General features: G+C 66.8%; 51 protein-coding genes and 1 tRNA gene (1 of these 52 only partly in view). 22 read left to right on the top strand and 30 right to left on the bottom strand.

Features of this window, described 5'->3' with window-relative positions:
* Positions 1-131 precede the first annotated feature (131 nt).
* Both B4K74_RS02160 and B4K74_RS02165 read right to left on the bottom strand, forming a co-directional pair.
* The gene (locus B4K74_RS02160) at positions 132-1,574 is read right to left on the bottom strand and encodes an aldehyde dehydrogenase family protein (RefSeq protein ID WP_286691569.1); all 1,443 of its coding nucleotides are present in this window, start codon (positions 1,572-1,574) and stop codon (positions 132-134) included.
* Positions 1,575-1,681: 107 nt separating this feature from the next.
* Complete coding sequence (locus B4K74_RS02165; protein ID WP_286691570.1) at positions 1,682-4,519, bottom strand: M16 family metallopeptidase; 2,838 nt, start codon at positions 4,517-4,519, stop codon at positions 1,682-1,684.
* A gap of 314 nt (positions 4,520-4,833) precedes the next feature.
* Between B4K74_RS02165 and B4K74_RS02170 the strand changes: the two genes are divergently transcribed.
* Complete coding sequence (locus B4K74_RS02170) at positions 4,834-6,081, top strand: ammonium transporter (RefSeq protein WP_286691571.1); 1,248 nt, start codon at positions 4,834-4,836, stop codon at positions 6,079-6,081.
* 10 nt (positions 6,082-6,091) lie between these two features.
* Here the strand turns inward: B4K74_RS02170 and B4K74_RS02175 are convergent, their stop codons facing one another.
* The gene (locus B4K74_RS02175; protein ID WP_286691572.1) at positions 6,092-6,541 is read right to left on the bottom strand and encodes an AprI/Inh family metalloprotease inhibitor; all 450 of its coding nucleotides are present in this window, start codon (positions 6,539-6,541) and stop codon (positions 6,092-6,094) included.
* Between the two features lie 118 nt (positions 6,542-6,659).
* On the opposite strand from B4K74_RS02175, the gene B4K74_RS02180 reads away from it, so the two are divergent.
* Positions 6,660-8,414: a type I secretion system permease/ATPase gene (locus B4K74_RS02180; protein WP_286691573.1), complete on the top strand. Its 1,755-nt coding sequence runs from the start codon at positions 6,660-6,662 to the stop codon at positions 8,412-8,414.
* A complete protein-coding gene (locus B4K74_RS02185) occupies positions 8,411-9,802 on the top strand; it encodes an HlyD family type I secretion periplasmic adaptor subunit (RefSeq protein ID WP_123285727.1) in 1,392 nt (463 codons plus the stop codon). The genes B4K74_RS02180 and B4K74_RS02185 overlap by 4 nt, the downstream gene beginning before the upstream one ends.
* Before the next feature lie 19 nt (positions 9,803-9,821).
* Here the strand turns inward: B4K74_RS02185 and B4K74_RS02190 are convergent, their stop codons facing one another.
* Positions 9,822-11,921, bottom strand: a complete 2,100-nt coding sequence (locus B4K74_RS02190; protein WP_286691574.1) for a malate synthase G — start codon at positions 11,919-11,921, stop codon at positions 9,822-9,824.
* A 370-nt stretch (positions 11,922-12,291) separates the two neighbouring features.
* Here B4K74_RS02190 and B4K74_RS02195 point away from each other — a divergent pair, with 370 nt between their 5' ends.
* The 5 genes from B4K74_RS02195 to folP all read left to right on the top strand — a co-directional run bounded on the left by B4K74_RS02195 (position 12,292) and on the right by folP (position 16,922).
* Complete coding sequence (locus tag B4K74_RS02195) at positions 12,292-13,758, top strand: DEAD/DEAH box helicase (RefSeq protein ID WP_286691575.1); 1,467 nt, start codon at positions 12,292-12,294, stop codon at positions 13,756-13,758.
* 108 nt (positions 13,759-13,866) lie between these two features.
* A complete protein-coding gene (locus B4K74_RS02200; protein WP_286691576.1) occupies positions 13,867-15,090 on the top strand; it encodes an acyltransferase family protein in 1,224 nt (407 codons plus the stop codon).
* 63 nt (positions 15,091-15,153) lie between these two features.
* A complete protein-coding gene (locus B4K74_RS02205; protein WP_123285730.1) occupies positions 15,154-15,798 on the top strand; it encodes a hypothetical protein in 645 nt (214 codons plus the stop codon).
* A gap of 6 nt (positions 15,799-15,804) precedes the next feature.
* A complete protein-coding gene (locus B4K74_RS02210; RefSeq protein ID WP_123285731.1) occupies positions 15,805-16,107 on the top strand; it encodes a winged helix-turn-helix domain-containing protein in 303 nt (100 codons plus the stop codon).
* Positions 16,104-16,922 carry a dihydropteroate synthase gene (gene folP, locus B4K74_RS02215; protein WP_286691577.1) on the top strand — a complete coding sequence of 273 codons (819 nt, stop codon included), beginning with the start codon at positions 16,104-16,106 and terminating at the stop codon, positions 16,920-16,922. Before B4K74_RS02210 ends, folP begins: the two co-directional genes overlap by 4 nt.
* Here the strand turns inward: folP and B4K74_RS02220 are convergent.
* Positions 16,919-17,953: a mechanosensitive ion channel family protein gene (locus B4K74_RS02220; protein WP_286691578.1), complete on the bottom strand. Its 1,035-nt coding sequence runs from the start codon at positions 17,951-17,953 to the stop codon at positions 16,919-16,921. The two genes, folP and B4K74_RS02220, sit on opposite strands and share 4 nt — an antisense overlap.
* Positions 17,954-18,068: 115 nt before the next feature.
* Here B4K74_RS02220 and B4K74_RS02225 point away from each other — a divergent pair, with 115 nt between their 5' ends.
* Positions 18,069-19,358: a dicarboxylate/amino acid:cation symporter gene (locus B4K74_RS02225; RefSeq protein WP_286691579.1), complete on the top strand. Its 1,290-nt coding sequence runs from the start codon at positions 18,069-18,071 to the stop codon at positions 19,356-19,358.
* Between the two features lie 9 nt (positions 19,359-19,367).
* On the opposite strand, the gene B4K74_RS02230 is transcribed toward B4K74_RS02225, so the two are convergent.
* From B4K74_RS02230 to prmC, 4 genes are all read right to left on the bottom strand, one after another.
* On the bottom strand, positions 19,368-19,772 hold the full coding sequence (locus B4K74_RS02230) for a hypothetical protein (protein WP_286691580.1): 405 nt from the start codon (positions 19,770-19,772) through the stop codon (positions 19,368-19,370).
* A gap of 68 nt (positions 19,773-19,840) precedes the next feature.
* The gene (locus B4K74_RS02235; protein WP_286691581.1) at positions 19,841-20,512 is read right to left on the bottom strand and encodes a DUF4893 domain-containing protein; all 672 of its coding nucleotides are present in this window, start codon (positions 20,510-20,512) and stop codon (positions 19,841-19,843) included.
* 68 nt (positions 20,513-20,580) lie between these two features.
* Entirely contained in the window at positions 20,581-21,528 is a 948-nt protein-coding gene (locus B4K74_RS02240) for a DUF4167 domain-containing protein (protein WP_286691582.1), read from the bottom strand.
* 309 nt (positions 21,529-21,837) lie between these two features.
* Positions 21,838-22,731, bottom strand: coding sequence for a peptide chain release factor N(5)-glutamine methyltransferase (gene prmC, locus B4K74_RS02245; RefSeq protein WP_286691583.1), 894 nt, complete (start codon positions 22,729-22,731; stop codon positions 21,838-21,840).
* 70 nt (positions 22,732-22,801) lie between these two features.
* On the opposite strand from prmC, the gene B4K74_RS02250 reads away from it, so the two are divergent.
* The gene (locus B4K74_RS02250; protein ID WP_286691584.1) at positions 22,802-24,040 is read left to right on the top strand and encodes a YihY/virulence factor BrkB family protein; all 1,239 of its coding nucleotides are present in this window, start codon (positions 22,802-22,804) and stop codon (positions 24,038-24,040) included.
* Between the two features lie 3 nt (positions 24,041-24,043).
* On the opposite strand, the gene B4K74_RS02255 is transcribed toward B4K74_RS02250, so the two are convergent.
* The 11 genes from B4K74_RS02255 to coxB all read right to left on the bottom strand — a co-directional run bounded on the left by B4K74_RS02255 (position 24,044) and on the right by coxB (position 34,121).
* Positions 24,044-25,672, bottom strand: coding sequence for a putative bifunctional diguanylate cyclase/phosphodiesterase (locus B4K74_RS02255; protein WP_286691639.1), 1,629 nt, complete (start codon positions 25,670-25,672; stop codon positions 24,044-24,046).
* Positions 25,673-25,707: 35 nt separating this feature from the next.
* Positions 25,708-26,331 (bottom strand): GNAT family N-acetyltransferase, encoded by a 624-nt coding sequence (locus B4K74_RS02260; protein ID WP_123285740.1) that lies wholly within the window; start codon positions 26,329-26,331, stop codon positions 25,708-25,710.
* Between the two features lie 9 nt (positions 26,332-26,340).
* Positions 26,341-27,672, bottom strand: coding sequence for a M16 family metallopeptidase (locus tag B4K74_RS02265; RefSeq protein ID WP_414631897.1), 1,332 nt, complete (start codon positions 27,670-27,672; stop codon positions 26,341-26,343).
* Entirely contained in the window at positions 27,603-28,286 is a 684-nt protein-coding gene (locus B4K74_RS02270; RefSeq protein ID WP_123285768.1) for an SURF1 family protein, read from the bottom strand. Before B4K74_RS02270 ends, B4K74_RS02265 begins: the two co-directional genes overlap by 70 nt.
* Positions 28,279-28,680 (bottom strand): DUF983 domain-containing protein, encoded by a 402-nt coding sequence (locus B4K74_RS02275; RefSeq protein ID WP_286691585.1) that lies wholly within the window; start codon positions 28,678-28,680, stop codon positions 28,279-28,281. The genes B4K74_RS02270 and B4K74_RS02275 overlap by 8 nt, the downstream gene beginning before the upstream one ends.
* A gap of 29 nt (positions 28,681-28,709) precedes the next feature.
* A complete protein-coding gene (locus tag B4K74_RS02280) occupies positions 28,710-29,606 on the bottom strand; it encodes a cytochrome c oxidase subunit 3 (RefSeq protein WP_286691586.1) in 897 nt (298 codons plus the stop codon).
* Positions 29,607-29,654: 48 nt separating this feature from the next.
* Entirely contained in the window at positions 29,655-30,218 is a 564-nt protein-coding gene (locus B4K74_RS02285) for a cytochrome c oxidase assembly protein (protein ID WP_286691587.1), read from the bottom strand.
* Complete coding sequence (locus tag B4K74_RS02290) at positions 30,215-30,415, bottom strand: hypothetical protein (RefSeq protein WP_286691588.1); 201 nt, start codon at positions 30,413-30,415, stop codon at positions 30,215-30,217. Before B4K74_RS02290 ends, B4K74_RS02285 begins: the two co-directional genes overlap by 4 nt.
* Positions 30,406-31,398 carry a heme o synthase gene (cyoE, locus tag B4K74_RS02295; RefSeq protein ID WP_123285746.1) on the bottom strand — a complete coding sequence of 331 codons (993 nt, stop codon included), beginning with the start codon at positions 31,396-31,398 and terminating at the stop codon, positions 30,406-30,408. Before cyoE ends, B4K74_RS02290 begins: the two co-directional genes overlap by 10 nt.
* A gap of 109 nt (positions 31,399-31,507) precedes the next feature.
* A complete protein-coding gene (gene ctaD, locus B4K74_RS02300) occupies positions 31,508-33,160 on the bottom strand; it encodes a cytochrome c oxidase subunit I (protein WP_123285747.1) in 1,653 nt (550 codons plus the stop codon).
* A gap of 25 nt (positions 33,161-33,185) precedes the next feature.
* Positions 33,186-34,121: a cytochrome c oxidase subunit II gene (gene coxB, locus B4K74_RS02305; RefSeq protein WP_286691589.1), complete on the bottom strand. Its 936-nt coding sequence runs from the start codon at positions 34,119-34,121 to the stop codon at positions 33,186-33,188.
* A 289-nt stretch (positions 34,122-34,410) separates the two neighbouring features.
* Between coxB and B4K74_RS02310 the strand changes: the two genes are divergently transcribed.
* From B4K74_RS02310 to tldD, 4 genes are read left to right on the top strand one after another with little or no spacing between them, the layout of a single operon-like run.
* Entirely contained in the window at positions 34,411-34,785 is a 375-nt protein-coding gene (locus tag B4K74_RS02310; protein ID WP_123285749.1) for a PadR family transcriptional regulator, read from the top strand.
* Positions 34,782-35,351, top strand: coding sequence for a DUF1700 domain-containing protein (locus tag B4K74_RS02315; RefSeq protein WP_286691590.1), 570 nt, complete (start codon positions 34,782-34,784; stop codon positions 35,349-35,351). The genes B4K74_RS02310 and B4K74_RS02315 overlap by 4 nt, the downstream gene beginning before the upstream one ends.
* Positions 35,352-35,373: 22 nt before the next feature.
* Positions 35,374-36,156, top strand: a complete 783-nt coding sequence (locus B4K74_RS02320; RefSeq protein ID WP_286691591.1) for a GIN domain-containing protein — start codon at positions 35,374-35,376, stop codon at positions 36,154-36,156.
* 47 nt (positions 36,157-36,203) lie between these two features.
* Positions 36,204-37,643: a metalloprotease TldD gene (gene tldD / locus B4K74_RS02325; protein ID WP_286691592.1), complete on the top strand. Its 1,440-nt coding sequence runs from the start codon at positions 36,204-36,206 to the stop codon at positions 37,641-37,643.
* Here the strand turns inward: tldD and B4K74_RS02330 are convergent.
* Entirely contained in the window at positions 37,640-38,581 is a 942-nt protein-coding gene (locus B4K74_RS02330) for a TraB/GumN family protein (protein ID WP_286691593.1), read from the bottom strand. The genes tldD and B4K74_RS02330 overlap by 4 nt on opposite strands.
* A gap of 154 nt (positions 38,582-38,735) precedes the next feature.
* Here B4K74_RS02330 and B4K74_RS02335 point away from each other — a divergent pair, with 154 nt between their 5' ends.
* Both B4K74_RS02335 and B4K74_RS02340 read left to right on the top strand, forming a co-directional pair.
* Positions 38,736-40,787, top strand: a complete 2,052-nt coding sequence (locus B4K74_RS02335) for a TonB-dependent receptor plug domain-containing protein (RefSeq protein WP_286691594.1) — start codon at positions 38,736-38,738, stop codon at positions 40,785-40,787.
* Between the two features lie 85 nt (positions 40,788-40,872).
* Positions 40,873-42,933 carry a TonB-dependent receptor plug domain-containing protein gene (locus tag B4K74_RS02340; protein ID WP_286691595.1) on the top strand — a complete coding sequence of 687 codons (2,061 nt, stop codon included), beginning with the start codon at positions 40,873-40,875 and terminating at the stop codon, positions 42,931-42,933.
* A gap of 70 nt (positions 42,934-43,003) precedes the next feature.
* On the opposite strand, the gene B4K74_RS02345 is transcribed toward B4K74_RS02340, so the two are convergent.
* The 7 genes from B4K74_RS02345 to aroA all read right to left on the bottom strand — a co-directional run bounded on the left by B4K74_RS02345 (position 43,004) and on the right by aroA (position 50,750).
* Entirely contained in the window at positions 43,004-44,935 is a 1,932-nt protein-coding gene (locus B4K74_RS02345) for a peptide MFS transporter (protein ID WP_286691596.1), read from the bottom strand.
* Between the two features lie 524 nt (positions 44,936-45,459).
* Entirely contained in the window at positions 45,460-45,876 is a 417-nt protein-coding gene (gene mscL, locus B4K74_RS02350; protein ID WP_286691597.1) for a large-conductance mechanosensitive channel protein MscL, read from the bottom strand.
* A gap of 37 nt (positions 45,877-45,913) precedes the next feature.
* Positions 45,914-46,390, bottom strand: coding sequence for a GNAT family N-acetyltransferase (locus B4K74_RS02355; protein WP_286691598.1), 477 nt, complete (start codon positions 46,388-46,390; stop codon positions 45,914-45,916).
* An 8-nt stretch (positions 46,391-46,398) separates the two neighbouring features.
* Positions 46,399-46,683, bottom strand: a complete 285-nt coding sequence (locus B4K74_RS02360; protein ID WP_286691641.1) for an integration host factor subunit beta — start codon at positions 46,681-46,683, stop codon at positions 46,399-46,401.
* A gap of 242 nt (positions 46,684-46,925) precedes the next feature.
* A complete protein-coding gene (gene rpsA / locus B4K74_RS02365) occupies positions 46,926-48,629 on the bottom strand; it encodes a 30S ribosomal protein S1 (protein ID WP_123285759.1) in 1,704 nt (567 codons plus the stop codon).
* Between the two features lie 157 nt (positions 48,630-48,786).
* Positions 48,787-49,434 carry a (d)CMP kinase gene (cmk, locus tag B4K74_RS02370; RefSeq protein ID WP_286691599.1) on the bottom strand — a complete coding sequence of 216 codons (648 nt, stop codon included), beginning with the start codon at positions 49,432-49,434 and terminating at the stop codon, positions 48,787-48,789.
* Complete coding sequence (gene aroA / locus B4K74_RS02375) at positions 49,431-50,750, bottom strand: 3-phosphoshikimate 1-carboxyvinyltransferase (RefSeq protein WP_286691600.1); 1,320 nt, start codon at positions 50,748-50,750, stop codon at positions 49,431-49,433. Before aroA ends, cmk begins: the two co-directional genes overlap by 4 nt.
* Positions 50,751-50,888: 138 nt before the next feature.
* Between aroA and B4K74_RS02380 the strand changes: the two genes are divergently transcribed.
* From B4K74_RS02380 to B4K74_RS02390, 3 genes are all read left to right on the top strand, one after another.
* On the top strand, positions 50,889-51,365 hold the full coding sequence (locus B4K74_RS02380) for a TIGR02300 family protein (RefSeq protein WP_123285762.1): 477 nt from the start codon (positions 50,889-50,891) through the stop codon (positions 51,363-51,365).
* A 142-nt stretch (positions 51,366-51,507) separates the two neighbouring features.
* Positions 51,508-51,583 (top strand) — tRNA-Ala (locus B4K74_RS02385).
* A gap of 143 nt (positions 51,584-51,726) precedes the next feature.
* Positions 51,727-52,701: a complex I NDUFA9 subunit family protein gene (locus B4K74_RS02390; protein ID WP_286691601.1), complete on the top strand. Its 975-nt coding sequence runs from the start codon at positions 51,727-51,729 to the stop codon at positions 52,699-52,701.
* A 5-nt stretch (positions 52,702-52,706) separates the two neighbouring features.
* On the opposite strand, the gene B4K74_RS02395 is transcribed toward B4K74_RS02390, so the two are convergent.
* Positions 52,707-53,513, bottom strand: coding sequence for an undecaprenyl-diphosphate phosphatase (locus B4K74_RS02395; RefSeq protein WP_286691602.1), 807 nt, complete (start codon positions 53,511-53,513; stop codon positions 52,707-52,709).
* Between the two features lie 41 nt (positions 53,514-53,554).
* Entirely contained in the window at positions 53,555-54,715 is a 1,161-nt protein-coding gene (locus tag B4K74_RS02400; protein WP_286691603.1) for a citrate/2-methylcitrate synthase, read from the bottom strand.
* 129 nt (positions 54,716-54,844) lie between these two features.
* Here B4K74_RS02400 and B4K74_RS02405 point away from each other — a divergent pair, with 129 nt between their 5' ends.
* The 3 genes in view from B4K74_RS02405 to queG are tightly spaced (at most 50 nt apart) and all read left to right on the top strand, a layout consistent with a single transcriptional unit that may run on beyond the window.
* Positions 54,845-55,504 (top strand): hypothetical protein, encoded by a 660-nt coding sequence (locus tag B4K74_RS02405; RefSeq protein WP_286691604.1) that lies wholly within the window; start codon positions 54,845-54,847, stop codon positions 55,502-55,504.
* Between the two features lie 50 nt (positions 55,505-55,554).
* Complete coding sequence (locus tag B4K74_RS02410) at positions 55,555-56,226, top strand: glutathione S-transferase family protein (protein ID WP_286691605.1); 672 nt, start codon at positions 55,555-55,557, stop codon at positions 56,224-56,226.
* Between the two features lie 24 nt (positions 56,227-56,250).
* On the top strand, positions 56,251-56,760 hold the start of the coding sequence (queG, locus tag B4K74_RS02415) for a tRNA epoxyqueuosine(34) reductase QueG (protein WP_286691606.1). The gene runs 534 nt beyond the window's last position; the window shows 510 of its 1,044 coding nt (coding positions 1-510); its start codon is at positions 56,251-56,253; its stop codon lies beyond the right edge, outside the window.

Consider the following 56,760-nt stretch of genomic DNA (forward strand, 5'->3'; position numbering starts at 1 on the left):
AAAACCACCCGCGCGGAGCGTCAGCTTTCGTCGAAACGGTAATATTCATTCACTCCGGGCGAAGGCCCGGCGCTCCGCCTGCCCTCCACCTCTGCCGCGCGCGGCAAGGGAGGTTCCGCATGCCCGCCTCCCTACACCCACGTATAGGTCGTCTTGACCTGGGTGTAGAATTCCTGCGCGGCAAAGCCCTGTTCGCGGGGGCCATAGCTGGACTTCTTGGTGCCGCCGAACGGCAGGTGATAGTCGACGCCGGCGGTGGCCAGATTGACCATCACCATGCCGGCCCGGGCGCGGCGCTGGAATTCCCGCGCGGACTTCAGGCTCTGGGTCACGACCCCGGCAGACAGGCCGAACTCGGTGCCGTTGGCGACCGCGAGCGCCGCCTCGAAATCGGCCACGCGGATCACCGAGGCAACCGGGCCGAACACCTCCTCGCGGTTGATGCGCATCTCGGCCGTGGTGTCGGCGATCAGGGTGGGCTGGACGTACCAGCCGGGGGTCGGGACCTGCGGCTTGGCGCCGCCCGCCACGATCCGTCCGCCCTCGCCCGTGGCGATCTCGATATAGCGTTCGTCGCCCTGCTGCTGGGCCTCGGTCACGGCGGGGCCGATCTGGGTGTCGGGCTCCAGCGCATGGCCGACCTTGAGGGCCGACACACGCTCGGCCAGCGCCGCGACGAAGCGGTCGTGGATGCCGTCCTCAACGATCAGGCGCGACGAGGCCGTACACCGCTGGCCCGTGGACATGAAGGCCCCGTCCAGCGCCACCTCGACCGCCCGGGCCAGATCGGCGTCGTTCAGGATCACCAGCGGGTTCTTGCCGCCCATCTCCATCTGCACCCGGGCCTGACGCCGGGCGCAGCCCATGGCCACCCCCTCGCCCACTGACTGGGAGCCGGTAAAGCTGATCCCGTCGATGCCCGCATGGTCGACCATCGCCTGACCGACATCGCCCCGGCCGATGACCAGATTGAAGACCCCGTCCGGCAGTCCCGCCTCGTGCAGGATGGCCGCCAGCGCCTCGGCCATTGCGGGGGTCGGTCCCGCCGGCTTCATCACCACCGTATTGCCAAAGGCCAGTGCCGGGGCCGCCTTCCACGCCGGGATGGCCACGGGAAAGTTCCACGGCGTAATCAGGCCGAACACGCCCACGGCCTCGCGCCGCGTCCCGGCCTCGACGCCCGGCCGGACCGAGGCCACCGTCTGGCCATGCAGGCGCAGGGCCTCGCCAGCGAAATAGCGGAACACCCGCCCGGCGCGGGCCACCTCGCCGATGCCCTCGGCGAGGGTCTTGCCCTCCTCGCGCGACAGCAGCCGTCCCAGCGTCTCGCGCCGCTCCAGCAGCAGGGCGGCGGTACGGTCCAGAATGTCGGCCCGCACTTCAGGCGAAGCGCCGGACCAGCCGTCAAAGGCGTCACGCGCGGCGGTGACGGCGGCCTCAACCTCGGCCGGGCCCGCCTGCGGCAGGTGGGCGACCACCTCATTGGTGTCCGAGGGGTTGGTCCGCACCGAGGGCCGGTCGGCCTCGACCCGCTTGCCGTTGATCCAGTGGCACAGGTTGAGTGGCGCGGTCATGGGAACTCCTCGGGCGTGATGGCCCCTTCTAGGCGGAGGGAGGCGCCATGACAAAGGGCGGCGCCCGGATGGACGCCGCCCCCTGAAGGCTTCACGTGGTGACGGGTCTATTCGACCGGATCACCGTTGATGTCGACCACGCGGACCTCGCCCAGACCCAGCTCGCGGATCTTCGGCTCGATCGCGGCTCGATCGCCGACGATCACCCAGACGGTCGGGCCATCGCCCAGCACGTCACGGGCTGCGGCCGAAACCGAGGCCGGGGTCGTGGCGGCCAGACCGGCCGTGCGTTGGTCGTAGTAGTCCTCCGGCAGACTATAGACGACCATCTGCACCAGATCACCGGCCACCGAGGCATTGGTCTCCCAGTCGCCGGCCATGCCCTGGATCAGGTTGGCCTTGTGGGCTCCCAGTTCCTGGTCGGTGACCGGACGGCCGTCGACGATGCCCGTCAGCTCGTTGTCGATCTCGACCAGGCTGTCGGCCGTGCGGTCGGCCTGGACCCCGGTCGAGACCAGGAACAGGCGCTCACCCGGCGTCGTGCGGATGCCCGAACCGGCGCCATAGGACCAGCCCTTGTCCTCGCGCAGATTCATGTTGATCCGGCTGGTGAAGGCCCCGCCCAGCGCCGTGTTCATGGCGGTGATGTTGGGCTCGGTCGTCGGATCCAGAGCCGGAACCAGGCGGCCGGCCATGATGATCGACTGCGGGCCGGGACGGTCCACGATCAGCACCTGCGGCTGGCTGTAGGACGGCGGCGTGCCGACACCCGCCCGCTGGGGCAGGGCCGAGGACGGCGCGTCCCAGTCGGCGAAGGCGCGTTCCAGCTGGGGCACCAGCTCGGCCATGGTCGTGTCGCCGACCACCACCAGGGTGGCGTTGTCGGGACGGAACCAGGTGTCGTGGAAGGCCTGGGCGTCGGCCGGGGTCAGGGCCTGAACGGTGGCTTCCGAGCCCGAGTTGGAGCGGCCATAGGGGCTGTCGTCACCGTAGAGGGCGTCGGCCAGCACGCGGTTGGCGATGGCACCCGGGTTACGGTTCGACTGCTGGATGCCCGAGACCTGCTGAATCCGCGCCCGCTCGAAGTCTTCCTCGCGGAAGGCCGGGTTCATGACCACATCGGCGAACAGGTCCAGCGACGGAGCCAGACGGGACTCGATCGCCGTCATGCTGACCGTGGTGTAGTCGGTCGTCGACCCGGCGCCGAGGGTGGCCCCCAGCAGCTGCTGGCGATCACTGATCTCGAGGGCGTCCAGCGTGTCCGTGCCGTTGGTCATGACCGCCGGGGTCAGCACGGCCAGGCCGTTCTTGTCGGCGGACTCGGCGACGGCACCGGCGTTGACGATCAGGTTCATGCTGACCGTCGGTACGCCCGAACGCGGCGCCAGGATGACCTGCAGCCCGTTCGACAGGGTGACCCGCTCGAAGTCCGGGAACCCGGCCATCGGCATCTCGGTCGCCGCCGGCATCTGCGAACGGTCGGCGCCGGTCGCGGCGGCCGAGTATTCGGGGAAGGGCAGGACCTCCAGCGTATAGGAACCGTCCATCAGCCATTCACGACCAGCAGCCACAAGGTCCGCCGGACGCGCGTCCAGCACGCGCTGGTAGCTGACGCGCCAGGCGCCCGGGTCGTTGTGATAGACCTCGCCCTCGGCCAACAGGTCGGACTTGCCGCCGAAGCCGCCGATACGCTCCAGACCGCGGACATAACCCGAGCCGGTCGAGGTGCGGGCGCGCTCCAGTTCGATGGCGGTCGGACCATCGGCCAGCAGGCGGGCGACTTCCTCGTCGATGATGGCCTCAATCTCGGCCAGATCCTGGCCCGGCTTGGCCGTGGCGATGATCATGAACTGGCTGCCGATCTCGCCCTCGGAGACGAAGGCCCCGACGTTGGTGGCGATCTGGTCGTCAAACACCAGACGCTTGTAGAGGCGCGAGTTGCGACCCGATGTCAGCACCTGGGCCAGCAGGCCGAGGTTGTCGGTGTCGGCCTCGCCTGCGGGTGGGACGTTCCAGACCTTGTAGAGGCGCGGCTGACCGACGCGGTCATACATCACCTCGCGCTGCTCGCCTTCCATACGGGCGATCATGCGGGCCGGCTGGGTGACCGGCGGTCCCGGGGGAATGTCGCCGAAATAGTGCTGGACCTTGGCCAGGGCCTCTTCGGGGCTGATGTCGCCCGCCAGCACGATGACGGCATTGGCCGGGCCGTAGTAGCTGCGGAACCAGTCCTGCACATCCTCGAGCGCAGCGGCGTCGAGGTCGGCCATCTCGCCGATGACGGTGTGGCCGTAGGGGTGATCGTCCGGGTAGGTGGCGAAGGTGATGGCGTTCCAGGCACGGCCATAGGGCTGGTTCTCGCCCTGACGCTTCTCGTTCTGGACGACGCCGCGTTGCTCATCCAGGCGGGCCTGGTCAACGGCCCCAAGCAGGTGGCCCATGCGGTCGCTTTCCAGCCACAGCATGGCATCGAGGCCGCTGGTCGGGACGTTCTGGAAATAGTTGGTGCGGTCGTTGTTGGTCGTGCCGTTCTGGTCGGTCGCGCCCAGCAGCTCGGTCGCCTTGAAGAAGTCCGAGTTGAAATTCTCCGACCCGTTGAACATCAGGTGTTCGAACAGGTGGGCAAAGCCCGACCGGCCCTCGGGCTCGTTCTTCGACCCGACGTGATACCAGATGTTGACCGCCACGATCGGGGCCTTGCGATCCTCGTGGACGATCAGGGTCAGACCGTTGTCCAGAACAAAGCGGGTGTAGGGGATGTCCACGTCAGGCAGCGCCGGCAGGGCGGAGTCCTGAAGGACCGCGCCGGCCTCGGCGGCGGTGGCGGGTGCTATGGCGTGCGGCTCGGGCCGCAGGTCGGTCGACTGCGCCTGGGCGGCGGTCGCGAGGATCGCGGGAAGGCAGGCGCCAGCAATCAGATAGCGGCGAAGCGTGGACGGTCTCATGGATACACCCCTGTGTTCGGCCTCCAGACAGAGGCCTTCACGCAAAGTCCTAAACCGTGGTTCGCGCCCCGCAAAGGGCGACAACATTGCGAATCTGTAAGGTTTGGCAGCGCCTTACGCAGGCGCGAAACCGCCAGGTTGAATTATGCGACCCGCTTGCTGCCCGGATCGCATCACGCATGATGGAGCCAATATTGCACCGCACACGAAAGAAATTGCCTATTGCGCCGCAATAGGCTCCTATCCGGTTCCGGGGGTCGGGTTCAGTCGATGCGGCCTCTCCGCCTCCTCCCTGAGCCTCCCCGGATCCTGCCATGACCCCCTCCCCGCTGCTGGCCCATCAGGCCGCCCTTCAGATCGACTCCGCCGCGACGGGCTGGATCCTGACCTCGACAGCCCTCGTTCTGCTTATGACCCTGCCAGGACTGGCGCTGTTCTACGGCGGCATGGTGCGGCGCAAGAACCTGCTGGCGACCGTGGCCCAGTCGACGGCGGCGCTGGCGATCGTGACCGTGCTGTGGTTCGTCGCCGGCTACAGCCTGTCTTTCGGACAGGGGCCGGACGCGATCAATGGCCTGATCGGAGGGCTGGACGCTGCCTTTCTGGACGGAGTCGGAATCGCAACGGCGCACAGCCTGTCGCCCGGCCTGCCCGAGTTCCTGTGGATCGCCTATCAACTGACCTTTGCCATCATCACCCCGGCCCTGATCGCCGGGGCCTTTGCCGAGCGGATGAAGTTTTCGGCGTCCCTGCTGTTCTTCGGCCTGTGGCACCTGATCGTCTATGCGCCGATCTGTCATCAGGTGTGGGGCGGCGGCTATCTTGGCAGTATGGGCGTTCTGGATTTCGCCGGGGGCGCCGTGGTGCACGTCAATGCGGGTGTCGCCGGTCTGGTCTGTGCGCTGGTTCTGGGGCCGCGCCACGGGTTCGGGCGAGACAATATGGCGCCGCACAATCTGTCGTTGACGGCGATCGGGACGGGCCTGCTGTTCGTCGGCTGGCTGGGTTTCAATGCCGGGTCGGCCTGGGCCGCGGATGGCATTGCCGCCGTGGCCGCCCTGAACACCATTCTGGCCGCCGCGGCCGCCGCGCTGGGCTGGATGGTCGTCGAGTGGATCGACCACAAGAAGCCCACCCTGCTGGGCCTGTTGTCCGGAATCGTCGGGGGTCTGGTCGGTGTGACACCGGCGGCAGGGCTGGTCGATCCGAAGGGTGCCTTCCTGATCGGGGCCATCTCGGGACCAGCCTGCTATTTCGGCGCGGTCTGGCTGAAGCGCGCTCTGAAGTATGACGACAGTCTGGACGCGTTCGGGGTGCACGGCATGGGCGGGATCGTGGGCGCCCTGCTGACCGGCGTGTTTGCTACTGCGGCGATCAACCCGGTCGCCGAGGGGGCCTCGATCCTGAATCAGGCGCTGGGTCTTGTCGCCGTGATCGCCTGGAGCGCGGTCGGCACCTTTTTCGTGCTGATGATCTGCAAGTTCACTACGGGCCTGAAGGTCACGCGCGAACAGGAGATCGAGGGGCTGGACGTCACCCAGCATGGCGAGGGGCTGCATTAGCCCGGGGCCGTCACATCATGGCGGCAGGCTCAAGCCGATAGGTGACGCCGCCGGAACTGGCCTCAAGCAGATTTGGCCCGGCTGGACGGAAGCGCAGGATCGGCTGACCCCCGTTGTCCAGCAATGCAAGGGTATCGTCGAGGATGCGCCAGCCCGCAACACGCGCCAGGGCCGTATCTTCGCACCCTTCCAGATACACCCCGTAGATGCCGTTCTCTCCGGTCTTCTGCAGGGCAATGCGACACCCCTTCTCGTCCGGCCTGTCAGAGGCGTGAAGGGCCCATAGGCCGCTGACGGTTTCCGGGCCGAGCGGTCGGGGGTCCTGAGCTATGGGGGCTGAAGCGTCAGACATGGCTGTGTTTCCTGAAAGGGCCGCCGCATCGGTCTCGGCCGCCGTGCAGGCGCCGGCCGCCAGCATCAAGGCAGTCAGTCCGCAAAGTCCCGGTCGAAATCCGCGCATGGCTCCGGCTCCCCGGCTGCGACGGCACCGCGCCGTCTGGGCCCTATCTCCGTCACCATTCGGTGGCTAGACTAAGGCCCTGCCCGGTCGAACGTCGGCCGAACCCCCTGAGTTGCGCGTGTTCAACGATCTGATCCCCCGGAAGCCCGGGACCGAACCTCTCGTCGAGGCCGTCAAGGCGTGCCGGCCCCACCTTGTTTGGGCGGCGGTGTTCAGTGCGCTGGTGAACCTGCTGTATCTGACGCCGACCATCTACATGCTGCAGGTCTATGACCGGGTGGTGCCGACTGGCGGACTGCAGACGCTGTTGCTGGTCAGCGCCATTGCCGTCTTTGCGTTGGCGACGCTGGCACTGCTGGACTGGCTGCGGACGCGGCTGCTGGTGCGGGCGGGGCTGAGGCTGGACCGGCTGCTGGTCGGGCGCCTGCTGGGGCGGGTCGTCGACCTGCAGGTCCAGTCGCCGGGCAGTCAGGTTCTGCGCGAGTTCGACCATGTGCGCACGGCCGTATCCGGGCAGGGGGTGCTGTCGCTGTTCGATGCACCCTGGACGCCGATCTATATCGGCTGCTGCTTCCTGTTGCACCCGGCACTGGGAGCGCTGACGCTGGTCGGGGCCATCATCCTGCTCATTCTGGCGGTGCTGAACGAGCGCGACAGCCGCCCGCGCCTTAATCAGGCGATGAAGGACTCCCAGGCCGCCTATGCCGCGCAGGAAAGCATGGCCGGCCAGTCCGAAGTAGTGCGTGCGCTGGGGATGCGGCAGGCGGGCATCGCCCTGCAGGTGCAGCAGCGACAGGTCGCCACAGCGCGGCAGGTCGAGGCCCAGTTCACCGGCGGGCGCTATACCGGCATCATCAAATTCCTGCGGCTGATGCTGCAATCGGCGTCGCTGGGACTGGCGGCGCTGCTGACGGTTCAGGGGCATATCTCGGCCGGGTCCATCATCGCGGCCTCGGTGCTGCTGACCCGGGCGGTTCAGCCGATCGAGCAGATGGTCGGGGCCTGGCCCACGCTGGTGCAGGCCAAGGCGTCGTGGAAGGCGCTGATCGAGCTGTTTGCCGCCACGGGTCGGGTTGACCGGGTCACCACCACCCTGCCCGCGCCCGAGGGTCGGTTGGGGCTGGAGCAGGTGACGGTCCGCCTGCCCGGCAGCGAGGTGCCGCAACTGCGCGGCATCACACTGACGCTGGAGCCCGGCCAGGTTCTGGGCGTGATCGGGCCCAGCGGATCGGGCAAGACGACGCTGGCTCGCGTGGTCGCTGGAGCCATTCCGCCCACGTCGGGCTCTGTGCGGCTGGACGGCGCCGACTATGACGCGCGCGAGGGCGACACCCTGGCCGAGCACATCGGCTATTTGCCCCAGGTGCCGGGCCTGTTTTCCGGATCGGTGAAGGACAACATCTCCCGGTTCCGCTCGGCGTTGGGCACAGACCCCGAACAGATCGACCGTGAAGCCATCGCGGCGGCCAAGGCGGCCGGGGTGCATGAGATGATCCTGCGCCTGCCGAACGGCTATGACACCGTGCTGGGCCATAACGGTGCCGGTCTGTCGGTCGGGCAGTCGCAGCGCGTCGCCCTGGCACGGGCGCTCTACCGCGACCCGGTCGTGCTGGTGCTGGACGAGCCCAATGCCAATCTGGATCAGGAGGGCGAGGCCGCCCTGACCCAGGCGATCAAGGGCGCCACGGCGCGCGGCGCATCGGTGTTGATGGTGGCGCACAGGGCCGGTGTGCTGGGCATCGCCGACCGCCTGCTGATGCTGCGCGAGGGCACGGTCCAGATCGAAGGCCCGCGCGACGAGGTGATGATGCGGCTGAACCCCGGGCGGGCCAAGCCGACCGTCGTGCCGCCGCCGGGAGCGCAGTCGGCATGAGCGAGCTGGACTTTCCCGATCTGGGCCGCCCCGCCACTGCGCCCGCGGCGCCGACGGACGCGCCCGTCCCCGCCGCTGGACCTGAAGGGCCGGACGACTCGCCTCGCAGTGAACTGCTGGTCGGGGGCGCGATCATCGCCCTGTTCTTCGTGCTGTTCCTCGGCTGGGCCGCGTTCGCGCCCTTGGATGCGGGGGCCTTTGCCAGCGGCCAGGTCTCGGTCTCGGGCAACCGGCAGGCCGTGCAGCATCGCGATGGCGGTGTGGTCAGCGCCCTGCACGTCGCCGAGGGCGACACGGTCGAGGCGGGCCAGATCCTGATCGAGGTCGCGGGCGGGGAGCTGGCCGCCACCGAGCGCGGCCTGACGGGTCAGGTCGTGGCCTTGCTGGCGCAGCGAGCGCGACTTGAGGCCGAGCGGAGCGGCCTGGGCAGTATTCCGGTACCCCCCGAGTTCGCCGCCATGAGCCCGGGGGACCAGGCGCTGGCCGACGAGGCCATGTCCCTTCAACGGCAACAGTTCACCGCCCGGCGCAGCGGCCGCTCGACCGAGCGGGGCGTTCTGGGCCAGCGCGTCAGCCAGCTGCAACAGCAGGTGTCGGGCTATGAGCGCCAGCTGGTGGCCAATGCCGAGCAGAAGCGACTGATCGAGGAAGAGCTGGCCGATGTGCGCAGCCTGGCCGAGCAGGGCTATGCCCCCATCAGCCGGGTGCGGGCGCTGGAGCGGCAGGCTGCTGCGCTGGATGGCGAGGCCGGCTCGCTACGTGCCGAAATCGCCCGCGCCAATGAAGCCATGGGCGAGGCGCGGCTGCAGATGTCGGGCGTCGGTACCGACATGGACGAGGATGTCACAGAACAGCTGCGCGCGGTCGAGGTGCAGTTGAACGAGCTGCAGCCTCGCCTGACCGAGGTTCGCGCCCAGATCGAGCGCAACCGCGTCCGGGCCCCCGTCTCGGGTCAGGTGGTCGGCCTGACCATCTTCACACCCGGCGGCGTCATCCAGGCGGGCCAGACGCTGATGGAGATCGTGCCGTCCAATGCGTCCCAGGTGATCGTCGCCCGCATCAACCCGAACGACATCGACAACCTCCGCGTCGGCCTTTTGACCGAGGTGAAGTTTCCCGGTCTGAGAACCTCCAACCCGCCCGTGCTGCGGGGCCGGGTCGAACGGCTGTCGGCCGACAGCTTTACCGAGGAAGGCTCGAACAACCGCTATTTCCGCGCCGAGATCGTGGTGCCGCCCGAGGAACTGGCCAAGCTGGGTCGGGGCGCCGACTCGATCCGCTCGGGCTCACCGGTCGAGGTCGTGATCGTGCTGCGCCGCCGGACCCTCCTGCAGTATCTGGTCGAACCCCTGGTCCGCGGCCTGTGGCGAACGGGGAGTGAGCTTTAGGCCCTCGGTTACGACGCCCCTACCCCCGCGCCTTCGCCTGTTGGCGGAAGCGGTGCAGCAGGGGTTCGGTGTAGCCGTTGGGCTGGGTGGTGCCTTCGAATACCAGGGCGCGGGCGGCGGCAAAGGCGAGGCTGTCGTCAAATCCCGGAGCCATAGGCCGGTACAGCGGGTCGCCGGCGTTCTGGGCATCGACCTTGGCGGCCATGCGGCGCAGCGCAGCCTCGACCTGTTCCGCCGTGCAGACGCCGTGCAGCAGCCAGTTGGCCATGTGCTGGCTGCTGATCCTGAGTGTCGCGCGGTCCTCCATCAGGCCCACGTCGTGGATGTCCGGCACCTTGGAACAGCCCACGCCCTGATCAATCCAGCGGACGACATAGCCGAGGATGCCCTGGGCGTTGTTGTCCAGTTCCTGCTCGATATCCTCGGCGCTCCAGTTACGGCCCTCGGCCAGTGGCGGGGTCAGCAGGTCCTCCAGCGGGCGAGGTGGGGCATCACCCATGGCCGCGCGGACCGCGAAGACGTCGGTCTGGTGATAGTGCAGCGCATGCAGGGTGGCGGCCGTTGGCGACGGCACCCAGGCGGTGTTGGCACCGGTCTTCGGATGCCCCGCTTTCTCCTCCAGCATCTGGGCCATGCGGTCCGGGGCGGCCCACATGCCCTTGCCGATCTGGGCCCGGCCCGACAGGCCGCACCGCAGCCCGATGGCGACATTGCGTTGCTCATAGGCGGAGATCCAAGTGCTGGACTTGATCTCGCCCTTTCGGACCACCGGCCCGGTCTGCATCAGGGTGTGGATCTCGTCGCCCGTACGGTCGAGGAAGCCGGTGTTGATGAAGACGATCCGGTCCTTCACTGCGTGGATACAGGCCGCGAGGTTGGCCGAGGTGCGGCGCTCCTCGTCCATCACGCCGACCTTGATCGTGTGCCGGTCCAGCCCCAGCAGGTCCTCGACCGCGTCGAACAGCCGGTTGGTGAAGGCGCACTCTTGGGGGCCATGCATCTTGGGTTTGACGATGTAGATCGACCCTTCGCAGCTGTTGCGGAAGGGGCCGGTGCCACGCAAGTCATAGAGGCCGATCAGGCTGGTGAGGATGGCGTCAAGGATGCCCTCCGGCGCCTCGGCCCCGTCGGGAAGCAGGACGGTCGGCGTGGTCATCAGATGGCCGACGTTCCGCACAAACAGCAGCGACCGGCCCGGCAGGGTGGCCTCGATTCCGTCCGGCGCAACATAGGCGACATCCGGATTGAGCCGGCGGGTGAGGGTCTTGCCGCCCTTGTCGAAGGTCTCGGCCAGGTCGCCCTTCATCAGGCCCAGCCAGTTGCGATAGGCGGCGACCTTGTCCTCGGCATCGACGCAGGCGACCGAGTCCTCGAGGTCAACGATGGTGGTCAGGGCCGATTCCAGCACGACGTCGGCAATGCTGGCCGGATCGGTGCGCCCGATCGGGTGGTCGGGGTCGAACACCACTTCGATGTGCAGGCCGTTGTGGCGGAACAGACGGCTCCGCTCAGTCTGGCCAACATACTGGCTGCTGTCGCGCAGGGCGATGCCCTGATGCGGATGGCTGAGGTCGGCCCAGGAGCCTTCGACCAGCGGCAGGGCCTCGTCCAGAAACGCCTTGGCGCGGGCGACGACGCGGGCGCCGCGATCCGCGTCATAGCCGCCCGCCGGCGGCAGGTCGCCCAGGGCATCGGTGCCATAGAGGGCATCATACAGACTGCCCCAGCGGGCATTGGCGGCATTCAGCACGAAGCGGGCATTGAGCACCGGCACGACCAGTTGCGGCCCGGCGCGGGTGGCGATCTCCGCATCCACATTTTGCGTGCCGATTGCGAAGGGCGCAGGCGCGTCGATCAGCCAGCCGATCTGTTTCAGGAAATCGCGCTGGGCGGCCACGTCATAGGGCTGGCCTTTCCGCTCGACGTGCCAGCTGTCGATGCGGGCCTGAAGGTCATCGCGCACCGCCAGCAGTCGCCGGTTCTCGGGCACCGCCCAATCCAGCAGGGTGCGCACCCCCGTCCAGAACTGCCCGGCCTCGATGCCCAGACCCGGCAGAACCTCTTGCTCCACGAAGGCGGCAAGGACAGGGGCGACGGTCAGATCGGCGCGAACAGGCATGGGCAGTCTCCGGTAGTTTCGGGCGCCTGTAACATTCCGTGATGACCCGGCGTAAGTCGAGGCCTTTTCGCAGACGCACACAAATCGCGGCCGCGCGCCTTGACTTGGCCATGTTCCGGGCCCATCTCCCCGTCGTCGCCTATTGCGATACCCGAACTGCGCCCGACGCGTGGGGTTCTGTTTTCAGAACCTTCCTGGCTGCAACCGGATCATCTTCTGACATTCATAGTCGCCCGTCACGCGGGGGCGGCACCCAAACTTCCCTTCCGGCCTGATGCCGGACCGGAGGCGAGGATGCGCGCACCCCCGGACCGATGGTCCGGCGTGTCCAAGATGCATCCTGCTCCGGTGATCGAAAGACACACGCGTAATGAACGCAACGACCCAAACCCAGGCCCTGCCGAAAACCTTTGCAGATATGGGGTTGAACCCGGCCCTGCTGCAGGCTCTGGCCTCTGAAAACTATACCATCCCTACGCCGATTCAGGCCCAGTCCATCCCCGATGTTATGACGGGCCGCGACCTGCTGGGTATCGCCCAGACCGGCACCGGCAAGACGGCCGCCTTTGCTCTGCCGATCCTGCACCGGCTGGCGGCCAACCGCGTCGCCCCCCTGCCCCGCACGACCCGCTGTCTGGTGCTGTCGCCGACGCGCGAACTGGCCTCCCAGATCGCCGAGAGCTTCAAGACCTATGGCAAGCATCTGGGCTTCCGCGTCGCCGTGATCTTCGGTGGCGTGAAATACGGCGGTCAGGAACGCGCCCTCAATCAGGGGCTCGACATTCTGGTGGCCGCGCCCGGTCGCCTGCTGGACCATATCCAGCAAAAGAACCTCGACCTGTCGGCCACGGAAATCTTCGTGCTGGACGAGGCCGACCAGATGCTGGACCTGGGCTTCATCAAGCCCATCCGCCAGATCGTCAGCCGCATCCCGGCCAAGCGCCAGAACCTGTTCTTCTCGGCCACCATGCCGGGCGAGATCGGCAAGCTGGCTGCTGAACTGCTCAAGGATCCCAAGCGGGTCCAGGTGACGCCGCAGGCGACCACCGTCCAGCGCATCAAACAGTCGATCATCTGGGTTGAACAGAGCCGCAAGCGCGCCCTGCTGACCGAGATGTTCAGCGATCCGGGCTATACCCGCTGCCTGGTGTTCACCAAGACCAAGCACGGGGCCGACAAGGTTGCCGCCTATCTGGAAGCGGGCGGCGTTGAAGCCGGCGCCATCCATGGCAACAAGAGCCAGCCCCAGCGCGAACGCACTCTGGAAGCCTTCAAGAAGGGCAAGCTGCGGGTGCTGGTGGCGACCGACATCGCCGCGCGCGGCATCGACGTGGACGGCGTCTCGCACGTCGTGAACTTCGAGCTGCCCTATGTGCCGGAGGCCTATGTGCACCGCATCGGCCGGACGGCCCGCGCGGGCGCCGATGGCACCGCCATCAGCTTCGTCGCCGGCGACGAGATGAAGCTGCTGAAGGACATCGAAAAGGTCACGCGCCAGAAGATCCCGGCGATCGACCGTCGCAACGACAAGGCGCTGGGTGCGCTTGATGCCGCCATCAGCGCCGCCGGCGTCGGCAAGAAGGCCACCCTGCCCGAGCGTGAGGATCGCCCGGCCCGGGATGGCGACAGTGAAGGCCGACGCAACCGCAGTCGCCGGGGTCCCAAGCCCGGCGGTGCCCACGCGGGTGGACGCGGCCCCGGCCGCTCGCCTGACCGTCCCCACTACAACCCGATGGCCGGCGACCGTCCGGAAAGCTCGGCCCCCGCGCCGGTGTCGCAACTGAAGCGCCGTCGTCGCCGTCCGGGTCAGAAACCCGCCGCCGTCACCGCCAGCTAAGGCTCCGCATGCCCCCTTCGTTACCGGAGGGGGCATATTTTTGATGAACCTGTTTGCATTATAAACATGTCTGCTGTATCCGACCTCCATATCGCTGGAGATCAGATCATGTCCCTGACCGCTTCCCCCCTGTCTGACGACCGCCTGCACGGACTGGATGCCCTGCGCGGCATCGCCCTGTTGCTCGGTGTGGTGCTGCACACCCTGATGAGCTTCTTCCCGGTTCCGATCTGGGTGGTGGTCGATGACCAGACCTCGCCGGTCGCCTCGACGATCTTCTTTGCCATCCACCTGTTCCGGATGACGACCTTCTTCCTGATCGCCGGCCTGTTCGCCCATATGATGCTGGGCCGCAAAGGCCTGTGGGGGTTTGCCAAGGACCGGCTGATCCGCATCGCCGGGCCCCTGCTTGGCCTGTGGTGGCTGGCGCTGGCCGCGATCATCGCCGTACTGCTGTGGAACGTCGCCATCCAGAACGGCGGCAGCCTGCCCACGGACGGTCCGCCCCCGCCGCCCCTGACAGTCGAGACCTTTCCCCTGACCCATCTGTGGTTCCTCTGGGTGCTGCTGATCTTCTATGTGGCCATGCTGGTGCTGCGCGCCCCGTTCGCCCTGCTGGACCGGAACGGGGGCTGGGGCCGGATGGTCGACCGCCTGACCGCCGCGCTGGTCGGGCCGTGGACCCCTGCGGTGCTGGCGGCACCGCTGGCGCTGGCCTTCTATCTGCACCCGAACTGGACGGCCTTCTTCGCCATTCCGACGCCGGATACGGGGCTGGTGCCCAATGCCGTAGCGCTGACCGGCTTTGGCAGTGCCTTCCTCTTCGGCTTTCTGCTGGACCGCAGGCGCGACCTGCTGGAGCGTATTCGCAGGCTGTGGCCGGTGTTCACCGTGGTGGCCTTCGGAACCGGCGTGGGCGCCCTGATGCTGGCTGGAGGCCCGGTGCCCGACCTGACCCCCGTCACCGACCCGTCGGCCAAGGCTGCGCTGGCCACCCTGATGGCGCTGGCAGTTTTCAGCGGTGCCATGGCCGCCATGTCGCTGGCGCTGCAGCTGTTCAGCCGCAGGAGCCCTGTGCGTCGCTATCTGGCCGACGCGTCCTACTGGATCTACATCGTCCACCTGCCGCTGGTGATGGTCGGTCAGACCCTGGTGCTGGGTCTTGCCGCATCCTGGTGGCTGAAGGCGACGCTGGTGATCGGCGGCACGATGCTGGTCAGCCTGATCACCTATGAGCTGCTGGTGCGCCACAGCTTCATCGGACGCTGGCTGAACGGGCGGCGCATTCCCTGGAAACGTCAGGCCGAACCGGCCCCGGCGCCCGCCGAATAACATCTTGCCAAGCCCGGTCGGCTCGTCCACCCACGGACAAGCCGGTCCAAGGAGAACCGACCCATGGCGACCAAGCTTAGAACCCCGTCTGCCGAGGCTGATCTGGCCTTCATGCGCTCGATCGTGGAGGGCGGCGGCCGGATGCCGATGTCGGCAGCCATCTGCTACCTGGCTGGCGGGTTGCTGTATGGATTTCAGTGTCTGTTTCACATGGGACAGGCCGCCGGACTGATCCTGTGGGGGCCGGTGCCCAGCCTCGCTTTTGTAGTCGGGATCAGCGTCGCCTTCTTCATCGTGCTGATCTGGGCGATCCACCGGGACAACAAGCAGGGTGGCACCCGCAAGGGCACCACGTCCAACCGCGCCGTCAATGCCGCCCTCAGCGGCACCGGCATGGCCAATGCGGCGGTGATCATCATCTTCGGCGTCGGGGCGATGCGCGATCAGGACTTTGCCGTCTGGCTCTATTATCCCGCCATCATCTTCGCGCTGCAGAGCGCGGCCTGGTTCGTCGGCTGGAGCCTGAAGAAGAAGCGCTGGATGCTGGCGACCTCATTGGGCGGCTGGCTGACGGCGGTGGCACTGGGCGTACTGGTGCGCGAGCCGGTAGCCTACCTCGGCGTCTGCACCGCGGCCCTGTTCCTGCTGTTCGCGGGACCGGGCCTGATCATGTACCTCGAGGCCCGCACGCCGCGCACGGCGGCCTGAGCCACCATGGGTCTGGCCGGTCTGGGACAGATTGATGAGGTGATCCACGGTCGCATGCGGCTGGGGATCATGGTCTATCTCGCCGATGTCGAGACCGCCGACTTCACTGAACTGAAGACCGCGCTGGAAGCGACCCAGGGCAATCTGTCCGTCCACCTGAAGAAGCTGGCCGAGGCGGGCTATGTGTCCATCGACAAGAGCTTCCGGGACAACAAGCCCCTCACCGAGGTCACCATTACCAAGGACGGGCGGCGGGCGTTTGCGGCCTACCTTGAGGCGCTGAGCGGCCTGATCGGCGGTGGCGCATGACCCGGCCCCGCGTCATGGGTATCGTCAATGTCACGCCCGACAGCTTCTCGGACGGGGGACAGCTGGCGACGGTCGAGGCGGCAATCGTGCATGGGATGCGGCTGGTCGAGCAGGGGGCGGACATTCTGGATGTCGGCGGCGAAAGCACCCGACCCGGCGCCGAGCCGGTCGGAGAGGCCCAGGAACTGGACCGCGTGATGCCGGTCATCGCCGGACTGCGCGCGCAATGGGACGGCCCGATCAGCATCGACACGGTCAAGCCCGCCATAGCCCGCGCGGCGGTCGGGGCCGGCGCAACGATGTGGAACGATGTCAGCGCGCTGGGGTCCTCCCCCGACAGTCCGGCGGTCGCAGCCGAACTGGGTTGTGACGTCGTGCTGATGCATATGCAGGGTGAGCCTCGGACCATGCAGGCCGATCCGCGCTATGCAGATGTCGTGTCCGAGGTTCGCGATGCGCTGATGGCACGGGCGCAGGTCGCCCTCGAAGCGGGGGTTGAGCGCGAGCGTATCTGGCTGGATCCCGGCCTCGGTTTTGGCAAGACGCTAACACACAATCTGGCGCTGGTGGCCGGGCTGGGCGCGCTGGTCGAGACCGGCTTTCCCGTGCTGTTCGGGGCGAGCCGCAAGCGGATGATCCAGGCCATCGACCCCTTCGCGAGCGACCCGTGCGACCGGCTGGGCGGATCGCTGGCACTCGCGCTTGCGGCCGCTCGGAAGGGCGCGTCGGTCATCCGCGTGCACGATGTGCGCGAGACGGTTCAGGCTTTGAAAATTCAGGCCGCCTTGCAAGTGGAGAGTGGCGTCGCTCTCTAGCGATCCTCGCCCGACAGCCGTTCTTTCTCGACCGGATCAGAGCTGGGGCGCAGCAGGTCCTCGACCGCGTCATTGGACCCCTGAGCTGCCGCCTTGGGTGTCGCCTCGGACGGCGCTGATTTGCGGCTGCGGCCCTTGGGAGCACGGCCGAGGATTTCCAGCGCGTCATCACCCTCACGACCAAACACGCTGCGGATGCGCAGATCCGTCTGCGGGAACGGAATCTCGATACCGGCTTCGTCGAGGGCTTCGGCGATGGCCCAGGTATAGGCGGCGTGCATGGCGGCGGGCCGCTTGACGGCATCCTGCGTCGGCCAGACCAGCAGCTCGAAGTCGAGCCCGGACTCGCCGAAGCCGACCAGCCAGACCTGGCATTTGCGGGCCTCGGTCTCGGGCAGGGTGAAGGGGATGGCGCGCGCGGCCTTGAGCACCACGTCCCGGACCTCGGCACGGTCGGCCCCGTAGGCCACCGAGAACGGCACATGGATGCGGCGGGTGTCGCCCTTGAGCGTCCAGTTGGTGACCTTGCCTTCGATCAGGCTGGAGTTCGGGACGATAATGTTGATGTTGTCATTGGTGCGGATGCGGGTCGCCCGCGGCCCGATCTCGACAATGGCGCCGCGCGCATCGTCCAGCTCGACATAGTCGCCTACGGACACCATCCGGTCGAAGATCAGGAACAGGCCGGAGACAAACTCCTTGACCACGCCCTGAAGTCCCAGGCCCAGCCCGATGCCGATGGCCCCGGCAAACACCGCCAGCGACGACAGGTTCAGGCCCGCGGCCGACAGGGCCATGAAAAGACCGGCGATCAGAATGCCGTAGCCCGTCATCTTTTCGAGCAGGTACAGCGCCTGGGTCGAACGCGTAGCCTTGTGCCGCAAACGCCGGATGGCCCGGGTCGCGGCCCAGGACAGGGCCCCGGCAACAGCGATGATGATGGCGGCGGTGAGCAGTCCGCCCAGCGTCAGCGAGATGCCGCCCAGCCGCAGGACCGCTGCGTCCTGCAGCTCGGTGAGTTCATTGACCATGGTCCATCAATACCCAGCTTTGCCGTGGCGTTCCACCTCCGCTTGGCGAAACGGGTCAGACATCCCTATATCGTCCGTCCGGCCTCGTTTTGGGGCGAGATGAGAGGCCGAACCCATGACGCTGACCAAGGGACGCCGTTTTCTTCCCTCGCTGAGCCTGCAGGTTCTGGCAGCGCTGGCGCTGGGCCTGATCGTCGGGGCCATCGCCCAGTCACGCGGCCTGCCGGGCGGGGCCGAGACCGCCAGCTTCATCGGGTCTCTGGGCCAGCTCTGGCTCAATGCCCTGAAGATGACGATCGTACCGCTGGTCTTTTCGCTGCTGGTGACAGGCATCGCCTCTATCGCCGGGGCTGCGCACGGTCCGGGCCGGGCGGGCCTGTTGGCCGGGCGGGCGTTGATGGTGTTTGCCGTCCTGATCGTCGTGGCCACCGTCTATGCGATCGGCGCGGCCTATGGACTGCATGCCATCTGGCCGATCGACCCCGAAGGCGGCGCGCGCCTGATTGCCGGAGCACCGCCCAGCCCTGAAGGGGTGGGACCGGGCGCTCCGTTCGGCGAGTTCCTGAAAACGCTGGCTCCGGCCAACCCGATCCGCGCTGCCGCCGAGGACGCCATCCTGGGCCTGGTCGTGTTCGCCGTCTTCTTCGGCTTTGCTGCCACCCGCCTGCCCGACCGGCTGCGCCTGCCGCTGGTGACCTTCTTTGAAGCCGTGTCCGAAACGATGATCGTGATCGTCCGCTGGGTGCTTCTGGCCGCGCCGATCGGCGTGTTTGCGCTGGCGCTGGGGGTCGGTCTGACGGCCGGTGTCGGCGCGGCGGGGACGCTGGCCCACTATATCGCCCTGGTGTCGCTGGCGACCATCGGCATCACCCTGCTGTGCTATCCGCTGGCCATGGTGTTCGCCAAGGTCAGCCTGAGCGGGTTCGCACGCGCCGTGGCCCCCGCCCAGGTGGTGGCGTTTTCGACCCAGTCCTCGCTGGCCAGCCTGCCGGTGATGGTCGAGCGGGCGGTGGACGCCCTGGGCGTATCGCGGCCCACCGCCGGTCTGGTGTTGCCGCTGGCGGTCGCGGTGTTTCGCATCACCAGCCCGGTCGCCAATCTGGGCGTGGTCATCTATTGCGCCCATCTGTTCGGTATAGAACCCACCATGGGGCAGCTGGTCGCAGCGGGCCTGACGGCGGTGCTGGTCAGCATCGGCTCGGTCGGCCTGCCGGGCCAGATCAGCTTCTTCGTCTCGATCGCCCCGATCTGTATCGCCATGGGCGTGCCGCTTGAGATCCTGCCGCTGTTGCTGGCAGTCGAGGTGATCCCGGACATCTTCCGCACCGTCGGCAATGTCACCGCAGACATGGCCGTGGCGCGGATCGTCGAGGACGAAGTAGGTGCGCCCGCAGAGCCGGTCTGACGTCCAGCGTCAGTTGGCGGGGGGACGGCGGCCGGCTTCAAGAATCGGCATGCCCGCCTCGGTCGGCAGGTAGATGATCTGGCGATCGCCGCTGCCGGCCGTTTCCTGCAGCATGTTGATATAGGCCCAGCGCAGATAGTTCTCCGGACCGCCCAGGCTTTCGGCCATGATGCGGTTGGCCTCATTGGTGCCCTTGGCGCGCGCCACCTCGGCCTGGGCCGTCAGCTCGGCGGCATCCAGCAAAGCCTGCGCTTCCAGCACGCGAATGCGCCGGTTTTGAACCGCTTCCTCATAGGCTGCCTTGCCCGCCATGGTCTTGGCGTAGACGTTGTAGGTCGGCATGCCGATCAGGAAGGCCGCGCCAACCAGGACGATGATTATCACCAGCATGATGCTGAAACCGGTGCCGCGCATGTTCTGAACCCTCCGATCAAGACCCCGCAAGGCTGGGCGGACGCAGCGTTCAGGTCAAGTCATTCCGGTCAGTTCGGCACCAGTTCGATCAGGTCGAGGTTTGACTCATACTGCGGCCAGGGGATGACCAGCCGCCAGCGGCGCGAGCCGATGCGTTCCAGCACAGCCACCATGTCCCGGTCGGAGTTCTGACCATAGGAGTTCGCGGGCGGTTCTGACCCCAGCGCCATGGAGCCTAGCATCACCATCTCGCGGTCGTTCTCCGGAAACAGCAGGCCGGAGGGCCGCTGCGATCCGGTCAGTTTGGAGAATTTCAGGCCTGCCGGCGTGCGCTCGATCCGGCAGTCGAACCAGCCATAGACCACATAGCCGAGGCCACCCTCACCGCCTTGGGAGCCCAGTTTGACTGTGCGGCAGCGATAGTCGCCCTCGGGCGGGGTGACACCGCCAACGCCTGCATCCGGATCAAGCAAGGCGCCGAGCGAGCCGAGGTTGCCCGACCCCTCCTGTCGACGCGCCTGTTCCAGCGCCAGACGCCAGGCAGCATCGACGCGCCCATAGCGGTCGCGATCATAGCTGGTGATGATGGTGCGCCAGTCCCGCAGGACCGGGCCGGACCCATCCGGTGGCGGAGGCGGGGGCGGCGGGGCATAGCCTCCACCCGCCGAAGCGCAAGCCGACAGGATCAGGGCCGCAAGCGCGGTCAGTCCAGCCGTGCGGACGTGGCGGGCATACGACATGACATCTCCTTCTCGTCAGGACCGGACCAGTGGGCCCGGACGAAGCGCGGAGGTCAAGGCCGGAGGGTCTATTCGCCGCTGTCGGCGGTCTCGGCGGCCTTCTTGCGGGGCGCGCGACGACGCGGCGGCGCGGCCTCGTCCGACGCCTGAGGGGTCGGCGCCTCGGCCACGCGTGGCGTCGGGCGGGTCAGAAAGCCCGGCAGGGCATCTGCATCGGATGCTTCCCGGACCGAGGCATCCTCGCGCGGGCGACGCGGCTTGCGGGCGGGACGGGCCGGAGCCTCCGCACGCACTTCAGGCGCGTCGTCGGACGGTCCCTCCGAGGTTTGCGGCTCCTCTTTGGACCGGTCCTCGGACACGTCGGACTCGCCGTCCTGAGAGGGCCTGCGGCCGCGTTGTTCGTCCTTGCGGCGCTCCCAGCGTTCGCGACGGGTCTCGCGGCGACCGCCGCCGTCGCCCTCGCTGCGGGTCTCGCCGTCCGTGTCGCGGTCACGGTCGCGGTCGCGATCCCTGTCCCGATCCCGATCCCGGTCACGGTCCCGATCGCGGTCCCGGTCATTGGTCTGGGGCTGCTGGCCTTGCGGTTGCTGCCCGGACGGATTGCCGCCGTTCGGATTGCCGGTGTTGTTCTGCTGGTTGTTCTGTTGAGCCTGCTGGGCCTGTTGAGCGGCCATGAAAGCTGCGGCCTGCGCCCCACTTTCATCTTCGAAGTCGATGTCGAAGCCCTGATTGGACAGTTCGCGCTGGGCGATTTCCGACACTGGCCGCTGCGGCTGCAGCGCCCTCAGTACGCGGAAATAATGCTCGGCGTGCTGCAGATAGTTCTCGGCCAGGACCCGGTCACCGGCAGAGGCGGCGTCGCGCGCCAGTTGCATATAGCGCTCATAGACGGTCTGGGCATTGCCGCGGACCTTGATGTTCTCAGGGCCTTGCGAATCCCATGACCGGTTCGGATTGGCGCTGTTGGCATTGTTGTTGCCACCGGGCTTCCTGTTGCGGCCGCGTTGGCGCTTCATGCCCTTGAAATCTCTCATAGACTCTACCGTTCCGGGAGGGTGGCCGACACAGGTGACTGTCGAGGCCGGGTTTTGTTTCGTCTGTCCGTGGTTCGGGAGGAATCCCGCCATCAATGTCATCGGAAGCCGTTGTCACCCGCGCGGTCCACCCGGGCCCGTGTCAGGGATCGGGTCGTCGCGCATGCCGCTCGCCTGTCAGTTGGCCCGGAAGGGCGCACGGAGATGCGATTGGTGGGAGACAGACAAGACTTAGCGCGCCTTGGCCGGCATTCCAAGGGGTCTTTTTCCGGCGCCCTGCGAGGGGCCGGCTCAGGAAAGGAGAGACATATCCGGCGCCTGTGCACGCGGATCGGGACCGTTTGTCACCACCCGACTGCGATTGGCCAGGTCGAGCACCACCTTCACATCGTCGAACCCGCCCTCGTCGAACAGGCCCTTGACCGCATCGCCCTGGTTCCAGCCGATTTCGACCGCGAAGATCCCGCCCGGCTTCATGACGCGGCGGATCTCGGGCACCAGTTGGCGGTAAGCCTCAAGCCCGTCCGGCCCGCCGTCCAGCGCCAGGTGCGGGTCGTGGTCACGCACCTCCGGGTCGAGCGCGGCGATGTCGGCGGTCGGGATATAGGGCGGGTTTGACACCACGAGGTCGAAGCTCTGGTCTTCAAAGCCGGTCGCCCACTCTGTCCGGAGGAAGGCCGCACGACCCTCCAGACCCAGACTGGCAGCATTGTCACGAGCCACAGCCAGCGCCTCGGTCGAGATGTCGGTGCCGACGCCGGTCGCCCCTGCCCGCTCCGCCAGAAAGGCCAGCAGGATGGCGCCCGAGCCAGTCCCGAGGTCCGCAATCTGGAACGCCTGATGCGGGGCAAATGCGGCCAGACCCACGTCCAGAAGGGTCTCAGTGTCGGGGCGCGGGCTGAGCACATCCGGCGTCACGCTGAGCATGATCTTCCAGAAGCCCTTGCGGCCCAGAATGCGCGAGACGGGTTCGCGCTTCAGCCGGCGGTCGATCATGGCCTCATAGGCCGCGGCCTGTTCGGCCGTCACCGCCCGGTAGGGATCGGTCAGGATGTCGAGGCGGCTGACGTCGCAGGCGGCTTCCAGCAACAGGCGGGAATCGATCGACGGGCTGTCGATGCGGCCCGCCTTCAGACGGGTCTGGGCGGTCTTCCAGGTGGTGAGCAGCGTCGGTGTGTCGGACATGGGCGTTGATTGGGGGGCTCGGCCCGAAAATTCAAGCGGAACGGCGGGCCAGCTTGGCCGTTAGCGGACCATGGCGTCATCCTCCTCGAAACCGCCCGGCATGGGCGGCCCGCTGGTCGGGCTGGCGGCGGCCCTGTTCGGCGGTCTGGCCGCGGGAGCCGGTGCCGCGCACCTCCTGCATCGAAAAGGCCACAAGGTCGGCGTTGATTTGCGCCACTACCGCCCCGAGCCCGCCGAACCTCTGCCCCCGACGCCCGAGGACTATGAGGCCCGGGAGCCCGGGCGCGGAAGGGTGGCGCAAAAGCCCGGCCAGATACCGCGTAAGGGCTGGACCGACATCCTGTGGCGCACCGGCGCCAGCTATTTCGGGGACCGGGTCGGATTCGTTTCGGGCGGAGTCACCTTCTTTGTGCTGCTGGCCCTGTTTCCGACGCTGGCTACCATCGTCACTGTCTATGGCCTGTTCGCGGACCCCGAGGACGCCTGGGGAAGATTGCGCTTCCTCTATTCCGTCCTGCCCTCCGGCGTGGCGCAGTTCATCGGCGGTGAGATGCAGAGGCTGGCCGAGGACTCCCGGCCGCGCCTGACGGTGACGCTGATCGGCACATTGGCCCTGTCGCTTTGGGTCGCCAACAACGGCATCAAGACGCTCTTCTACGGGCTGAACATCGCCTATCACGAGGTCGAGCGACGCAATGTCGTCCACTATAATCTGTTGTGCATGGGGTTCACCCTGGCGGGTCTGGCGGCGGTTCTGGTGACCGCAGCCCTGGTGGTCGGGGTGCCGCTGGTTCTGGGGCCCCTGGGTCTCGCCACCCATCTGGAGCCCCTGGCTCCCCTGCGTTGGCTCGTGCTCTATGTTGTCTACATTACGGCGCTGACGGTCATCTACAGGCATGGCCCCTGCCGGGCGCGGGCGCGTTGGCGTTGGCTGACGCCCGGCGCCGTGATGGCGGCCACCCTCAGTCTGGGCTTGTCGGCTGTGTTCAGCTGGTATCTGCAGAATTTCGTGAGGACTGACAGCTTTGGCCCGCTGGCGGCTATGATGGGTTTCCTGCTGTGGACCTGGCTGACCGTGCAGATCATCCTGATGGGCGCCGAGCTGAACGCCGAGATCGAGCACCAGACGGCCGTCGACACGACCGTTGGCGAGCCGGAGCCGATCGGCGAGCGTGGCGCCATCGTCGCCGACAGTGTGGGCGCCAAACGCGGCAGCCCCGCCGCGCTAAACTTCACGCTCAAACACGCTGAGGCGATATCCGACCGACTGCTGCGCCGGCGCAATCGCAAGCGTGCCCGGAAGAGCTAGACCTCAGGCCGAGCGGGCGCGGATGGGGGCGGCCCCATCGGACAGGGACTCGTTCAGGTAAACCTCGGCTTCCTGCGCAGGCAGGGCCGGGGCATAGCCGAAGCCCTGCCCGTAGTGACAATTGTCCTGCAGCAGAAGCGCTGCCAGTCCGGCGTTCTCGACGCCCTCGGCCACGACCTCCAGCGACAGGTCACGCCCGAGATTGACGACCGAGCGCACGATCTTGGCCGAGCCCTCGTCCCGATCCATGGTCAGCACGAAATAGCGGTCGATCTTGAGCGTATCGAACGGCAGACGCGCCAGATAGCTGAGTGACGAGAAGCCGGTGCCGAAGTCGTCCAGCGCCAGCGAGGCCCCGACCTCTTTCAGGCGCGCCAGCACCACCGCGGCACTGGCCGTGTCGCGCATGATGTCACCTTCGGTGACCTCCAGCTTCAGCGCACCGCGGGGCAGGCCAGTCTCTTCGATGATACGGGCCACGTCCTCGACCAGATTGGGGCGCTCGATCTCGCCGACCGACAGATTGACGCTGCAGAACAGCTTGCCGGCCAGCGGGTGGCGTTTCAGCCATTCGGCCAGCTGGCGCGCGGCTTGGGTCATCATCAGCAGACCCAGCTCGTTCATCAGACCCATTTCGTCGGTCAGGGTCAGGAATTCGTCGGGCGGGACCAGCCCCCGCTTGGGGTGGCGCCAACGACACAGAGCCTCAAACCCGGCCACGGCGCCGGTCTTGAGATTCACGATGGGTTGATAAAAGGCCTCGATCTCGCCGCGCACAAAGGCATTGCGCAGGTCAGACTCCAGCGCCAGTCGCGACAGGCTGTCGGTTTCCAACGCCCGACCATAGGCGGCAGCGCCGCCGCGGCCAGCCGACTTGGCCTGCTCGACCGCTAGCTCAACCCTACGCAGCAGTTCGCCGGGATCCGGGGCATCGGGCCCGCCCTCAGCCGTCACGGCCCCGATCGAGACCGTCGGATAGATGTCAAAGCCGGCGACCCGCAGCGGCTGTTCCAGCGCCTGACGCAGGCGGCCCGGGACATGGCCGGTGCCCTTGCGAACCAGAACCGCGAACTCATCCTCGCCGATCCGGGCAGGCAGGTCGTCGCCCGAGAAAGCTGCTGCCAGACGGGAGCCCAGGGCAGACAGCACCCGATCCACCCGCTCATGGCCCAGCGCCTCGTTGAGACGACGCAGGCGATCCACATCGGCGACCACCAACTCATAGTCTCCGGTCCGCGTCAGGGTCTCGCCGACCCGCGCGAGGAAGGACCGCCGGTCCAGCAATCCGGTCAGCGGATCCCGGTCCGATCCGGCAAAGGTTGTCTCCAGCGCGACCACACCTGCGGCCCGCAGACCGTCTTCCAGCCAGACGCCGCGCCACAGACAGGTCGGATGATCCCGCATGCGCAGACGCACGGCGATTTCGGTGCCTTCCGCCTGGGGCTTGAGCAGGGCCTCTGCCAATGCCCGGTCCTGCGGCATGGCCACTGCGGCAAAGGCGGCGCCGGAACATTCGGGGGCCAGCGGGCCCAGTCCCAGCGGTCGGCTGGCCCCGGTCACGCGCAAGCGGTCCTCGGATGGGGTCCAGACCCACAGGGCCGAGTCAGCCGCTGCCAGCGCCTCGATGGCCATCGAGGCATCCCAGGCCAGGGCTGATTGCCGCGTACTCACCCGCCTGAACGATCCTCACCCGGCGCTTTGCCAGCGCCATCCTCGTGTCGATCATCGACACGTCCGAACAGAAGATGATCTGCCCATGCGCCGTTAATTTTGAGATAAGCCCGGGCCATTCCTTCGGACTCAAACCCGGCTTTTTCCAGGACCCGGCGCGAGGCGACGTTCCACGGCACGCAGGCCGCCTCGACCCGGTGGAGGTTCAGCGTGTCGAACGCAAAGGCGACCATGCCCCGGACCGCAGCCGTGCAATAGCCCTTCCCGGCATGGGGTTGGCCGATCCAGTAGCCGAGGGTCCCGGCCTCGCTGACGCCTCGGCGGATGTGGGACAGGGTGACCGCACCGGCCAGCTGGCCGCTGGAGGCTTCGAACACAAAGAACGGCCAGGCCGTGCCGAGGTCCATCTCTCGACCGTAAAGAGCCAGACGCCTTCGAAAGGCGGGTCGGGTCAGATCGTCTTCGGGCCAGGCGGGCTCAAAGGGCGCCAGATAGGCCTGTGACACCGCCCGGAGCGCGGCCCAGGCTTCATAGTCCGCCGAACGCGGCGGACGCAGCACAACCCCCTCCGACTGAAGCGTCGGGCCAGACCGCTCGCTGATCCAGTCCAGTATAGCCATCCGTCAGGCTTACCCTGTCAGGGCGGTCCCGAACAGAAGGCCCGCCGACAGGCCAGCACGCGGCCCCAGCACCGCCGTGGCCGTCAGGCCGGGTGCCAGGCAGCTCGCCAGCGCCTGCCGCACATCCTCGCGGCTCTGGGACATGACCTCGTCCACCATGGCGTCGCTGCTGACCGGATGGCCGAAGATCAGCGACTGGGTTGCCAGTCGCCCGGCGCGCGCCACCGGGCTTTCGTCCGCCATGCGGATGCCGGCCCGGGCGACGGCGCGGGCCCGGTCCAGTTCACGGTCGGTCGGTCCGTCGGTCACCAGCGCTCGGATCGTCTCGCCACAGACCTGGGCCAGTTCAGCCGCCCGGTCGGCAGCGGAGCCCGCATAGATGCCCAGCAGGCCGCAGTCGGCATAGCTCTCGTGGTAGGCGTCGATGGCATAGGCCAGTCCCCGCTCTTCCCGGGCGGTCTGGAACAGGCGCGAGGCCATGCCACCCCCCAGAATCTCGACGCCCAGCCTCAGCGCGGGCCGGCGCGGGTCGGTATGGCTGAGGCCCGGAAGCAGGAAGACCAGATTCGCCTGCTCGATCCGACGAGCCAGCCGCGCCTCACCGCCCATGAACGCCCCGGACGGCACAGGCGACGCCGCGCGGGCGGCGCCTTCCATAAAGCCGCGCTCGACCAGGGCCAGAAGCCGCGCCTCATCGACATTCCCCGATACGGACACCACGATCCGGTCAGGCCGGTACATGTCCGCACGGAAGGCCCGGATGGCTTCGCGGTCGATGGGGGCCAGCGTCTCAACCTGACCGAGGATGGCGCGTCCCAGAGGCTGGCCCTCGAACGCCCGCGACTGCGCCATTTCGAAGACGTGGTCGTCGGGGGTATCAAACGCCTCGGCGATTTCCTGAGCGACGACGTCCTTTTCGCGTTCGACCTCATCCGAATCGAACACCGGGCGGAAGATCAGGTCGGAGATCACCTGAAGTGCGGTCTCCAGCCCGTCCGCCATGGCCCGGACCTCGAAGACGGTCCGCTCATAGCCGGTCGAGGCATTGATCGAGCCGCCCCCGGCCTCGATCCGCTCGACAATCTCGCGGGCCGACATGTCGCCCGCCCCCTTGAACACCATGTGCTCCAGGAAATGGGACCAGCCGGAATGCTCGGGGCTTTCGTGCCGCGCGCCGGCGGCGATGGCCACGCAGACAGCCACGGTCTGCAGACCCGGAATTGGATCGCAGACGACGCGGACGCCATTCGGCAGGGTGTGGGATTTCAGGGTCAGGATGTCAGCTTCCGGCGGAGCAGAGCGATGTAGAATCCGGCCAGCGCAAGCGCCAGGCCGAACCAGGTCAGGGCATAGCCCAGATGGTTATTTGAAAACGCGGCGGGAGGGGCGGAGGGTTGCAGTGCCTCCCAACCCGGCCATGCCGAGCCGGTGGCAAACAGCACATAGGGAGGCACCGGGCCCTCGACGCCCAGCGCCCGGCTCATGGCCTCGGTGTCGCGGGCGTAGAAGCGGTTACCCTCCGGCGGCGGGGCAAAGGCGCCGGGCACTTCCACCCGCCGGGCCTGGGCGGTGATGGCGGGGATGGCAGCGGGCTGTTGCGCCGGGCGGGCGCTCACCGTTTCGGGCACAAAGCCCAGGTCGACCAGCCAGCCGTCACAGCTGGAGATCAGACGCACGCCCACCTCTCCGTCCTGGATGGATTGAAGCTCTACCCACCGGCCGTTCTGGAAATCACAGACGAGCACGGCCGTGCGGAACTCCGGATCCGGCATCTGCGCGAGGGCCTCCAGAGACACCGGCGGCAGGTCGGCAGCGGCCTCGGCGCGAGCGATCAGGCCCTGCTTCCACTGAAGGCGCTGAACCTGCCACACGCCCAGCGACACGAGCAGGACGAAAGCCAGAAGCGAGACGATGGTCAGCCCCCAGGGAAAGCGGGCCGTCCTGTGTTCAGACATGGGGCGCGACTCCATGGTGGCGATCGCGGATCTGCAGGGCAATCATCAGCCCCTTGCCCGGACGCATCAAGCCGAAGGACAGGGCCAGAACCAGCGGCACCGCCACGATCAGCAACACCCACAGCGGGGGCGCAAAGGCGATCTGCAGGCCCAGCGCGAGAAACGCCGAGATGCCGCCCGAGATCTGCATGATGAAGACGGATGCTCCATCGCCGGTGTTCAGCCGGGTGAAGTCGGTGCCGCAGACCGCGCAGCAATCCACCACCTTGAGAAAGCCGGCGAACAGTTTGCCCTCGCCGCAGGCCGGGCACCGGCAAAGCAAACCGGCGCGGATCGGGTTGATCCGCCCGCCCCCATCAAGCAAAGAGGCGCGGGACTGTTCATCCCGCGCCAACTTGGGATCGATCCCTGTGGGCCCGTTGATCACCCGAAGATGACGTAGACGAAGGCAAACAGGAACAGCCAGACCACATCGACGAAGTGCCAGTACCAGGCCGCGGCCTCAAAGCCGAAATGCTTCTTCGGCGACATCTGGCCCGCCATCAGCCGCAGCAGGCAGACGGCCAGGAAGATCGTGCCGATCAGCACGTGGAACCCGTGGAAGCCGGTCGCCATGAAGAAGATCGAACCGTACAGGCCCGAGTTCACCGCTTCCTCGTTGAAGAACAGGTTCTCGTGGATGATGTGGTAATATTCGTACGCCTGAACGCCGGTGAACAGCACCCCCAGAAGAACCGTGATCAGCAGGCCCAGCTTGGCGCCCTTGCGGTCACCGACCTGCAGCGCGTGGTGCGCCCAGGTGACCGTCGTACCGCTCAGCAGCAGGATGACGGTGTTCAGCAGCGGCAGTTGCCAGGCATCCAGCACCTCGACGCCCTTGGGCGGCCACAGGCTCGTACCATCGGCATTGGTCCACGCGGTGGCCGTGTCGGTCCAGAAGCTGATCGCCGGGATGTGTGCGCGCGCCTCGTTGTAGACTGACATTTCGAAGAACATCCAGAAGAAGGCCGCGAAGAACATGATTTCCGACGCGATGAACAGCACCATGCCGTAGCGCAGGCCGATCGAGACGACCGGCGTGTGATCGCCCTGACGGCTTTCCTTGATCACGTCGCTCCACCAGCCGAACATGGAATAGAGCACGCCCGCCAGACCGGCGAAGAACAGCCACTGGGTCCCGGCCTCAAGACCAAAGACGCCCTTCATCCAGGCAACCGCGCCGACCATCATCACCGTGACGGCGATCGAGGCGACCAGCGGCCACGGGCTGGGATTGACCAGGTGATAGTCGTGATGAGGAGCGGCGTGCGCGTCAGCCATTCTGGGGTCTCTTGCTCTCGGATAGACTCGTGATTGGCCCTATAGCGCTCACGATCCCGACGCGCCAGAGTTTGCCGTCACCGAAGCGGGGTCAAAATCCTTGGTCGGGTAGAACGTATAGCTGAGCGTGATCTGGGTCACGCCCCTGCCTTCGGGATCGGTGGCCAGTTCGGGGGCCACGAAATACTGCACCGGAAAGCGCATCGTCTCGCCGGCGGGGATGACCTGACCGTCAAAACAGAAGCATTGCAGCTTCTGGAAATAGGCCCCGGCCCGCTCGGGCACGACATTATAGGCGGCCGTGGCGCCGATCGGCTGATCGGAGGTGTTGGTCACCTCGAAATAGGCCATGCCCGTCTCGCCGATTCGCACGCGCTGCTGCAGCTGCTCGGCCTCGAATGTCATCGGCAGGTTGCGGACATTGGTGTCGAAGCGCACCAGCACCGTCTCGTCCAGCACGACGTCCGGGGCCTTGTCGGCCTTGCGCACCGTGCCGTCAAAGCCGGTCACCTGACAGAACAGCTGATAGAGCGGCACGGCGGCAAACGCGGCACCGGTCATCAGCATGACCACACCGCCACAGATCAGGGCGATCAGATTCTTGCGATTCATGAGGCGCCCTTGCTACCGGGGCCTGTCGGCTGGGCCGGGGCCTCGGCGACAGCTCTTGCGGCTGACGAGTCAGCGATGTTCTGCTTCAGGCGCAGAAAGGTCGTCAGAAAGACCAGCACCATGAAGGCGACCAGTCCCAGCGCGATCCACAGATTGCGGCGCTTGCGGGCGATCAGTTCATCATCGGTCAGGCGCATGAGGGGCATACCAGTGTGGATGCAGGCAGGTTCTCGAGCAGGAGCGCCAGGAACAGCAGCATCAGATACAGGATCGAATAGGCGAACAGGTTGCGTGCCGGTTTGGCGTCAATCCGCACATCATACAATGCGGCCTCTCGTCCCACAGCCGGACCGCCGTGGGTTCGGTCGGCCTCGGGCTGATCCCCCGCCCGGCTGCGCCACAGGCGAAAGGCCAGCAGCAGGAACAGCAGGCCGCCGATCAGCGACACACCCAGATAGATCGCTCCCCCGAGGTCCGTCACGCCCGGCAGGATGGCGACCGGCACCAGAACCAGACTGTAGAGCAGGATCTGCAGGCGGGTCGACTTCGCCCCCCGCGCCACCGGCATCATGGGAATTCCCGCCCGCGCATAGTCACCGGCCGAATAGAGGGCCAGCGCCCAGCTGTGCGGCGGCGTCCACAGAAAGATGATCAGGAACAGCAGCCAGGCCTGCCAAGGCGCATCGCCGGTCACGGCGGCCCAGCCGATCACCGGAGGGAATGCTCCGGCCGCCCCGCCAATGACGATGTTCTGCGGCGTCCGGCGTTTGAGCATCAGGGTGTAGAAGCCGGCGTAATAGACGATGGTCAGCGCCAGCAAGCCGGCCGCGAACCAGTTGGTGTTCATGCCCAGCAGCATGACCGAGAACAGCGACAGGACCGCGCCATAGGCCAGGGCGTCGTTCTTGTTGACGCGACCGGCGGCGACGGGCCGACCCCGGGTGCGCTTCATCAGGGCATCGGTCTCACCCTCCAGCCCCATATTGAGGGCCCCGGCGGCGCCGGCGCCGACCGCAATGCACAGGATGGCGATGGCGGCGACCAGCGGATTCAGCTGACCTGGTGCAACGACCAGGCCCGTCACCGCCGTGAAGATGACAAGCGACATGACTCGCGGCTTCAGCAGCTGGAAATAGTCACCGGGCTGGGCAGTCGACAGTCTGGGCCGCGTGTCGGTCATGGGTCGGGAGACCGTGTCGTTCTATGAAAGGTCAGGACCGTCCCTTCACAAGGAAGGGACGGTCCCGGGGACTTCGGATCAGGCCGTCCGGCGCGGATGCGCCCTCGGGTCAGTGGTGTTTCTCGTCCTTGACCACCGGCAGCTCATTGAACTGGTGATGCGGCGGCGGCGAGGACAGGGTCCATTCCAGGGTCGTGGCGCCTTCGCCCCACGGATTGGCAACGCCCGGGCGACGACGGATGGCGGCCTCGATCAGCACGATCAGGAAGACCACGACGCCGACCACGGTGATCACATAGCCCCACGACGACACCTGGTTCCAGAAGGTATAGGCCTCCGGATAGTCGATGTAGCGACGCGGCATGCCCTGCAGGCCGAGGAAGTGCTGCGGGAAGAAGATCACATTCACGCCGACGAACATGATCCAGAAGTGCAGCGCGCCCAGGAACTCATTGTACTTCACGCCGAACATCTTCTCGAACCAGTAGTAGAAGCCCGCGAAGATAGCGAACACGGCGCCCAGCGACAGCACATAGTGGAAGTGGGCGACGACGTAATAGGTGTCGTGGAAGCTGTAGTCGATGCCGGCATTGGCCAGCACCACGCCGGTCACGCCGCCGATGGTGAACAGGAAGATGAAGCCGACGGCCCACAGCATGGGCGTCTTGAAGTCGATGGACCCGCCCCACATGGTCGCGATCCAGCTGAATATCTTCACCCCGGTTGGAACAGCGATGACCATGGTCGCGGCGATGAAATAGGCCCGCAGGTTCACGGTCATGCCGACGGTGTACATGTGGTGGGCCCACACGACGAAGCCGATGAAGCCGATGGCCACCATGGCGTAGGCCATGGCCAGATAGCCGAACACGGGCTTCTTCGAGAAGGTCGAGACGATGTGGCTGATGATGCCGAAGCCCGGCAGGATCAGGATGTAGACCTCGGGGTGGCCGAAGAACCAGAACAGGTGCTGGAACATCACCGGATCACCACCGCCGGCGGGATCAAAGAAGCTGGTGCCGAAGTTGCGGTCGGTCAGCAGCATGGTGATGGCGCCCGCCAGAACCGGCAGCGACAGCAGCAGCAGGAAGGCAGTGATCAGCACCGACCAGGCGAACAGCGGCATGCGGTGCAGGGTCATGCCCGGCGCGCGCATGTTGAAGATGGTGGTGATGAAGTTGATGGCGCCGAGGATCGAGCTGGCGCCCGCGACGTGCAGGGAGAAGATCGCCAGATCCATGGCCGGGCCGGTGTGGCCCATGGTCGACAGCGGCGGATAGATGGTCCAGCCCCCGCCGAAGCCCTTGCCCGGGCCACCGTCGACGAACATCGACATGCACAGCAGGATCCAGGCCGCGACCAGCAGCCAGAACGAAATGTTGTTCATGCGCGGGAAGGCCATGTCCGGCGCACCGATCATGATGGGCACGAACCAGTTGCCGAAGCCGCCGATCATGGCGGGCATGACCATGAAGAAGATCATGATCAGGGCGTGGGCCGTCACGGTGACGTTATAGCCGTGCTTGGACGCCTCAACGAGACCCAGCTGCTCGATCAGACCGCCCTGCACGAACACCTGCATGCCCGGCTCGGCCAGTTCCCAGCGGATCAGGCCCGAAAGGGCGCCGCCGACGATGCCCGCCATGATGGCGAACAGCAGATACAGGGTGCCGATGTCCTTGTGATTGGTCGACAGGAACCAGCGGGTGAAGAACCCGGGCTTGTGGTCGTGATCGTCGTGGGCGGCGTGTGCGGTGGCCATGGTCGTTTCGGGGCTCTCGCGTAACTTATTGGGCGGCGGCGGGCGTTGCCGCCGGTTCGGAGGTGGCGGCATCAGCCGCCGTATCGGTTGTCGCTTCGGCGGCCGGAGCGACCTCAGCGGCGGCGGCTTCAGCCGCAGCAGCAGCCTCGGCGTCCGCAGCAGCCGTCATGGAACCGCCCTTGGAGGCGACCCAGGCGGCGAACTCGGCTTCGGTCACCACGCGGATTTCGATGGGCATGAAGGCATGGTCGACGCCGCACAGCTCTGAGCACTGGCCGTAGTAGACGCCGGTGCGCTCCGCGTTGAACCAGGTCTCATTCGTGCGGCCCGGGACGGCGTCGGTCTTCAGGCCAAAGGCCGGCAGGGCGACCGAGTGAATGACATCCGACGCCGTGATCAGCAGACGCACCGTCTTGCCGACCGGCACGACCATGGCCTCGTCTGCAGCCAGACGATACGGCACGTTGCGGGCCTGGGCCTCGTCTTCCGGCAGCATGTTCGAGATATACTCGGGGACAGCCTGGTCGGGGTATTCATAGCCCCAGTTCCACTGGTTGCCGGTGACCTTCACGGTCAGGTCCGGCTCGGGCATGGCCTCATACTTGTACAGCAGCCGGAACGAGAAGATCGCGATCACCAGCAGGATCACGACGGGCAGGATGGTCCAGATCACCTCGATCAGGGTGTTGTGGCTCCACTTGGCCGGGACCGGATTGGCCTTCTTGTTGTAGCGGATTGCCACCCAGATCAGCAGGCCCAGTACGAACAGGCTGATGATCGTGATGACCGGCATCAGGATCACGTCGTGGAACCAGATGGCGTCGTGCTTGAGCTCGGACGCAGCGGGCTGAAGGGGAATACCCTTGGCCCCCGGTGTCGGTTGGCCCAGCAGCAGATCCTGGGCCATGGCGGGCATGGCCGAGGCCCCCACCATGATCGTGGCACCAATCGAAGCGGTCATTGCCGCCGTGGCTGCCTTAAGGGCGCGAATGCCCGATGCCATCGCAGACGTCCTCATCTCAGTCTTTCCTACGAGCGATCTGCGAACGGATCGCAGACGCACCCGGCCCCTCGGGCGTAGTGTGATGGCCGGTCCTTATCCCCCCGCTTCGCGCTTGCCAAGCGATGGAGGGTCATCAATGCCGCTCCATGACGCCGCACCCGGAAATTAAATCGTCGTCATGTTTCGCAAGCTACCTTGCATCACCCAATAGCTTGCGATAGAGAATGGGTCATCAAAGGAGGCCGATTTGCCCGAGCCGATTGAAATACAGCTGAAGAAGGGGGTGCTGGGCCTGTGCGTCCTGGCCCTTCTGGCCCGTGATGACAGCTACGCCTACGAGATCGCCAGTCGCCTGTCCGATGCGATCGATATGGGCGAAGGCACCATCTATCCCCTGATGCGCCGCATGCAGACGGATGGCTGGGTCGAGACCTATCTGGTCGAATCACCCGCCGGCCCTTCGCGTAAATACTACCGCCTGACCGATGCCGGCCGACGCGCCCTGGAAGACCAGGGCCGCGAATGGCGCCGCTTTGCCAAGGCCGTCGATGACCTGATCACCGAGGCGGACACGCCCGTGCCCGCCACCACAGACACGCAAGAGGGGGGAGCTGCCCAATGACACGCGCCGAATTCATGTCCCGGCTCAAGAAGGGTCTGGTCGGCATGCCGACCAGCGCCGCCGCCGAAGTCCTCAACGACTATGAGGCCCATTTCGATGACGGTCTGGCTGAGGGCCGCAGCGAGGCCGAGGTGGCCGCAGCCCTCGGTAATCCGGACCGCCTCGCCCGCGAGCTGAAGGCCGAGGCCGGTATCCGCCGCTGGCATCAGGAACAGAACCCCTCATCTGCCACGGCCGCCATTCTCGCGGTGCTGGGACTGGGCGCCATCGACATTCTGATCCTGCTGCCGCTGCTGATGAGCATCGTCGGCGTCCTTCTGGGCGGCTATGCCGCCGCGCTGGGCACCTTCATCGCGGGAGTCATCCTCATGGTGGCAGGCCCCATCGCCGGAGCCCCCGGCGGTCCCCTGGCCGCCATCCTCGCCGGACTGGGCCTGATGGCTGCGTCCGTCACGGGCGCCGCCCTGCTGACCGTGCTGACCATCTGGCTGGTCAACGGCGTCGTCTGGTTCGCCCGCCTTCATTATCGCCTGCTCAAGCCCGCGCTTGAGCCGCAGGTCGCCTGACCCCTTTTCCCGGAGAAACATCATGATCCGCACATCCCTGATCATTGCCGCCGCCGGGCTGGTTCTGACCCTTATCTGCCTGGGGGGAGCATTCGCCCTCGGCGGACGCGATCTGGCCAACAACAACTGGATCTGGACCCTCGGGGACGGTCACGGCGAGTCCGTCCGTTTCGAGCGGGTCCAGAACAGCGACGGCCGCGATGCCGGCCCCGAGGTCACCCGCACCCTGACCTGGGACGGGACAGACACCCTCGTCATGGATTTCGGCGGCGACGTTGAATATGTCCAGGGCGGGACTGCGGGCGTCACCGTCACCGGCACCCAGGAGCTGGTCGACCGGGTCGAGATCACCCAGGGCCGCATTCGCCTGAAGGACGGCGAGGACCAGGTCTACGTCAACTGGGGCGACGGAGGCCTCCGCGCCTGGAGCCCCCGCGACCGGCTGCGCGTGGTGGTGACCGCGCCGGACGTCACCCGCTTCCGCCTCAACGGCTCGGGTCATATGGACATCCGCGCCTACGATCAGGACCAGATGGACCTCGGCATCTCGGGATCGGGGGAAATCGAGGCCGAGGGTCGCACGCGCGCCCTGACCCTCGATATCTCGGGCTCGGGCGAGGTCGATCTGGAGGCTCTCGAGCTGGCCGACGCAGACGTGACGGTCTCCGGCTCGGGCGAGGCGCGGCTGGGCCCCACCGGGCGCGCCGCCGTGGCCATCTCCGGCTCGGGCGACGTCACCCTGACCCGCCGTCCGGAAAGCCTCGACAGCCGGGTGTCCGGCTCGGGCGACATTCGTCAGCCCTGAGCGGACCGGGCGGGTGACGCGGGCGCACGGCGTGCCTAGATAGGGGCATGACCCAGTCCTCCTCCCCCGCCCTTTCGCCCTCTCTCCTTGAGGCTGCCGACCTGTCGCCAGAGGCGGCGCGGTCGATCCTGTCCGGTGCCATGACCGGCGCCGACGACGGCGAGCTGTTCCTGGAGCGGGCCGAGACCGAATCGCTGGTCTTCGACGATGGTCGGCTGAAGGCGGCCTCCTATGATGCCCATGAGGGTTTTGGCCTGCGCGTGGTTTCGGACGAGACCGCAGGCTATGCCCACTCCAGCGTCGTCGACGCGGCCGCGATCGCACGGGCGGCCGAGACGGCCTCGCTGGCCACCCAGGGCCGCACCGGCGTGCAGGCCGAAGCGCCGGTGTCGACCAACCAGCAGCTCTATGCCCCGATTGACCCGCTGGCCTCGCCCGCCTTCTCGGACAAGATCGCCCTGCTGTCCGAAATCGATGCCTGGGCCCGGACGCGCGATCCCCGTGTCGTCCAGGTATCCGTGTCGATGGCGGGCGAGCATCGCGACATCGAGATCCTGCGGGCCGATGGACGCGGCGTGCGCGACATCCGCCCGCTGGTGCGGCTGAACGTCTCGGTCACGGTCGAACAGAACGGCCGCCGCGAAAGCGCCTCGGCCGGAGCCGGGGGCCGCGCTGGTTTAGACGCCTGGATCGCCCCGGCGCACTGGCAGGCCCAGGTGGACGAAGCCCTGCGTCAGGCGCTCGTGAACCTCGAGGCCGTCGATTGCCCGGCGGGCGAAATGGATGTGGTCCTCGGCGCAGGCTGGCCCGGGGTCCTGCTGCACGAAGCGGTCGGCCATGGCTTCGAGGGGGACTTCCACCGCAAGGGCAGCTCCGTCTTTTCCGGCATGATGGGCAAGCGGGTCGCCGCCCCCGGGGTGACTGTGGTCGATGACGGCTCGATCGCCGGGCGCCGCGGGTCGCTTACTGTCGATGATGAGGGCACGCCCACCTCGCGCACCGTGCTGATCGAGGACGGCATCATGGTCGGGCTGATGCACGACCGGCTGAGCGCGCGGAAACTGGGCGCCCGGGCCACCGGCAACGCCCGCCGCCAGTCCTTTGCCCACCCGCCCATGCCCCGCATGACCAACACCTTCATGGAGGGCGGCAAGGACAGCCTCGCTGACATGATCGCCTCGACCAGGCGCGGCCTCTATGCCGCGAACTTCGGCGGCGGCCAGGTGGACATCACCAATGGCAAATTCGTCTTCCAGTGCACCGAGGCCTATCTGATCGAGGACGGCAGGATCACCGCCCCCGTGCGCGGCGCGACCCTGATCGGGGATGGCGCCACGGCTCTGACCAACATCAGCATGATCGGCGACGACTTTGCCTTTGATCCCGGCGTCGGTGTCTGCGGCAAGGGCGGCCAGGGCGTGCCGGTCGGTATCGGCCAGCCCAGCCTGAAGATCGGCGGCCTGACGGTGGGCGGGACCGCGCTTTAGTCCCCGGCCTGATCGGCCCGCCAGTCGGGACCGACGATCTCGTAGCCACGCCGTTCAAAGTCATCGAGCACCCCGCCCGTCTCGGCCAGCACCCGCAGCGGCGCGACAGCCAGCGTCACTCCCGGCTCGCGCAGGGCGCCCTCAACGGCGCTGATCCACTGCCCACGCAACAGGGTGCCCAGAGCCGGATCGCCCCAGGGCCAGCATTGCATCATGGCCGCCTCGATGGGCGACGCCATGACCGCCGGAACATCAAACCGCGTCCAGGCCAGCCCTCGTGCCTGCACCGCTCCCGATCCGGCTTCAGTGGCCGCAATCGACGCCTGAACGCAGGGAACCCAGGTTTCGGGCGGGCGGGTCAGCAGGTCGTCGATCAAGGTGTCGCCCCGCACACTGCCGATGGAGGTGACTGGCACCCGACCGCGCCGGGCAGCGCGTCGCACAACCTCCCCCACCTCCTGATTTCCACGATCGCGCAGGCCCAGCCGGTCCGACAGCAGTTCGCTGCTCAGAATCAGAAAGCTGTCCCGGGACCAGTCCTCATCATAGGTCGCCTCGAGCACGTCGAGACGGGCCTGCCATTCCGGCGACAGATAGTCGGCGCTGGTCTTGCCTTCCGGCATGCGGGTCAGGGTGCGTGACCGCCAGATGACCCGGAAGATGTCGGCCGGCGAGACATTGGCCTGCTGAGGGAAATAGACCCGCTGAGCCTGACGCGTGGCCTGCTCAAGAGCATCAGGACGCCATTCAATGCCGGCGGGCACCGCCTGGATCGCACCGACCAGCAGGACGGTAGCGTTGCCCCGGGTCACCTCCCACATCGGCGCGCCCGAGCGACGGGCCGTGACGATGATCTCGTCCACCGTCGTCTCGACGTCCTGCGCTGCGGCGCGCGGGGGTGCCATGGCCACCGCCGACACACAGGCAATCAGCGCCATGGACGCCCATGCCATCCTGCCGCCCCAAACATTACGCCCAAGTAACATCATGTATTGCCTGTCATGAAAGCGATTTAATCTACTTATCGAACTTGTAACTGGCCGGCGTCAATTTGAAAGACGACACCTCCCTTCACAGACGAGGGGAATATTCATGACGCGTAAAACACTGTTGATCACCACAACCGTTGCCGCCCTGGCTATGGCATTCGCGCCCCAGGCGCTGGCCCAAGATGCACAGGGCGATGGCTCAGCCGGCGCCAGCGCCACGGATCAGGGCATCCTGATCTTCACGCCCGACTTCTTTGCCGACCAGAACCCCAATACGGCTCTGGACATGGTCCAGCGCGTGCCGGGCTTTTCGGTGAGTGACGGTGACGGCGGGCGCGGCTTCGAAGGCGCTGTCGGAAACATCCTGATCAACGGCGCGCGCCCGGCCTCCAAGAATGACAGTGGGTCCTCGGTCCTGTCACGGACCCTGGTGGCCCAGGTCGAGCGCATCGAACTGATCCGGGGCGGCGCTCCCGGCATCGACATGCAGGGCTATTCCGTCGTCGTGAACGTGATCCTGAAGAATGAGAGCAGCCGCCAGACGGTGATCAATGCCAATGCCACCTTCTTTGATGGCGGCACGGACGTATACGGCGGCTCCTACCAGTTTACCGCCCGTGACGGCGACCGGACCTGGGGCTTCACCCTGTCAGACGGTATCGGCATGAGCGATTCCAACGGAATTGGTCCGGCAACGCGCCGTGCCGCCGACGGTACCCTGCTGCGGCAGGAGGACTTCTACAACGATGCCTACGGCGGCGGCTCGGGCATCCGGGGCAACTATGCCGCCCCCCTGCTGGGCGGCAAGGTCGACCTGACGGCGCGCTATGGCGTCAATGACTTCCACAGCTTTGAACAGCTGACGGGTACCGGCACCTTCCGCGAAAGTCGTTTCGATAACGACGGGACGTCGGGCGAGTTCGGCGCCGTCTATACCCGCCCCCTCGGCGCGCGCCTGTCGATGGAGACCCGGTTCATTCACGAGTTCTCTGACTTCGACTCGGTGTCCACCTACAACGCCGACATGGGCGGTGGACCGGAACCGGAACAGCGCTTCCAGTCGACGGGCGAGGCGTCGGAAACCATCGCGCGCAGCCTGGTCCGTTTCGAACGATCCGAGGCCCTGACCTTCGAGGGCGGCGGCGAGATCGCCTACAACCGCCTCGACACCGAACAGGCCTTCTCGGTCGGCGGAACGCCGGTGGTCCTGCCCTCGGCCTCGGTCGTGGTCGAGGAGACGCGCGGCGAACTGTTCGGCAAGAGCACCTGGCGCGTGTCGCCAACCCTGTCGCTCGAAAGCGGCCTCCGGCTCGAGTCCTCGACCATCAGCCAGTCGGGCGACACCGAGAACGAGAAGTCCTTCTTCTTCGCCAAGCCGCGGGTGCAGCTGAGCTGGACACCGATGGCCGATACCCAGGTGCGCGCCCGGTTTGAGCGCGAGGTGGGGCAGCTGGACTTTGGCGACTTTGCCGCCAGCGCCGAACTGGACAGCCAGAATGTGCTGGGCGGCAACGCCGACCTGGAACCCGAGGACCGCTGGATCGGTGAGGTCACCTTCGAACGCCGGTTCTGGGGCGACGGCATCGTCAGCATCGGTCTACGCCACGACGAGATCGGCAATGTCATCGACCGCATTCCTCTGGCGGGTGGCCTGTCGGCCGTGGGCAACATCGGCGACGGCACGCTGGATCAGCTGTCGGTCAACATCATCATCCCCACCGACAAGGCCGGCATCAGCGGGGGCCAGTTCCGCTTCCGCAACGACTGGAACAGCACCGAGGTCACCGACCCGACCACGGGCGAGAAGCGGCCGATCTCGGGCGTGCGCGCCCGTCAGCCGGTGATCTCGTTCGCCCAGGACATCACCACATGGCGCGTCAACTGGAGCGTGGCGTGGATCCCGGTATTGGGCCAGGCCACCTATGACCCGGACCAGACCTTCGCCTGGAAGGGCAGCGACTATTTCGAGCTGGCGGCCGAATACAAGCCGACCGACAGCCTGTCGATCCGCGCCCAGGTCAATCTGTGGGACAATTTCGATACCGAGCGGACGGTGTATGCCGGCCGGACACCGCCACGCCCCATCGCCTTCATCGAGCGGCGCGAAATTGATCCGCGGACCTTCTTCTCGGTGCGGCTGCGCAAGACCTTCTGAGCCCCGCAATCCGGCCACCTTTCCGTCTTGTAACTGGCGATTGACGGTTCGGGCGTTATGGGTGGCCGGATCAACGGGAGGCGACATGACACGATCCGTCTGGCTGGCAAGCACCGCAGCGGCAACGCTCTGGCTGGGCCTTGCCTTGCCTGCAGTCGCGCAGGACACGGCCGGAGCGGGCATCGAGGCGCGTCAGGACCCCGAGCGCCCCGGCGTTCTGATCTTCGACCCCGTCTTCTTCGCTGATACGCGGCCCCGAACCGCCCTCGATATGGTCCAGCGCCTGCCGGGCTTCGGCCTGAACGGCGGCAGCTCGGGTACACGGGGACTGGCCGGGACGGCGGGCAATGTGCTGATCGATGGGCGGCACCCCTCCACCAAGAGCGAGGGCCTCGACAATCTGCTGAGCCGGATTTCCGCTGACAGCGTGGCCTATGTCGAACTGATCCGGGGCGGCGCGCCGGGCATCGACATGCAGGGGCGCTCGGTCGTCGCCAACGTCGTACTGAAGGACGCGATCACGGTCGAGCGGGTGCTGGGGTTCGACGCCTACATCTATGAGGACGGCTACATCGGACCGATCGTTCAGGCCGAGTATTCGCGGCGAGCCGGAGACCATCAGATTGAAGGGGCGCTCAGCGCGACGGTCGATCGCACTGACGGAACCAATGAAGGGCGCCGCCAGCGCTTTGATCCCTCGGGCGCCCTGATCCAGAACGCTGAAATCCAGTCGTGGGACCGGTTCCGCAATGTCCGTGCGTCGGGCGCCGTCCAGCGGCCCCAGGGCGGGGGCCTGCTGCGGGTCAATGCGGTCACCTCCTACTTCAACAATGATCAGGAGCAGGACATCTTCATCCGCTCCGGCGCCGGGGATGACGACTTCAGCGAGCAGGGCTTTGAGGAACTGAGCGGCGAGGTCGGCGCCCGCTGGACGCGCCCGCTCGGCCCCGACACCGAACTGGAACTGACCGGCCTGCAGCGGCTGGAGGCCTCGACCGTCGAGTCTGGCTTTATCCGGACCGGGCGGACCGGGCTGTTCACCAGCGATTCGACCTCGGGCGAGACGATCGGGCGCGGCGTCGTCCGCCATCGCCGGGACGACCGCTGGTCGTATGAGGGCGGCGCAGAGGTCGCCTACAACTTCCTCGACACCGACAGCGCCTATGAGGAGAACGGCGTGCCGATCGCCCTGCCCGGGTCCGCCCTGCTGGTCGAGGAATTGCGCGGCGAAGTCTCGGGCCAGGCGACCTGGCGCCCGGGCCCGAACCTGACAGTCGAGGGGGGTCTCAGGGTCGAGGTGTCCGAGATCCGGCAGTCCGGCGACACCGACAGCGCCAAGTCCTTCGTCTACCCCAAGCCCCGGCTGCTGGTGACCTGGACCCCCATGCCCAACCATCAGTTCCGGTTCCGCATCGAGCGGCAGGTCGGACAGCTGGACTTTGGCGATTTTGCCGCCTCGGCCGAGGTCGACCTGGGCCAGGTGGAGGCCGGCAACGCCGACCTGGAGCCCAGCAAGACCACGGCCTATGAGGCGGTCTATGAGCGCCGCTTCTGGGAGGAGGGCGTGGTCAGCGCCCGCCTGACCCATACAGAGGTCGAGGACTACATCGACGTGATCCCGCTGGTCGGCGGGTTCGAGGCGCTGGGCAACATCGGCACAGGCACCCGGACCGAGTTCGAGGTGCAGGCCACCCTGCCGACCGACCGCGCGGGGATCCCCGGGGGCCGCCTGATCGCGAGGGCTGCGCTCCGCGAGACCGACATCGAGGACCCGCTGACCGGGGAATCCCGACGCTTTTCCGGCGACGACGGCTTTGGCTGCGGCGTGACCTTCACCCAGGATCTGGACGGCGGTCGCTGGGCGTGGGGCATGAACCACAGCTGCGACATCGACGCCGGCACCAGCTACCGGGTGCGGGAGCTGCGCTTCAACGAATCCGAGCCGCCGTTCAATGCCTTTGTCCAGTGGAAGCCATCGGACGATCTGAGCGTGCGGGTCGACTTCAGCAACCTGACGGACGCCGAGGAACGTAGGCGGCGGGACATCTATGCCGGGCCGCGTGACAGCGCGCCGCTGTCGCTGCGCGAGACCTATTCCCAGGCCCGCGGGTCGTGGCTGTTCCTGCAAATCCGCAAGACAATCTGAGGGTTAACCTACAGAAAAAGGGGCGGAGCCGACCGGCCCCGCCCCCCTCTGTCGTGTCAGACGCCTGACGTCAGACCTGATCGGGTCTGGTGATGCTGGCATCCTGCTGGCCGCGATCGGTCAGATCGGGACCGGGGTGGTTTCCGGCGTCATTGGCACCGTGCGACCAGCCCTTGATCAGGAAGCTGATCAGGATGAAGGCCACGCCGATACCGACGCCCCACCAGCCCAGCTTGGCGAAGCCGTCAAGCGAGGTGGCAAGCGCGCCTTCGGGGTCCAGAACCTGGCCCCCGACGGTTTCCGTGCCCATCAGGCCGGCAATCTGACCGCCCACGAACTGGGCGATCGAACTGGCCAGGAACCAGACCGCCATCATGAAGCTGACCACGGAGGGCAGCGACAGTTTGGTGATCTCGGACAGGCCCACCGGCGACAGGAACAGCTCACCCGTCGTGTGCAGCATGTAGAGCAGCGCCAGGATGATCAGCGGCATCTGGAAGGCGCTGCTGACCATGCCGGACCCGGCCGCCCAGACCACCACGAGGAAGCCGAGGCCGACCTGCATGATGCCGAGGCCGAACTTCATGGTCGGGTCGGGGTCCATCTTCTTCGAGGCCAGCCAGGCCCACAGCGCCGCAAAGATCGGCGCGAAGATCAGGATGAAGCCGGCGTTGAAGGACTGGACCTGGGCGGCCGTGATGGTCGCATCGATCCAGAAGCCCGTGGGCGTGATGCCCGCCGCCGCCAGCTGGGCCGGCGTACCGATGGTGATGCCGAGGAACTGCATGGCCATCGGTGTGATGGTCAGGTCGACGTTCCGGTCGGCGAACAGGTTCAGCGAGGTGCCGGCCTGTTCGAACAGGGTGAAGAAGACCACCGCGCCGAAGATCAGCACGACAGCCAGCATCATCCGCTGACGCTCGACCCAAGTCTTGCACAGGAAGGCAATGATCCAGGCGATGAAGGCCAGCGACAGAAGGGTCGAAATGGTCAGAACAGTGCCGACCAGGGCGTTGCGCTGGACCATGAACCAGACGATGCCGACCCCGAGGATGGCCAGGATATAGATCAGCCATTCGCGGTTGATGGGACCGAACAGAGGCTTCTTGAGCAGTTCGGGGTTGGGCGGCTCGCCATTCCCCTGCAGCAACGGCTTGCCGAGGACGAAGACGATAAAGCCGAGCGCCATACCGACGCCGGCAAGCCCGAAGCCGGCCCACCAGCCGACGGTCTGGCCCAGATAACCGCACAGCACCGCCGCCCAGAAGGCACCGAGGTTGATGCCGTAATAGTAGAGGGTGAAGCCGGAATCGCGCCGGGGATCGCCCTGCGGATACAGCTGTCCGACGATGGTCGAGATGTTCGGCTTCAGGAAGCCGACGCCCATGATGATCAGCGAAAGGGCGAGGTAGAAGCTCATTTCCGCCCGGGTGTCACGAGCAGCTTCCATCTCATAGGTGCCGGGCTCAAGCACGGCCGGCAGGCTGGAACCTGGCGGAAGATCGGTCAGTTGCAGACCGCCGCTTTCGGCGGCGCCGAAGGCATAGAGCTGGCCATCGACCATGATGCCCACTTCACGCGCCGCGCCGCGCCCCTCGCCGACGACCTCATACTGGGCCCCTGCATAGGTGAGGGTTTCGGTTGCCGGGCTGCCTTCATAGGCCATCAGGCCATGGCCGGCGACCAGCAGCAGGGCCCCGAAGGCGATGGCCTTGCGCGTGCCGATATAGCGGTCGGCGAGAATGCCGCCGACCAGTGGCAGCAGATAGACCAGCGAGGTGTAGGAGCCGTAGGTCGCGCCCGCCGTGGAGTCGTCGAACAGGAAATGCTGCGTCAGATAGAAGATCAGGATGCCGCGCATGCCGTAGTAGGAGAAGCGCTCCCACATCTCGGCGAAGAACAGGATGATCAGCCCCTTGGGGTGATGCTTCAGGATCTGGAACAGCACCGGCACGCCCGTAATCAGCGTGATGATCAAGCCCAGGATGATGACGATATTCATGTCCGGTTCCTCCCCCGGTCAGGCGCAAGACCCGCGCCCCTGATGTCCGCTTTTGACAACGGCCTACTCCCTCTGGCGACGCCCCACTCGGCGCACGAAGGCGCATTTCGACCACGATCCTCAAACCCGGACAAGGCCTAAGGTTACTGAGGTGTGGGTACCCGTTCGCGGCGGCGCCCGAAAACACCGTCTGAACCGTCTGAACCGTCTGAAATCGTCCGGGGGCGAGTGAATAAAATACCGTCTGAATGGTCTGAATGGTCTGAAATCATGTCGAGCCTCTCCGGCGGCATGGGTAACCGGACAGTATGCATCGTCCGCGCACCAAGGCGGGCAGAACGGTCCGAACGATGACGGGGGTGTTGAACAGGCCGGGGATTTGGGCAGCTGATTTTACATCTGCATCCGTCGACCCATCGTCATCCTCGGGCTCGACCCGAGGATCGGTGTCGCCCGCGACGGCTGACCGCCTGCCGGGACCGATCCTCCGATCAAGTCGGAGGATGACGAGGTTTGGATGGACGTCAGCCCTTCGTCTTCAGCAGATCCCGGATTTCGGTCAGCAGGGTTTCGCTGGGGGTCGGGGCGGGGGGTGCGGCCTGGGGCTCCTCGGCCTGTTCACGGCGCATGTTGTTGATGCCCTTGACCAGCATGAAGACGACAAGGGCCACGATGACGAACTGAAGGATTGTATTGGCAAAGGCGCCGTACTGGATGGCGACCAGTTCGACCGCCTCGGTGGCCGGGTCTTCGGGCTTCAGCACCCACTGCAGCTCGGAAAAGTCCACGCCCCCCATGGCCAGACCGATCGGCGGCATGATGATCTGATCGACCAGACTTTTGACGATGCCGTTGAAGGCCGCACCGATGATGATGCCGACCGCCAGATCGACGACATTGCCGCGCACGGCGAACTCGCGAAATTCCTGAAACAGCCCCATGTCATTCTCCGTGATGTGATGCGATCCGGTGCGGCGCTCAGGCCGGCTTCAGATCGAGGTGATAGAATTGGTTGAAGTCGCTGGCCGTATAGCCGCCGAACGCCTCGCCCTTTTTGAATCCCCGCGCGCCGTAAAGGTTCAGCGCCGCATCGAAGGCGGGACCTGAGCCGGTTTCGAGGCTGAGGCGGCGACATCCCTGACGGCAGGCTTCGGCGATCAAATGTTCGAGCAGGGCACGGCCCACGCCCCGGCCGAGATGATCCGGATGGGTGCGCATGGATTTGATCTCGGCCACACCGTCCGGATGGAGACGCAGGGCCCCCATGCCCAGCAGGGCCTGGTCATGCCACAGGGTGTAAAGGGTTACGCCCGGTGCCTTGAGACCCGACAGGTCCAGTGCGTGGACGCCACAGGCGGGAGAATAGCGGCGCATGCTGTCGAGATGCAGGGTCAGGAGCGCCAGCAGGCTTGGGTCGTCAAAGTCCGCCGGAAGGATTCGCCAGCCGGGCTGCATGAAGCGTCTCAGTCCTCGGCGTTCAGCCGCTCGCGCAGCTCCTTGCCGCTCTTGAAGAAGGGCACCGCCTTGGCCGGCACATCGACGGTCTCGCCCGTGCGCGGATTGCGGCCCTGACGTGCGGGGCGATGTCGGACGGAAAAGGCACCGAAGCCCCGGATTTCGACCCGCCCGCCGTCGGACAGGGTTTCGACCATTCGGCCCAGCACCACATTGACCAGACGTTCGACCTCGGCCTGGGTCAGATGCGGGTTCTCGGCCGCCAGTTTTTCAATCAACTCGGACTTGATCACATCAGCCCCCTTCTCGTGCCGACGGCGCACATCGCGGTGCGGCATCCATCGCGCTTGCCAAACCGGCCCCCCGGCGCTGGGCCCACCCTAGACCTCGCGTGGCCGGGGAATAAAGGGGGCATGCGCATATTAAGCATCATTAACGGGCTTAGTGTACGGTAACGGACACAAATTGGCGCCGGAAACAGCAAAAAGGGCGGCCAGATCGCTCTGACCGCCCCCATTTTGCAGAGATACCGACGTTAGTCCTTGGTCGTGCCCTTTTCGCGGAGGGCGGCGCCCAGGATGTCACCCAGCGAAGCACCGGAGTCCGAAGACCCGAACTGTTCGATGGCTTCCTGCTCGTCCTTCATCTCGAGCGCCTTGACCGAGACCGACACGCGGCGCGTGGCCTTTTCGATGCCGGTGATCATGGCGTCGATGCGATCGCCGACGGCGAAGCGCTCGGGACGTTGCTCGGCACGGTCGCGCGACAGGTCCGACTTGCGAACGAAGGCCGTGACCGGCGCGTCATCCTCGCCGAACTTGACCTCGATACCGCCGGTCTCGATCGACGAGACGGTGACGGTGATCTGCTGACCCTTCTTGTAGGTGTCGCCTTCCATCGGATCGCCGCCCAACTGCTTGATGCCCAGCGAGACGCGCTCCTTCTCGACGTCGACGTCGAGCACCTTGGCCTTGACCATCTCGCCCTTGCGATAGCGCTGGATGGCTTCTTCGCCCGAGACATTCCAGTCGAGGTCGGACAGGTGGACCATGCCGTCGATGTCGCTGTCGAGGCCGATGAACAGACCGAATTCGGTGGCGTTCTTGACCTCACCCTCGACGGTCGAGCCGATCGGGTGGTTGGCGACGAAGGCATCCCACGGATTGTCCTGGGCCTGCTTCAGACCCAGAGAGATGCGGCGCTTGGCGGAATCGACGTCCAGCACGACCACGTCCACTTCCTGCGAGGTGGAGACGATCTTGCCCGGATGGACGTTCTTCTTGGTCCAGCTCATTTCCGAGACGTGGACCAGACCCTCGACACCGGCTTCCAGCTCCACGAAGGCGCCGTAGTCGGTGATGTTGGTGATGCGACCGGTCATCTTGGCGCCGACCGGATATTTGGCTTCCACGCCGTCCCATGGATCGGCTTGAAGCTGCTTCATGCCCAGCGAGATACGCTGGGTGTCCGGATTGATCTTGACGATCTGCACCTGGACGGTGTCGCCGACGGCCAGCACCTGCGAGGGGTGCGAGACGCGCTTCCACGACATGTCGGTGACGTGCAGCAGGCCGTCGATGCCGCCCAGATCCACGAACGCGCCGTAGTCGGTGATGTTCTTGACCACGCCTTCGCGGACTTCACCCTCGGCCAGCTGACCGACCAGTTCGGTGCGCTGTTCGGCGCGGGCTTCTTCCAGGATGGCGCGACGCGAGACGACGATGTTGCCGCGCGGACGGTCCATTTTCAGGATGGCGAAGGGCTGTTCCTTGCCCATCAGCGGGCCGACGTCGCGGACCGGACGGATGTCGACCTGCGAGCCCGGCAGGAAGGCCGAGGCGCCGCCCAGGTCGACAGTGAAGCCACCCTTCACGCGGCCGACGATGGCGCCCATGACGGGCTGCTCTTCGGCGAACACGGCTTCCAGACGGGTCCAGGCTTCCTCGCGGCGGGCCTTGTCGCGGCTGATGACCGCTTCGCCCAGGGCGTTTTCGACGCGCTCGAGGTAGACTTCGACGTCATCGCCGACCTTGGGGATCGAGGCGCCTTCGCCCTGACCGAACTCGCGGGCCGAGATACGGCCTTCGGTCTTCAGACCGACGTCGATGATGATGATGTCTTTTTCGATGCCGACGACGCGGCCATGGACGACCTGGCCTTCGCCAAGGTCACGACCCTTGAGGGTCTCGTCGAGCAGGGCGGCGAAATCGTCGCGGGTCGGGGTAAGGGTATCGGTCATGAAACTCTGGGGTTGGAGGTAAGGGCAGGACCGTGCGGCTCCACAAGGAGTCATCACGGACGTTCGATTGAAAAGGCGGAGGATCGATCCGGGGTCACGCTCTGCAACCCGAACGCCCGCGGTGGCCGAGGATCCTTGCGTTGGATTTGCCCGCCGGTCAGCGCGCTCGCGAGGTCTCGACGATACGGCGGGCCGCATCGAAGGCGGCCTCTATATCCATATCGGTTGTATCCAGCAAGGCCGCGTCATCGGCCTGGACCATGGGGGCGGCCCCGCGTCCGGCATCGCGGGCGTCGCGTTTCAGGATATCGGCCAGCATGTCGTCAAAGGCGATGGTCTCGCCGCGCGCCGTCAGCTGCAGCCAGCGGCGGCGGGCGCGGACCTCGGGGCTGGCGGTAACGAACAGCTTGGCCGAAGCGTCGGGGGCGATGACGGTGCCGATGTCGCGCCCGTCCAGAACCGCCCCGCCCGGCTGTCGGGCAAAGCGGGTCTGGAGGTCCAGCAGGGCCGCGCGCACGCCGGGATGGCCGGCCACGCGGCTGGCCGCCTCGCCCGCGCCCCGGTCGGTCAGCCGGGTCGTGTCGGCGAGATCTGAGGGCTGGAGGGCTCGGGCCACCCTTTCCGCCAGCGCCGCATCGCCGAGCTCCCCGCCCCGGTCCAGAACACCCAGCCCCACGGCACGATAGAGCAGGCCGGTATCCAGATGCGGCAGGCCATAGTGCTTCGCCAGTCGCAGGGCGATCGTGCCCTTGCCCGAGGCAGCCGGGCCGTCGACGGCGATGATGAGGTCGGCGGGGGTACTCATCCCGCCTCGATATCGGCACCCAGCCCCTGCATCAACGCCACAAACCCCGGAAAGCTGGTGGCGATCATCTCGGGGTCGCGGACAGTGACGGGGCGGGCGGCGGCGAGGCCGAGCACCAGATGGCTCATGGCGATGCGGTGATCGTGGGCCGTGTCGATGGTGGCCCCTCCCGCGACGGGGCCACCGGTGACGATCAGGCCTTCGGCTTCTTCCTCGACGGCCACACCGCAGGCCGCGAGGCCCCGGGCCATCAGGGCGATCCGGTCGCTTTCCTTGACCCGCATCTCGCCGATGCCGCGCATGACCGTCTGGCCCGAGGCGAAGGCGGCGGTGGCGGCGAGGATCGGATATTCGTCGATCATGGAGGCGGCGCGGGCCTCGGGCACGACCACGCCGGTCAGGGCCGAGTGACGCGCGGTGATGTCGCCGACCGCCTCGCCGCCGCTTTCGCGCCGGTTGGTAATCTCGAGGTCCGCGCCCATCTCGCGCCAGGTCTCGAACAGGCCGGTGCGGAGCGGGTTGAGCATGACGTTTTCGACCGTCACCACAGACCCCGGCACGATCAGGCCGGCGGCCAGAGGGAAGGCGGCAGAGGACGGATCGCCCGGGACGGAGACAGTAGTGCCGGTCAGGGACTGCCCGCCCTGCAAACGGATGCGCCAGCCCTCGCCCAGTTCCGCCACCTGAACCTCAGCGCCGAAGGCCCGCAGCATGCGCTCGGTGTGGTCGCGACTGCGCTCGGGCTCGGTGATGTCGGTATCGCCCGAGGCGTTCAGCCCGGCCAGCAGCAGGGCCGATTTGACCTGGGCTGAGGCGACCGTCTGGGTGAAGGTCAGACCGGCCAGGGCACCACCCGTCAGTTGCAGGGGCAGGCGGTCCTCCTCGCCTTGCCACTCGAACCGCGCGCCCATGTGGCTGAGGGGGCCGGTGACCCGCTTCATCGGGCGTTTGCGCAAGCTGGCGTCGCCGTCGAAGGTCACGGTGATCGGATAGCCCGCCGCGGCCCCCATCAGCAGGCGAACCCCGGTGCCGGCATTGCCGCAGTCGATGACGCCGTCGGGCTGTTTGAACCCACCTTGGCCGGTGACGCGCCAGTGGCCGGGGCCAAGGCGCTCGGCCCCGGCACCGAAGGCCGCAACGGCCCGCGCCGTGGCCAGAATGTCCTCGCTTTCCAGCAGGCCCGTGATCTCGGTCACGCCCGTCGCCATGCCGCCCAGGATCAGGGCGCGGTGGGAAACCGACTTGTCGCCCGGGGCGGGCACAGAGCCTGTGAGGGCGGCCCCCCGGCGGGCAGTGAGCGATAAAGCGGCGGCCACGGACGGCCTTTCGGTCAGGCAGGAAACGGGAGAAGCCACGAAGAAACCGGGTTTCGGGCGAAGATGGCTTTTGACAGCGGGCCATTCGGGTGGCAAGGGAGCCGCCCGAAATCCCCCCGTCGCGAAGGGTCACGATCCGTGAGCAAAGCCGACCTTGGCGCCAAGCAGCTCTGCCCGAACTGCCAGGCCAAATTCTATGATCTGAACCGCCGCCCAGCGCACTGCCCCAAGTGCGACACGGAGTTTGATCCCGAAGAGGCCCTGCGCCTACGCAACCGTCGCGGACGCCCGGCCGATGTGCCGGAGCCCGAAGAGGCCGAGGACGACACGGACGATCAGGTCAAGGACAAGAAGGCCGCCGCAGACGATGACGAGGAAGAGGACGATACGCCTCCGACCCCGGAAATCGATCAGGAAGGCCATGAGAAGATCCTGACGCCCGACGACGACGATGACGAAGACACGTCGAAAGACGACGCCGGCATGAACGACGATGACGACGACGTTCTGGACGATGACGACGACGATGACTCGGCTGCCTTCATCGACGACGGCGACGATGACGACGACGATTTCGACGGCGAGATCGTCAAGCCGTCCAAGGACGACGACTGATAAAAATCACGCCTTCCCGAGGGTGAAAATATTTGGCGGAATCGGGCTTGATCGGGATCAAGCCCTGACATAGGTTCCGCCGCCTCAAAGGACCCCCTCAAAGGGCCCTGCGGACCAGACCCGCGGCGACAGCCAAAGGTTCGGGGCTTTAGCTCAGTTGGTAGAGCGCTTGCATGGCATGCAAGAGGTCAGCGGTTCGACTCCGCTAAGCTCCACCATAAACCCCTCGCCGGACCACGGCGGGGGGTTTTCCAATTCAGCCCCTGCTCAGGACGCGCCGCCGCATTGCCCGGCGCGGGCGCATCGTCTATCCCCGCAACGCAAGCGGCCCGTCGTTGGGGCCTTTCAGGGAGCATGGCTGATGATGCCGTCCGGTTCGGGTCTGGTCACTGTGTTCGGGGGATCCGGCTTTGTCGGGACCCAGGTGGTGCGCGCCCTGGCGCGGCGCGGCCTGCGCGTCCGGGTGGCTGTTCGCAACCCCAATCTGGCCCATGATCTGAAGCCGCTGGGCGACGTCGGACAGGTGATGCCCGTCTATGGCGACATCACCGACGCCGAAACGGTGCGGAACGCCGTGGCCGGGGCGGACGTCGTCATCAATCTGGTCGGCATTCTGTATGAGCGCCCGGGCTCGAAGGCGTTTGAGCGCATCCATGTCGAGGGCGCCCGCACCGTAGCCGAGGCCGCGAAGGCGGCCGGGGCCCGCCGCATGGTGCAGATGTCGGCTATCGGCGCCGACCCGAACAGCGAGTCCGCCTATGCCCGCTCCAAGGCGCAGGGCGAGGCCGCCGTGGCCGAGGTCTTTCCGGGGGCCGCCATCGTGCGCCCGTCGATCGTGTTCGGACCCGGTGACGGCTTCTTCAACCGGTTCGCGACGATGTCCGGGATTGCCCCGGCCCTGCCGCTGATCGGCGGGGGACAGACGCGCTTTCAGCCCGTGTTCGTCGGCGATGTGGCCGAGGCCGTGGCGCGCGTCGCCACCGATCCGGCGCTGGCCGGCCAGACGGTCGAGCTGGGCGGGCCGACGGTCGTCACCTTTGAAGAGGTGCTGAAGATGATCGCGCGCGAGACCGGGCGCCATCGCCTGTTGCTGCCTCTGCCCTTCCCGGTCGCGCGGGCGATCGGCTCGGTGGCGCAACTGACCACGTTGATCGGCATTCCGCCGGTGCTGACGCGCGACCAGATCCTGCTGATGCAGACCGATAATGTGGTGGCCGAGGGCGCCACGGGTCTGGGTGATCTGGGCATTGAGCCGACCGGAATGGCGGCCGTGGTGCCCAACTATCTGTGGCGTTATCGCCGGGGCGGCCAGTTCGCCGAACAGCCGGTCGGCTAGGTCCCTTACAGCGCGCCGGTCGCCGCCAGACCGATCAGCCCCGCAACGCCCACGACGATCCGCCACCAGGCGAAGGGCGCAAAGCCATGGCGGCTGACGAAGTCGAGCAACAGCTTGACCACGGCCAGCGCCGTCAGGAAGGCGGTCAGGAAGCCGACGGCGATCAGGCCCGCGTCGCTGAAGTCCAGCCGATCCCAGCTCTGCAACAGGTCCCAGGCGACGGCGGCCCCCATGGTCGGCAGGGCGAGGAAGAAGCTGAACTCGGCCGCCGAACGCTTGTCCGTGCCGAGCAGCATACCCCCGGCAATGGTCGCGCCCGAGCGCGACACGCCTGGCACCATGGCCAGGCACTGGAACAGACCGATGAGGAAGTAGACCCGCAGCGGATAGCGATCGACCTCGAGGTAGGTCGGGACCTTCTTCATCTTGTCGAGCAGAAGCAGCAGGATGCCGCCGATGATCAGGGCGATGCAGATCACCAGCGGGGTCTCGAACAACACCGTCTTGATGAAGTCATAGGCGAAGACGCCGATCACCACGGCGGGCGCAAAGGCAACCAGCAGGCCGATCAGGAAACGCCGCGCGTCCGGGTCGAACGGCCAGCGGGTCGCCAGCGTCCACAGCCGTTTGAAATAGACGCTGATGATGGCCAGTAAGGCGCCCAGCTGGATGACGATCTCGAAGGTCTTGCCCGTGCTCTCGAAGCCGAGGAAGTGGCCGAGCAGCAGCAGATGGCCCGTCGAGGACACAGGAATGAATTCGGTCAGTCCCTCGACCAGCCCGAGAATAATCGCCATCAGCCAGTCGGCCATCGGATCCCCTTGTCGGATGTCATTGGCCCGGCAGGGTTATGTCAGTTGGCGCCGGGTGTCGGCCCCACATAGCGCAGTCGGGTGCGAATAGGCGAGCCGCCAATCGCCTGATCCAGCACATGCCCCATCAGGCCGGTCAGCCGCCCCAGCATCAACAGGTCGACGGCCCCCTCGCGCGGCAGGTCCAGACGGCGGGCAACGAGCGCCAGCGCCAGCGGCAGGCCGGGCGCAAGGCCGCGGGCCTCGCCATCCCGCCACACAGCCTCGAGATCGGGTGGCAGGCGAGCGGCCTCGATCAGGGCGCGGGCGCGGATTTCGTCCGTGTCCGGAGAATTGGGATCAATGAAACCGGGAGCGGTACCGGTTTCCTCCAGCGCCCGAGACAGGGCCAGGCCCGGATTGCGTCGCGCCTGAACGACCCAAGAGGAGACGATATGGGTCTTCTTCATGACCGGGGACCCCATCAGGGCCGTGATCCCGGCCAGGGCAGCTCCGGCCAGCGGCGCCCCCGACTGGGCGGTCGTGCGGGCAGCGAGGATCGGCGGCAGGGCCAGATCATCCGCACACAGAACAAGAGCGCGCCGGATCAGATCGGCATCTCGCTCGATCAGCTTCCAGCCTCGTGCAAGACGCTGGTGAAACAACAGGCGGGGGCCTGATCCCGCTGCCGCATCGATGACCTCATTGAGGATGTCAGCGGCCTCGGCGCGCAGGGTGTCGGCATCGCGGCCGGGCAGCGGCGGGTCCTCGGCCGCCCGCCTTGCCAAACAGGCGCAGGTCTTGAGCCGTATGGACGCGCCGGTGACCGCATCGACGCGGGGCTTGAGCCCCATCAGCGGCTGGGCGGACTTGAGCCCCCACAGGCGACGGGCGACATCTTCCAGAGTGGCCTGGGCCGACAGCTGGGCGACGTCGAGACCCGCATAGCAAAGCCGACCGTCGATCCGGGTGGACAGGGTCGAGAAGATTTCGGCCTCGCCCCGCCCTGCAGCTCCGCGGCTTAGAACCGCAGGCGTGGCGGCGCGGTCGCCGGTCTCGAGGCGCTCAATATCGCTTTCGGCATACAGGCTGCGGCGCGGATCGGTCGGGTCCGGGCGGGCCGCGATCCGGCCACGGCTGACGTAGGCGTAGAGCGTCTGGGTCTTGACCCCCAGTCGCTTCAGGGCCTCGCTGCGCCCGATCCAGCCGTGTCCTGCGTCCATGCCCGCCCCGTGCAGAGACTCGTGAGAATGCCACCCAATCCCCAGTCTGGGACAATTTCATGACACAGCGGTGTCTGGGCCGCGCCGGGGGCCATTGGCAAGCCCTCGCGGATGGGCGACAAGCCCGCCATGACGACGCCCCCCTCCTCGCAATTCGGCCAGAGCCTGACCGGGACATGGGCCGTCTGGGCGCTGGTCATGGGGATTGTCGCCCTGAAAGTCTTTGCCGCGCGGGCGACAGGCTCGGTCGGGGCGCTGACGGCGTTGACCGACAGCATCATGGACCTGCTGGCCCTCGGCCTTGTGGCGGGTGCGGGCCGGACGATGCAGACCCTCGCCTCCGACGCCCGCATCCGGCGGCTGAAGGGCAGTATGGTGATCACGGCCGGGGCGTTCATGGGGCTGGTCTGTCTGGCGCGGATCGTTCAGCCGGTGCCGCTGTCGGGCGGGTTCTGGGGACCGGGGGCCGCGTTGGCCATCATCGGCCTGACGCTGGGACTGGCCTGGCTGCGCGGCCGGGCAGCCGCTGCGCGACCGTCCGGGGTGCGCGGCGAGGTGCGGGATCAGTCGATCGCCGAGCTGGCGGCGGCGGGGGTGCTGGCGCTGGGACTGGTGGCCGGGGTGCTGCTGGGGGCGCCTGCGCTGGATGCTGCGGCGGGGCTGATCCTGGCGATCTGGATGGTCTGGGGCGGCTGGGCGCTGATCCGGACCGCCGATGACACCACCCACGCTGGAGCGCCGACGCTCGTCCCCGGCACGCCACCGGTGCGACGCGGCCCGTGGGGCTGACGGCGACGCGGTAAACGCGCGCTTAACGACCCTTGGGGCATGGAGGCCTCATGGCCGACTCCGTCCTGTATCATTTCGCCTTCGATCCGGGATCTCGATGCGCGCGTCTGGCCCTGGGCGAGGCGAAGATCGCCGTGCGCGAAACCCCGGTGAAGCCGTGGGAGGACGACTGCCCCCTGCACGGGTTGAACCCCTCGGGAATGCCGCCGGTGCTGAAGGTCGGCGATCTGGTGTTGTGCGAGAGCGCGGCCATCCTCGGCTGGGTCGATGACCAGACCGAAGGCAAGCTGCTGTTCACCCGCGACGACGCCGAGCGCGCCGAGATGCGCCGCCTGACCGGCTGGTTCGAGCGCAAATTCACCGATGAGGTTCAGGCCGTCCTGTTGCACGAGCGCATGGAAAAGCCGCTGCTGCGGCTGGGCCCGCCCGAGGCCCGGGCGCTGCGCGCCGGGCGTGAGGCGCTGAAGGGGCATCTGGCCGAGCTGGAAGGTTTGACTCAGGGCCGCGACTGGCTGGCCGGACGCCGCCTGGGGCAGGCCGATCTGGTCGCGGCGGCGCATCTGTCGGTGCTGGACTATTTCGGGGAGATCGCCTGGGCGACGTATCCGGCGCTCAAGGACTGGTATGTGCGGATGAAATGCCGCCCCTGTTTCCGGGCGCTGCTGGCCGACCGCCTGCCGGGCCAGCCGCCCGTTGCCCATTACGACGACCTCGACTTCTAGGGCCGTTCGCGGCAAGGCGGGGCGATGAACGCCCACAGCGACAGTCTGGTCGAGGAGATCCGCGCCCGCGCGAGCGCGCTGGGCTTTGACGCCTGCCAGCTGGCGTCGGCCGAGGCGCCCTGGTCCGCCGGTGATCATCTGGACCGCTTCGTCGAGGCCGGGCGGCATGGCGACATGGACTGGATCGAGACCACGCTGGACCGGCGGCGGCATCCGCAGACCATGTGGGATCAGGCGCGGACCGCCATCGTGCTGGGCCTCAACTACGGGCCGGGCACCGATCCGCTGGTCGAGCTGGAAGACCCGTCGCGGGGCTATATCTCCGTCTATGCGCGGGGCGATGACTATCACGAGCTGATCAAGGGGCGGCTGAAGACCCTGGCCGGTTTCATCGCGGCGAAGACCGGCGAGAACGTCAAGGTGTTCGTCGACACCGCCCCCCTGATGGAAAAGCCGCTGGCGCAGCGGGCCGGTCTGGGCTGGCAGGGCAAGCACACCAATCTGCTGTCGCGCCGGCATGGCAACTGGCTGTTC

This window comes from Brevundimonas sp. UBA2503 (assembly GCF_002341485.1).
In the GTDB taxonomy this organism is placed as follows: domain Bacteria; phylum Pseudomonadota; class Alphaproteobacteria; order Caulobacterales; family Caulobacteraceae; genus Brevundimonas; species Brevundimonas halotolerans.

Excerpts from the sequence above, each read along its gene's own strand:
- B4K74_RS02160 (WP_286691569.1), bottom strand. The coding sequence starts at position 1,574 with ATGACCGCGCCACTCAACCTGTGCCACTGGATCAACGGCAAGCGGGTC.
- B4K74_RS02165 (WP_286691570.1), bottom strand. The coding sequence starts at position 4,519 with ATGAGACCGTCCACGCTTCGCCGCTATCTGATTGCTGGCGCCTGCCTT.
- B4K74_RS02170 (WP_286691571.1), top strand. The coding sequence starts at position 4,834 with ATGACCCCCTCCCCGCTGCTGGCCCATCAGGCCGCCCTTCAGATCGAC.
- B4K74_RS02175 (WP_286691572.1), bottom strand. The coding sequence starts at position 6,541 with ATGCGCGGATTTCGACCGGGACTTTGCGGACTGACTGCCTTGATGCTG.
- B4K74_RS02185 (WP_123285727.1), top strand. The coding sequence starts at position 8,411 with ATGAGCGAGCTGGACTTTCCCGATCTGGGCCGCCCCGCCACTGCGCCC.
- B4K74_RS02190 (WP_286691574.1), bottom strand. The coding sequence starts at position 11,921 with ATGCCTGTTCGCGCCGATCTGACCGTCGCCCCTGTCCTTGCCGCCTTC.
- B4K74_RS02195 (WP_286691575.1), top strand. The coding sequence starts at position 12,292 with ATGAACGCAACGACCCAAACCCAGGCCCTGCCGAAAACCTTTGCAGAT.
- B4K74_RS02200 (WP_286691576.1), top strand. The coding sequence starts at position 13,867 with ATGTCCCTGACCGCTTCCCCCCTGTCTGACGACCGCCTGCACGGACTG.
- B4K74_RS02205 (WP_123285730.1), top strand. The coding sequence starts at position 15,154 with ATGGCGACCAAGCTTAGAACCCCGTCTGCCGAGGCTGATCTGGCCTTC.
- B4K74_RS02210 (WP_123285731.1), top strand. The coding sequence starts at position 15,805 with ATGGGTCTGGCCGGTCTGGGACAGATTGATGAGGTGATCCACGGTCGC.
- folP (WP_286691577.1), top strand. The coding sequence starts at position 16,104 with ATGACCCGGCCCCGCGTCATGGGTATCGTCAATGTCACGCCCGACAGC.
- B4K74_RS02220 (WP_286691578.1), bottom strand. The coding sequence starts at position 17,953 with ATGGTCAATGAACTCACCGAGCTGCAGGACGCAGCGGTCCTGCGGCTG.
- B4K74_RS02225 (WP_286691579.1), top strand. The coding sequence starts at position 18,069 with ATGACGCTGACCAAGGGACGCCGTTTTCTTCCCTCGCTGAGCCTGCAG.
- B4K74_RS02230 (WP_286691580.1), bottom strand. The coding sequence starts at position 19,772 with ATGCGCGGCACCGGTTTCAGCATCATGCTGGTGATAATCATCGTCCTG.
- B4K74_RS02235 (WP_286691581.1), bottom strand. The coding sequence starts at position 20,512 with ATGTCGTATGCCCGCCACGTCCGCACGGCTGGACTGACCGCGCTTGCG.
- B4K74_RS02240 (WP_286691582.1), bottom strand. The coding sequence starts at position 21,528 with ATGAAGCGCCAACGCGGCCGCAACAGGAAGCCCGGTGGCAACAACAAT.
- prmC (WP_286691583.1), bottom strand. The coding sequence starts at position 22,731 with ATGTCCGACACACCGACGCTGCTCACCACCTGGAAGACCGCCCAGACC.
- B4K74_RS02250 (WP_286691584.1), top strand. The coding sequence starts at position 22,802 with ATGGCGTCATCCTCCTCGAAACCGCCCGGCATGGGCGGCCCGCTGGTC.
- B4K74_RS02255 (WP_286691639.1), bottom strand. The coding sequence starts at position 25,672 with ATGGCCATCGAGGCGCTGGCAGCGGCTGACTCGGCCCTGTGGGTCTGG.
- B4K74_RS02260 (WP_123285740.1), bottom strand. The coding sequence starts at position 26,331 with ATGGCTATACTGGACTGGATCAGCGAGCGGTCTGGCCCGACGCTTCAG.
- B4K74_RS02270 (WP_123285768.1), bottom strand. The coding sequence starts at position 28,286 with ATGTCTGAACACAGGACGGCCCGCTTTCCCTGGGGGCTGACCATCGTC.
- B4K74_RS02280 (WP_286691586.1), bottom strand. The coding sequence starts at position 29,606 with ATGGCTGACGCGCACGCCGCTCCTCATCACGACTATCACCTGGTCAAT.
- B4K74_RS02285 (WP_286691587.1), bottom strand. The coding sequence starts at position 30,218 with ATGAATCGCAAGAATCTGATCGCCCTGATCTGTGGCGGTGTGGTCATG.
- B4K74_RS02290 (WP_286691588.1), bottom strand. The coding sequence starts at position 30,415 with ATGCGCCTGACCGATGATGAACTGATCGCCCGCAAGCGCCGCAATCTG.
- cyoE (WP_123285746.1), bottom strand. The coding sequence starts at position 31,398 with ATGACCGACACGCGGCCCAGACTGTCGACTGCCCAGCCCGGTGACTAT.
- ctaD (WP_123285747.1), bottom strand. The coding sequence starts at position 33,160 with ATGGCCACCGCACACGCCGCCCACGACGATCACGACCACAAGCCCGGG.
- coxB (WP_286691589.1), bottom strand. The coding sequence starts at position 34,121 with ATGACCGCTTCGATTGGTGCCACGATCATGGTGGGGGCCTCGGCCATG.
- B4K74_RS02315 (WP_286691590.1), top strand. The coding sequence starts at position 34,782 with ATGACACGCGCCGAATTCATGTCCCGGCTCAAGAAGGGTCTGGTCGGC.
- B4K74_RS02320 (WP_286691591.1), top strand. The coding sequence starts at position 35,374 with ATGATCCGCACATCCCTGATCATTGCCGCCGCCGGGCTGGTTCTGACC.
- tldD (WP_286691592.1), top strand. The coding sequence starts at position 36,204 with ATGACCCAGTCCTCCTCCCCCGCCCTTTCGCCCTCTCTCCTTGAGGCT.
- B4K74_RS02330 (WP_286691593.1), bottom strand. The coding sequence starts at position 38,581 with ATGGCGCTGATTGCCTGTGTGTCGGCGGTGGCCATGGCACCCCCGCGC.
- B4K74_RS02335 (WP_286691594.1), top strand. The coding sequence starts at position 38,736 with ATGACGCGTAAAACACTGTTGATCACCACAACCGTTGCCGCCCTGGCT.
- B4K74_RS02340 (WP_286691595.1), top strand. The coding sequence starts at position 40,873 with ATGACACGATCCGTCTGGCTGGCAAGCACCGCAGCGGCAACGCTCTGG.
- B4K74_RS02345 (WP_286691596.1), bottom strand. The coding sequence starts at position 44,935 with ATGAATATCGTCATCATCCTGGGCTTGATCATCACGCTGATTACGGGC.
- mscL (WP_286691597.1), bottom strand. The coding sequence starts at position 45,876 with ATGGGGCTGTTTCAGGAATTTCGCGAGTTCGCCGTGCGCGGCAATGTC.
- B4K74_RS02355 (WP_286691598.1), bottom strand. The coding sequence starts at position 46,390 with ATGCAGCCCGGCTGGCGAATCCTTCCGGCGGACTTTGACGACCCAAGC.
- rpsA (WP_123285759.1), bottom strand. The coding sequence starts at position 48,629 with ATGACCGATACCCTTACCCCGACCCGCGACGATTTCGCCGCCCTGCTC.
- cmk (WP_286691599.1), bottom strand. The coding sequence starts at position 49,434 with ATGAGTACCCCCGCCGACCTCATCATCGCCGTCGACGGCCCGGCTGCC.
- B4K74_RS02390 (WP_286691601.1), top strand. The coding sequence starts at position 51,727 with ATGATGCCGTCCGGTTCGGGTCTGGTCACTGTGTTCGGGGGATCCGGC.
- B4K74_RS02395 (WP_286691602.1), bottom strand. The coding sequence starts at position 53,513 with ATGGCCGACTGGCTGATGGCGATTATTCTCGGGCTGGTCGAGGGACTG.
- B4K74_RS02400 (WP_286691603.1), bottom strand. The coding sequence starts at position 54,715 with ATGGACGCAGGACACGGCTGGATCGGGCGCAGCGAGGCCCTGAAGCGA.
- B4K74_RS02405 (WP_286691604.1), top strand. The coding sequence starts at position 54,845 with ATGACGACGCCCCCCTCCTCGCAATTCGGCCAGAGCCTGACCGGGACA.
- B4K74_RS02410 (WP_286691605.1), top strand. The coding sequence starts at position 55,555 with ATGGCCGACTCCGTCCTGTATCATTTCGCCTTCGATCCGGGATCTCGA.